Source organism: Leucobacter manosquensis (assembly GCF_018304845.1).
Lineage (GTDB): Bacteria > Actinomycetota > Actinomycetes > Actinomycetales > Microbacteriaceae > Leucobacter > Leucobacter alluvii.
This window is the reverse complement of sequence record NZ_JAFEVO010000001.1, coordinates 398110-455780: the sequence shown is the minus strand read 5'-3', so window position 1 is coordinate 455780 and position 57671 is coordinate 398110. Positions and strand designations below refer to the sequence as shown.

The 57671-nt window shown below is 64.2% G+C and carries 51 protein-coding genes, 2 tRNA genes and 1 pseudogene (2 of these 54 only partly in view); 30 read left to right on the top strand and 24 right to left on the bottom strand.

The genetic code is table 11. From position 1 onward, the window contains the following. Window positions 1-261, bottom strand: partial view of a ParB/Srx family N-terminal domain-containing protein gene (locus JSQ98_RS02085; RefSeq protein WP_211648168.1) — the beginning only. The gene continues 1449 nt to the left of window position 1, outside the view; 261 of the gene's 1710 nt are visible here — the first part of the coding sequence; its start codon is at window positions 259-261; its stop codon lies off the left edge, out of view. A gap of 330 nt (window positions 262-591) precedes the next feature. Here JSQ98_RS02085 and mgtE point away from each other — a divergent pair, with 330 nt between their 5' ends. Continuing rightward, window positions 592-1950, top strand: a complete 1359-nt coding sequence (gene mgtE / locus JSQ98_RS02080; protein WP_211648166.1) for a magnesium transporter — start codon at window positions 592-594, stop codon at window positions 1948-1950. A gap of 138 nt (window positions 1951-2088) precedes the next feature. Here mgtE and JSQ98_RS02075 read toward each other — a convergent pair whose 3' ends face one another. The 12 genes from JSQ98_RS02075 to JSQ98_RS02020 all read right to left on the bottom strand — a co-directional run bounded on the left by JSQ98_RS02075 (window position 2089) and on the right by JSQ98_RS02020 (window position 13376). Beyond that, window positions 2089-5091 carry an aminotransferase gene (locus JSQ98_RS02075; protein ID WP_211648165.1) on the bottom strand — a complete coding sequence of 1001 codons (3003 nt, stop codon included), beginning with the start codon at window positions 5089-5091 and terminating at the stop codon, window positions 2089-2091. A 146-nt stretch (window positions 5092-5237) separates the two neighbouring features. Next, entirely contained in the window at window positions 5238-5837 is a 600-nt protein-coding gene (locus tag JSQ98_RS02070; protein WP_211648164.1) for a non-canonical purine NTP pyrophosphatase, read from the bottom strand. Further along, on the bottom strand, window positions 5834-6580 hold the full coding sequence (rph, locus tag JSQ98_RS02065; protein ID WP_211648163.1) for a ribonuclease PH: 747 nt from the start codon (window positions 6578-6580) through the stop codon (window positions 5834-5836). The genes JSQ98_RS02070 and rph overlap by 4 nt, the downstream gene beginning before the upstream one ends. Before the next feature lie 55 nt (window positions 6581-6635). After that, entirely contained in the window at window positions 6636-7475 is an 840-nt protein-coding gene (gene murI, locus JSQ98_RS02060) for a glutamate racemase (protein ID WP_200329226.1), read from the bottom strand. Then, complete coding sequence (rnhB, locus tag JSQ98_RS02055) at window positions 7472-8155, bottom strand: ribonuclease HII (RefSeq protein WP_211648162.1); 684 nt, start codon at window positions 8153-8155, stop codon at window positions 7472-7474. Before rnhB ends, murI begins: the two co-directional genes overlap by 4 nt. Window positions 8156-8158: 3 nt before the next feature. After that, a complete protein-coding gene (gene lepB / locus JSQ98_RS02050; RefSeq protein WP_211648161.1) occupies window positions 8159-8878 on the bottom strand; it encodes a signal peptidase I in 720 nt (239 codons plus the stop codon). A 152-nt stretch (window positions 8879-9030) separates the two neighbouring features. Continuing rightward, window positions 9031-9378, bottom strand: coding sequence for a 50S ribosomal protein L19 (gene rplS, locus JSQ98_RS02045; RefSeq protein ID WP_211648160.1), 348 nt, complete (start codon window positions 9376-9378; stop codon window positions 9031-9033). Between the two features lie 126 nt (window positions 9379-9504). Next, window positions 9505-10110 carry a dihydrofolate reductase family protein gene (locus JSQ98_RS02040; RefSeq protein ID WP_211648157.1) on the bottom strand — a complete coding sequence of 202 codons (606 nt, stop codon included), beginning with the start codon at window positions 10108-10110 and terminating at the stop codon, window positions 9505-9507. Window positions 10111-10259: 149 nt separating this feature from the next. Further along, complete coding sequence (locus JSQ98_RS02035) at window positions 10260-11264, bottom strand: Fpg/Nei family DNA glycosylase (RefSeq protein ID WP_211648155.1); 1005 nt, start codon at window positions 11262-11264, stop codon at window positions 10260-10262. Further along, entirely contained in the window at window positions 11264-11755 is a 492-nt protein-coding gene (locus JSQ98_RS02030; RefSeq protein ID WP_090148341.1) for a ribose-5-phosphate isomerase, read from the bottom strand. The genes JSQ98_RS02035 and JSQ98_RS02030 overlap by 1 nt, the downstream gene beginning before the upstream one ends. A gap of 26 nt (window positions 11756-11781) precedes the next feature. Further along, window positions 11782-12402, bottom strand: a complete 621-nt coding sequence (locus JSQ98_RS02025; RefSeq protein ID WP_090148339.1) for a mycothiol-dependent nitroreductase Rv2466c family protein — start codon at window positions 12400-12402, stop codon at window positions 11782-11784. 17 nt (window positions 12403-12419) lie between these two features. Continuing rightward, entirely contained in the window at window positions 12420-13376 is a 957-nt protein-coding gene (locus JSQ98_RS02020; protein WP_211648153.1) for an aldo/keto reductase, read from the bottom strand. Window positions 13377-13518: 142 nt separating this feature from the next. On the opposite strand from JSQ98_RS02020, the gene pepN reads away from it, so the two are divergent. From pepN to JSQ98_RS01985, 7 genes are all read left to right on the top strand, one after another. After that, complete coding sequence (pepN, locus tag JSQ98_RS02015; RefSeq protein WP_211648151.1) at window positions 13519-16104, top strand: aminopeptidase N; 2586 nt, start codon at window positions 13519-13521, stop codon at window positions 16102-16104. Further along, the gene (locus JSQ98_RS02010; protein WP_211648149.1) at window positions 16105-17019 is read left to right on the top strand and encodes a mechanosensitive ion channel family protein; all 915 of its coding nucleotides are present in this window, start codon (window positions 16105-16107) and stop codon (window positions 17017-17019) included. Continuing rightward, window positions 17016-17456 carry a globin gene (locus JSQ98_RS02005; RefSeq protein ID WP_249290693.1) on the top strand — a complete coding sequence of 147 codons (441 nt, stop codon included), beginning with the start codon at window positions 17016-17018 and terminating at the stop codon, window positions 17454-17456. Before JSQ98_RS02010 ends, JSQ98_RS02005 begins: the two co-directional genes overlap by 4 nt. 25 nt (window positions 17457-17481) lie before the next feature. Then, window positions 17482-18060 carry an HhH-GPD-type base excision DNA repair protein gene (locus tag JSQ98_RS02000; RefSeq protein ID WP_200329244.1) on the top strand — a complete coding sequence of 193 codons (579 nt, stop codon included), beginning with the start codon at window positions 17482-17484 and terminating at the stop codon, window positions 18058-18060. 52 nt (window positions 18061-18112) lie between these two features. Next, window positions 18113-19045 carry a GGDEF domain-containing protein gene (locus JSQ98_RS01995; RefSeq protein WP_211648147.1) on the top strand — a complete coding sequence of 311 codons (933 nt, stop codon included), beginning with the start codon at window positions 18113-18115 and terminating at the stop codon, window positions 19043-19045. A 43-nt stretch (window positions 19046-19088) separates the two neighbouring features. After that, window positions 19089-19161: transfer RNA gene (locus tag JSQ98_RS01990), tRNA-Arg, on the top strand. 47 nt (window positions 19162-19208) lie between these two features. Then, window positions 19209-20423, top strand: coding sequence for an MFS transporter (locus JSQ98_RS01985; RefSeq protein ID WP_211648145.1), 1215 nt, complete (start codon window positions 19209-19211; stop codon window positions 20421-20423). A 49-nt stretch (window positions 20424-20472) separates the two neighbouring features. Here the strand turns inward: JSQ98_RS01985 and def are convergent, their stop codons facing one another. Continuing rightward, complete coding sequence (gene def, locus JSQ98_RS01980; RefSeq protein WP_211648144.1) at window positions 20473-21036, bottom strand: peptide deformylase; 564 nt, start codon at window positions 21034-21036, stop codon at window positions 20473-20475. A gap of 132 nt (window positions 21037-21168) precedes the next feature. Here def and orn point away from each other — a divergent pair, with 132 nt between their 5' ends. Together orn and JSQ98_RS01970 are read left to right on the top strand one after the other, a co-directional pair. After that, a complete protein-coding gene (gene orn / locus JSQ98_RS01975) occupies window positions 21169-21810 on the top strand; it encodes an oligoribonuclease (protein WP_211648143.1) in 642 nt (213 codons plus the stop codon). A 125-nt stretch (window positions 21811-21935) separates the two neighbouring features. Next, a tRNA-His gene (locus JSQ98_RS01970) sits at window positions 21936-22011 on the top strand. 622 nt (window positions 22012-22633) lie between these two features. On the opposite strand, the pseudogene JSQ98_RS14930 reads toward JSQ98_RS01970, so the two are convergent. Then, window positions 22634-23605: pseudogene (locus JSQ98_RS14930) on the bottom strand (recombinase family protein); the annotation flags it as partial. A gap of 501 nt (window positions 23606-24106) precedes the next feature. Between JSQ98_RS14930 and JSQ98_RS01960 the strand changes: the two are divergent. Both JSQ98_RS01960 and JSQ98_RS01955 read left to right on the top strand, forming a co-directional pair. Beyond that, a complete protein-coding gene (locus tag JSQ98_RS01960; RefSeq protein WP_211648142.1) occupies window positions 24107-24280 on the top strand; it encodes a hypothetical protein in 174 nt (57 codons plus the stop codon). A gap of 113 nt (window positions 24281-24393) precedes the next feature. Then, on the top strand, window positions 24394-24885 hold the full coding sequence (locus JSQ98_RS01955; protein WP_249290689.1) for a hypothetical protein: 492 nt from the start codon (window positions 24394-24396) through the stop codon (window positions 24883-24885). A gap of 8 nt (window positions 24886-24893) precedes the next feature. Here the strand turns inward: JSQ98_RS01955 and JSQ98_RS14925 are convergent, their stop codons facing one another. Further along, complete coding sequence (locus tag JSQ98_RS14925; RefSeq protein WP_249290688.1) at window positions 24894-25154, bottom strand: hypothetical protein; 261 nt, start codon at window positions 25152-25154, stop codon at window positions 24894-24896. Between JSQ98_RS14925 and JSQ98_RS14920 the strand changes: the two genes are divergently transcribed. The 12 genes from JSQ98_RS14920 to JSQ98_RS01900 all read left to right on the top strand — a co-directional run bounded on the left by JSQ98_RS14920 (window position 25149) and on the right by JSQ98_RS01900 (window position 42010). After that, window positions 25149-25430 carry a hypothetical protein gene (locus JSQ98_RS14920; RefSeq protein ID WP_249290687.1) on the top strand — a complete coding sequence of 94 codons (282 nt, stop codon included), beginning with the start codon at window positions 25149-25151 and terminating at the stop codon, window positions 25428-25430. The genes JSQ98_RS14925 and JSQ98_RS14920 overlap by 6 nt on opposite strands. Beyond that, the gene (locus JSQ98_RS01945; protein WP_211648141.1) at window positions 25427-26416 is read left to right on the top strand and encodes a DUF6545 domain-containing protein; all 990 of its coding nucleotides are present in this window, start codon (window positions 25427-25429) and stop codon (window positions 26414-26416) included. Before JSQ98_RS14920 ends, JSQ98_RS01945 begins: the two co-directional genes overlap by 4 nt. Further along, the gene (locus JSQ98_RS14915; RefSeq protein WP_249290686.1) at window positions 26413-27144 is read left to right on the top strand and encodes a hypothetical protein; all 732 of its coding nucleotides are present in this window, start codon (window positions 26413-26415) and stop codon (window positions 27142-27144) included. The genes JSQ98_RS01945 and JSQ98_RS14915 overlap by 4 nt, the downstream gene beginning before the upstream one ends. Next, on the top strand, window positions 27039-27566 hold the full coding sequence (locus JSQ98_RS14910) for an alpha/beta hydrolase family protein (RefSeq protein WP_346728806.1): 528 nt from the start codon (window positions 27039-27041) through the stop codon (window positions 27564-27566). The genes JSQ98_RS14915 and JSQ98_RS14910 overlap by 106 nt, the downstream gene beginning before the upstream one ends. Window positions 27567-27694: 128 nt before the next feature. After that, window positions 27695-27907, top strand: a complete 213-nt coding sequence (locus tag JSQ98_RS01935) for a helix-turn-helix domain-containing protein (RefSeq protein WP_211648140.1) — start codon at window positions 27695-27697, stop codon at window positions 27905-27907. Continuing rightward, window positions 27841-31164 carry a helicase-related protein gene (locus JSQ98_RS01930; protein WP_249290684.1) on the top strand — a complete coding sequence of 1108 codons (3324 nt, stop codon included), beginning with the start codon at window positions 27841-27843 and terminating at the stop codon, window positions 31162-31164. The genes JSQ98_RS01935 and JSQ98_RS01930 overlap by 67 nt, the downstream gene beginning before the upstream one ends. Continuing rightward, window positions 31164-31829, top strand: a complete 666-nt coding sequence (locus tag JSQ98_RS01925) for a DUF4391 domain-containing protein (RefSeq protein ID WP_211648137.1) — start codon at window positions 31164-31166, stop codon at window positions 31827-31829. The genes JSQ98_RS01930 and JSQ98_RS01925 overlap by 1 nt, the downstream gene beginning before the upstream one ends. Window positions 31830-31848: 19 nt before the next feature. Beyond that, entirely contained in the window at window positions 31849-33792 is a 1944-nt protein-coding gene (locus tag JSQ98_RS01920; protein WP_249290682.1) for a site-specific DNA-methyltransferase, read from the top strand. A 4-nt stretch (window positions 33793-33796) separates the two neighbouring features. After that, the gene (locus JSQ98_RS01915) at window positions 33797-36874 is read left to right on the top strand and encodes a type III restriction-modification system endonuclease (protein WP_211648133.1); all 3078 of its coding nucleotides are present in this window, start codon (window positions 33797-33799) and stop codon (window positions 36872-36874) included. A 60-nt stretch (window positions 36875-36934) separates the two neighbouring features. Beyond that, complete coding sequence (locus tag JSQ98_RS01910) at window positions 36935-37930, top strand: hypothetical protein (protein WP_211648132.1); 996 nt, start codon at window positions 36935-36937, stop codon at window positions 37928-37930. A gap of 78 nt (window positions 37931-38008) precedes the next feature. Next, complete coding sequence (gene mobF, locus JSQ98_RS01905) at window positions 38009-41311, top strand: MobF family relaxase (RefSeq protein WP_488153837.1); 3303 nt, start codon at window positions 38009-38011, stop codon at window positions 41309-41311. A 105-nt stretch (window positions 41312-41416) separates the two neighbouring features. Further along, window positions 41417-42010 carry a hypothetical protein gene (locus JSQ98_RS01900; RefSeq protein WP_211648131.1) on the top strand — a complete coding sequence of 198 codons (594 nt, stop codon included), beginning with the start codon at window positions 41417-41419 and terminating at the stop codon, window positions 42008-42010. A 16-nt stretch (window positions 42011-42026) separates the two neighbouring features. On the opposite strand, the gene dprA is transcribed toward JSQ98_RS01900, so the two are convergent. The 3 genes from dprA to JSQ98_RS01885 all read right to left on the bottom strand — a co-directional run bounded on the left by dprA (window position 42027) and on the right by JSQ98_RS01885 (window position 45940). Then, on the bottom strand, window positions 42027-43019 hold the full coding sequence (dprA, locus tag JSQ98_RS01895; RefSeq protein ID WP_211648130.1) for a DNA-processing protein DprA: 993 nt from the start codon (window positions 43017-43019) through the stop codon (window positions 42027-42029). Between the two features lie 61 nt (window positions 43020-43080). Next, a complete protein-coding gene (locus tag JSQ98_RS01890; RefSeq protein WP_211648129.1) occupies window positions 43081-43413 on the bottom strand; it encodes a sulfate permease in 333 nt (110 codons plus the stop codon). Window positions 43414-43792: 379 nt separating this feature from the next. Further along, a complete protein-coding gene (locus JSQ98_RS01885; protein WP_211648128.1) occupies window positions 43793-45940 on the bottom strand; it encodes an AAA family ATPase in 2148 nt (715 codons plus the stop codon). Between the two features lie 233 nt (window positions 45941-46173). Between JSQ98_RS01885 and JSQ98_RS01880 the strand changes: the two genes are divergently transcribed. Beyond that, window positions 46174-46884, top strand: a complete 711-nt coding sequence (locus JSQ98_RS01880; RefSeq protein ID WP_211648125.1) for a hypothetical protein — start codon at window positions 46174-46176, stop codon at window positions 46882-46884. A 598-nt stretch (window positions 46885-47482) separates the two neighbouring features. Here JSQ98_RS01880 and JSQ98_RS01875 read toward each other — a convergent pair. Then, window positions 47483-48421, bottom strand: a complete 939-nt coding sequence (locus tag JSQ98_RS01875; RefSeq protein ID WP_249290681.1) for a ThiF family adenylyltransferase — start codon at window positions 48419-48421, stop codon at window positions 47483-47485. Then, window positions 48421-49191 (bottom strand): hypothetical protein, encoded by a 771-nt coding sequence (locus tag JSQ98_RS01870; protein ID WP_090148311.1) that lies wholly within the window; start codon window positions 49189-49191, stop codon window positions 48421-48423. Before JSQ98_RS01870 ends, JSQ98_RS01875 begins: the two co-directional genes overlap by 1 nt. Window positions 49192-49525: 334 nt before the next feature. On the opposite strand from JSQ98_RS01870, the gene JSQ98_RS01865 reads away from it, so the two are divergent. Beyond that, window positions 49526-50323 (top strand): hypothetical protein, encoded by a 798-nt coding sequence (locus tag JSQ98_RS01865; RefSeq protein ID WP_346728702.1) that lies wholly within the window; start codon window positions 49526-49528, stop codon window positions 50321-50323. Between the two features lie 42 nt (window positions 50324-50365). Here JSQ98_RS01865 and JSQ98_RS15330 read toward each other — a convergent pair whose 3' ends face one another. After that, window positions 50366-52690, bottom strand: coding sequence for a putative bifunctional diguanylate cyclase/phosphodiesterase (locus JSQ98_RS15330; RefSeq protein ID WP_211648121.1), 2325 nt, complete (start codon window positions 52688-52690; stop codon window positions 50366-50368). 142 nt (window positions 52691-52832) lie between these two features. On the opposite strand from JSQ98_RS15330, the gene JSQ98_RS01855 reads away from it, so the two are divergent. From JSQ98_RS01855 to JSQ98_RS01845, 3 genes are read left to right on the top strand one after another with little or no spacing between them, the layout of a single operon-like run. Then, window positions 52833-53180 (top strand): metallopeptidase family protein, encoded by a 348-nt coding sequence (locus JSQ98_RS01855; protein ID WP_090148305.1) that lies wholly within the window; start codon window positions 52833-52835, stop codon window positions 53178-53180. After that, complete coding sequence (gene clpS / locus JSQ98_RS01850; protein WP_430413587.1) at window positions 53171-53479, top strand: ATP-dependent Clp protease adapter ClpS; 309 nt, start codon at window positions 53171-53173, stop codon at window positions 53477-53479. The genes JSQ98_RS01855 and clpS overlap by 10 nt, the downstream gene beginning before the upstream one ends. Continuing rightward, on the top strand, window positions 53476-54090 hold the full coding sequence (locus JSQ98_RS01845) for a DUF2017 family protein (protein WP_211648117.1): 615 nt from the start codon (window positions 53476-53478) through the stop codon (window positions 54088-54090). Before clpS ends, JSQ98_RS01845 begins: the two co-directional genes overlap by 4 nt. 7 nt (window positions 54091-54097) lie before the next feature. On the opposite strand, the gene dinB is transcribed toward JSQ98_RS01845, so the two are convergent. Continuing rightward, a complete protein-coding gene (gene dinB / locus JSQ98_RS01840; RefSeq protein ID WP_211648115.1) occupies window positions 54098-55315 on the bottom strand; it encodes a DNA polymerase IV in 1218 nt (405 codons plus the stop codon). 26 nt (window positions 55316-55341) lie between these two features. Next, the gene (locus tag JSQ98_RS01835; RefSeq protein WP_211648113.1) at window positions 55342-56304 is read right to left on the bottom strand and encodes a sugar-binding transcriptional regulator; all 963 of its coding nucleotides are present in this window, start codon (window positions 56302-56304) and stop codon (window positions 55342-55344) included. Between the two features lie 112 nt (window positions 56305-56416). Here JSQ98_RS01835 and JSQ98_RS01830 point away from each other — a divergent pair, with 112 nt between their 5' ends. Further along, window positions 56417-57671, top strand: the 5' portion of a protein-coding gene (locus tag JSQ98_RS01830) for a glycerol-3-phosphate dehydrogenase/oxidase (protein ID WP_211648112.1). The gene runs 467 nt beyond the window's last position; only the first 1255 of its 1722 coding nucleotides appear in the window; the start codon lies at window positions 56417-56419; the stop codon falls past the right edge of the window.

Sequence of the window (57671 nt, the reverse complement as noted above, 5' to 3'; positions counted from 1 at the left end):
GACCAGGTCTCCGACCTGCGCATCCGCGTAGGACGCAGCGGTGGTGACAGCAGCGGGTTCGGGCTCGTCCAGGGGGTGCGCCGTTGCGGGGCCGATTGAGGCGATGACGAGCGGTGCTGCGAGCAGGGCACCGGCAAGCCCGAGCGCAGCGAGCCGGAGGCGCGAAGAGGACTCGGGTGAGGTCGAGGAGATCAGCACGGAAGCCTTCCGATAGGGGTTCGAGACGGCACGTCCGCAGACGTCGGGGCGGGCCTCGTTCATCCTCCCGATCGATGATGAACCGCTGGTGGCGCCGACGGATCCGGCACATGAACGGTCTCGAGCCGCGAGCCGCGGGTGCGTTTGGGGATCGCGCGTCGGACTGTTAGGGTTCCCCTGATCAGCCAGATCCCGAACCGAAGCGAGGTGAGCCCGATGTCCAGTGACAGTTGCAGTCATCAGCCGGGTCTCGCGCACGCTCCGACGCGTTCCCTCTAGCGGTCGTTCTCGTCGCCCGCCGCGCACGCCCGGCTCCGCACGTTCCATACGTTTCAGGGCGCGCCCGTGCGCCCGCCGAGCGGCGCCAGCGGCGTCCATGCGAGGAGACCCGTCATGACCACTCAGCAGATTCCGATCATCGAAGCCTCGTTCGACGGCATCCTGCAGCATCTCGCTGCAGGCGATCTTCCCGCGCTCACCCGCGATCTCGCCCCCTTTTCCGCTACGGAGCTCGTGCCGCTCTTCGAGCGACTCGATCTGCGGCAGCGCGCCGTGCTCTTCAGGCTGCTCTCCAAGCAGCGCGCAATGGAGCTCTTTGAGGCGCTGCCGCCCTCATTGCAGGGTGATCTGCTCGCCGGGTTGCAGAACACCGAGGTGAGTCGGCTCTTCACCGAGCTCGACCCCGACGATCGGCTCTGGCTGCTCGACGAGGTGCCGTCGGTGCTCGCGACCCAGATGCTGCGCGGCTTGCCCGAGCAGGATCGCCTGCAGACCGCCGAGCTGCTCGGGTATCCGCAGGGCAGCGTGGGCCGGCGCATGACGCCCGAGTACGTATCGACTCGCGCTTCGCTGACCGTCGCTGAAACGCTCGAACGTGTTCGCGCCCACCTCTCGGACGCCGAGACGGTGTATACGATTCCGGTGCTCGACGGCACGCGGGTCGTGGTCGGCATCATCAGCCTGCGCGAGCTGCTGGCCGCGAGCCCCGACGACTTCGTCGCCGACTTGATGCAGCCGGCGCACACGGCCGTCGCGACCGAGTCGGATGAGTACGCCGCACGTCGATGCGCGGATCTTTCCCTGCTGGCGCTGCCGATCGTCGACAGCGAGGAGCGGCTGGTCGGCATGCTGACGATCGACGACGCGATCCGGATCATTGAGCACGTCGAGAACGAGGACGCGGCGCGTCAGGGCGGCTCCGAGCCGCTGCGCCGCCCGTACCTGTCCACGCCGGTGCGCACGCTCGTGCGCTCTCGCGTGGTGTGGCTGCTCGTCCTGGCCGTCGGCGCCACACTCACCGTTCAGGTGCTCGAGATCTTCGAGGCGACGATCGAACAGGTCACCGTGCTCGCACTCTTCGTGCCGCTCCTCATCGGAACCGGAGGCAACACGGGCAATCAGGCCGCGACCACCGTCACACGCGCGCTTGCGCTGGGAGACGTGCGCCCGCGCGACATTCTCCGCGTGCTCGCGCGCGAGTTCCGCACGGGGGCACTGCTGGGCCTGCTGCTGGGCTCGCTCGGATTCGGAATCGCCTGGGCGTTCTACTCCGTTCAGATCGGCATGGTGATCGGGCTCACCCTGCTCGCGGTCTGCACGGTCGCCGCGGTGGTGGGCGGCTGCATGCCGCTGCTCGCCCGGACGGTGCGCGTCGACCCGGCCGTCTTCTCGAACCCGTTCATCTCGACATTCGTCGATGCGACCGGCCTCCTCGTCTACTTCGGGATCGCCTCCGCCGTGCTCGGCCTCTAACCGCCGTCGGGGCCAGCAGGATCGCCGAGCCCCCGCGCTCGCGCCGAGCCCCTCCGCGCTCGACGAGCCCCAGCCCGCTGTACGCGCCTCCCTTGGAGGTTCGGCGTGCGGGCAGGGGCTCGACGAGGGGTTGCGGCGCTACCAGCCTTCGGTGAGCACCCGGTCGAGGGCTGCGAGCACGGCGTCAGCGCTCTCCTCGGTGAGGCAGAGCGGCGGCTTCACCTTCAGCACGTTCGAACGCTCGGAGGTCGTGAGGACGATCACGCCGAGTTCTCTGAGCCGCTCGCAGATCGCGGCCGCCTCGGCTGTGGCGGGCTCCAGCGTTTCGCGATCGCGCACGAGTTCCACGCCGAGATACAGCCCCTCGCCGTGGATCGGCCCGACGATCTCGTGGCGTTCCGCGAGTGCGCGGAAGCCGTCGGCGAGTCGCCCGCCGACCCGGAGCGCGTTCTGCTGCAAGCCCTCCTGCTCCATGGCGTCGAGTACCGCGATGCCCACTCGGCAGCTCAGCGGATTCCCGCCCGCCGACGAGAAGAACTGGCCCTGCATCGCGAGCGCATCGGCGATGCGCTTCGACGTGATGACTCCCCCGATCGGAAATCCGTTTCCCATCGGCTTCGCGATCGTGACGATATCGGGCAGCACGCCGGATTGCTCGAAACCCCAGAAGCTCGAACCCATCCGCCCGAACCCGACCTGCACTTCATCGGCGATGCAGAGTCCGCCCGCAGCGCGCACACGAGCGTAGACGTCGGCGAGGTACCCGTCGGGCAGCAGCACCCCGCCCGCGTTGCCCAGCACCGATTCGCAGATGAAGGCGGCCACGTCGCGCCCCTCGTCCGCGAGTCGCTGCAGGTCGGCGCCGAGATCGGCCGCGTACTTCGCACCGGTGCCCGCACCTCGGTAGGTTCCTCGAAAGCGGTTCGGGACGTCCGCGACGTGCACCCAGTCCGGTCGATTCTCGAGCGCGTGCGGGTTGTCGTACGCGCTCGTGGTCACCGCATCGGATGCCATGGTCCACCCGTGATAGGCCTCTCGCAACGCCACGATGGTGTTTCGCCCGGTCGCCGCCTGCGCCAGGCGCAATGCGAGATCGACTGCTTCCGAGCCGCTGTTCACGAGGAGCACCGTGTCGAGAGCCGAGCCTTCGGGCAGGAGTGCGAGCAGACGCTCGCTGTACTCCGCGAGCTCCCGGTAGAGGAAGCGCGAGTTCGTGTTGAGTCGCCGGATCTGCCGATTGACCGCGTCGGCGACGCCCGGATGCCCGTGCCCCAGCCCTGTCACGTTGTTGACCATGTCGATGTACGACCGACCGGTCGTATCGACGAGGTGATGGCGCCAACCGCGCTCGATCTGCATCGGGCGTTCGTAGTACCGCTCCTGTGCGCTCGCGAAGATCTCCGAGCGGCGAGCGAGCTCGTCCGCGGATGCGTCGTGCTGGGCGAGCGATGGGAGGCCGAGCAGCCTCGCGGGATCCTGAGTGAAACGGCGCCACGCCGGAACCCGCTCGGGAGTGACGAGCGGAGCGCATCCTGCTTCCGGCTCGTCGACCGCCAGGATCGGCGCGTCGGCACCGGTCAGCGCGTCGGCGCGGACCAGGGTCACCGAGATCACTCGCGCTCCGGTCGCGCCCTGAACACGGGCGACGGGAGCGCCCGCCGCGACGGGAGCGCCGGGCTCCACCACGGCCTCGACTCCGTCGATCGCGAGGTGCCAGCCGCCGGCGAGTTCGAGCAGCACGCCTTGACTCGTCGCAACCGCGACGGACCCGGAGGCCGGCGCCGAGACCCCCAGGGAGTCGCCGGGCGCCAGGTGGATCTCCGTCGCGATGGGCCAGGTCTCGCTCGCTCGCTGCGCATCGACCCGGGTGCGGGTGAGACGGTACACGCCGTACGGGAAGACGGCGCTGCCATGACCCGATTCGAACGCTGCGCGTACGAGCCGCGCTTCAGCATCTGCGTCGAGCCAGGCGCCCGATGCGAGATCATCAGATTCGACGCCAGGATCGAGTACCGCCGCATCACCACCGAGCTCTGGCAGTAGCGAGCGCAGCGGCGGTGTCGAGACGCGGGCCGGCGCAGCGACCAGCTGCAGACCGCTACCCGCGGCGACTCCCGCGAATCCGAGCGAGGCGAGCACGGACTCCGTCGCTTCGGCGAGCGGTACGGATGTGGCCGCGTCGAAGATCGCGCGTTCCCCGTCGACGCGCTCGCGTGCGTACGCGTTGTCGCCGTCGATCTCGAGCTGCCGCCAACCGCTCGCGACGAGCAGCGCGGCACGGAGCACGATCAACGGCCATACCGCTCGAGCCTCTGCGACGGCGAGTGGCGCCGCGCGGTGGAACGCGGTGACCGTCTCGAGCACCCGAAGGGGTCGATCCGCTTCGTGATGCAGCAGAGAGCTCGCCGTCACCGCGAGCTCGGCGACGCGCCACCCGTAGGAGAGGTCGCCGAGATCCAGCACCGTCGACGGGTAGACGCGAGTGTCAGCAGCGCGTTCACCCATCACATTGTCATCGGTCAGATCGCCGTGGATCGCCTGGATCGGCAGCGCGTCGACGAGCGGCTCCAGCGCTTCGTCGGCTGAGGTGGCGGCGAGAACGACGCGATCCCGCAGTTCTTCATCGCTGATCGAGCCGGCGAGGCGCCCGATCTCGTCGAAGGCGACACGCATGTCCCACATGTGGTCGCGATCGAGGCCGGGGTGTTCGAGGCCTGCCAGCGCGTTGGCCGATGCGGCCGACAGCGCTCCGAACGCCTCGAGCACCGGAGAAGCGAAGTAGCCGAGATCGACCATCGGCTCCCCTGCCGCGAATTCGCTCCGGCGCACGGCGAATCCGCGCCAGTGCTGCGTGAGCTCGCCGTCGAGGCCGGGCAGCACCGCGGCCGCTGTCACGCCTGCGGCGCGGTAGGCCTCCAGTGCGGCGTGTTGCGCATCCCGCGCGTCGTCCGCGAAGACGGGGTTGTCGATCCGCAGCACGCTGCGGGAGCCGTCGGCGGCCGTCAACGCGAAATTGCGATCCTGATTGCTTCCGAGCTCGGTAGCGGTCACCTCCAACCCGTAGCATTCGCGTGCAATCGTTCTGGCGTCGGCCTCGGTCACGTCCGGGCGCACCAATCCACTCGCTGAAGCGTTGCTCATCGCGTGGTCTCCATCTCTGATGTCGAAGTGATGTCACTCGTGTGTTGGGTGCCGCGTCGCGACCACCACTGCGGAGCAGCAGCGGCCGCGGTGCACTCGGGCTCGGGCCGTGGGGCCGCACAAGCCGACGTCGAAGGTATGCGGGATTACTCCGCGAGCGCGCGGATCGCCGGCGCGAGGGCGGTGAAGGCGCGCGTGCGATGGGACTGCGCGTCCTTCTCGGCACCGGTCAGCTCAGCCGCAGATCGGGACTCCCCATCCGGCTGGAAGATCGGGTCGTACCCGAATCCGTGCTCCCCGGTCGGCTGCCGCAGCACCCTGCCGGGCCACACGCCCAGTTCGCAGATGTCGCCGTCGCGAGAGTCGCCCGGCAGCGCGAGCGCCGCTGCGCAGACGAATCCGGCGTCGCGGTGGTCGTCTGCGACATCGGTCAGCTGCCAGAGCAGGAGCTCGACGTTCGCGCGATCGTCGCGCGCCGGCCCGCCCCACCGCGCCGAGAAGATGCCGGGGCTGCCGCCGAGCACATCGACGGCGATGCCGGAGTCGTCGGCGATCGCCGGAAGCCCAGTGCGGGCCGCAGCTGCGCGAGCTTTGATGAACGCGTTCTGCTCGAAGCTCAGGCCGTTCTCCACCGGCTCTGGCCCGTCGTATCCGATGAGTTCGACGCCGGGGATCAGCGGGCCGAGAATGCGGCGGAGTTCTTCGAGCTTGTGCGCATTGTGCGAGGCGAGTACCACGGTGGTCATGGTCGGCGCGCCTCCGCCAGCGCTGCTCGCTGCAGATCGGCCAGCTCGGTCGTGCTCACGAGCGCGAGGTCGAGCAGCGCGTCGAGTTCGGCACGGTTGAACGGAGCGCCCTCGGCAGTGCCCTGCACCTCGACGAAGTCGCCGGAACCGGTCACGACGACGTTCATGTCGGTCTCGGCGCGCGAATCCTCGACGTACGCGAGGTCGCTCAGCGGCACGCCGCCCACGATGCCGACCGAGATCGCAGCGACGCTGTCCGTGAGCGGCTTCGCCTTCTTCGCGATGAACCCGCGCTCACGAGCCCACTCCAGCGCGTCGACGAGCGCGACGTACGCGCCGGTGATCGAGGCGGTGCGCGTTCCGCCGTCGGCCTGCAGCACGTCGCAGTCGATGACGATGGTGTTCTCCCCCAGCGCTTTCGTATCGATGACGGCGCGGAGGCTGCGACCGATGAGACGCGAGATCTCGTGGGTGCGCCCGCCGACCTTGCCCTTGATCGACTCGCGCTGCATGCGCTCGTTCGTGGAGCGGGGCAGCATCGAGTACTCGGCGGTCACCCAACCGGTGCCCTTGCCGGTGAGCCAGCGGGGCACCCCCGGCGTGAACGAAGCGGTGCACAGCACCTTCGTGCTGCCGAACGAGATGAGCGCGCTGCCTTCGGCCTGGGCGCTCCAACCCCGTTCGATCGTGACGGGTCGGGTCTGCTGCGGCGTGCGCCCGTCGGCGCGGAGGGTCTCAGTCATTCAGGTCTCCAGAGGTTGCGGCGGATCAGGTCGGCGAACGCACAGCGAACGCGAGTCAGTTGGGCAGGCGGATCGCGCCGGTCTCCAGGCGATCGACGGCATCGATGCCGATCCCGAGCATGCGGCGGGCCAACTCGACGAACGCCGCCGTATCCTCACCAGTCGCCTCGTATCGCAGCTCGGGTTCCCCAGAGCCGGGCGGACGCAGCAACTGCAACTCGGTGAGTACCTGGAACACGGCATTCGCGGTCTCGATGTCACTCGACACCAGCGCGACGTCCGGCCCGACCACCTGCCGAATCGCGCCGCGCAGGAACGGGTAGTGCGTGCATCCGAGCACCAGGGTGTCGATGCCCTGCGCGACGAGCGGAGCGAGATACTGCTGCGCGACCTCGTGCACGGCGGGACCGCTGGTCTCGCCCGCCTCGACGAGATCCACGAACCGCGGGCACGCCGCAGAGCTCAGCGCGATCTCGGGCCGCATTGCGAACAGGTCGTCGTAGGCGCGCGATTGGATCGTCCCCTGCGTGCCGATCAGACCGACGCGGCGGTTCCTCGTGATCGAGGCCGCGCTGCGCACCGTCGGGCCGATGACTTCGACGACAGGCACGTCGTAGCGCTCACGGGCGTCGCGCAGCACCGCCGCAGATGCCGTGTTGCAGGCGATCACGAGCATCTTCACGCCCTGCTCGACGAGCCCGTCGAGGATCTCGAGAGCGAATCGGCGAACGTCCGCGATCGGACGAGGACCATACGGCGTGCGGGCGGTGTCGCCGACGTAGATCATCGACTCGCCGGGGAGCTGATCGTGAATCGCTCGCGCCACCGTCAAACCACCGACTCCGGAGTCGAACACCCCGATCGGGGCGGACGCGTCTGGCTGCTGCGAACTCACCCGTCCAGACTACCCGAGCCGATCGCGGAGAGTTTGATCCACGTATGCCGGTGCAGTTCGGTGAGGCCGTTCGTCGCGATGCCGGCGAAGTGGGCCTTCGCGCCGTATCCCTTGTTCGACGCCCATGCGTACTCGGGGTGCGCTGCATCGGCCTCACGCATCAGGGCGTCGCGCGCGACCTTCGCCCGCACCGAAGCAGCGGCCACGCTGGCGCACTCGCGATCCGCCCCCACCCGCGTGCGGATGTCGAGCGGAGCGCGCAGCACTGCGGAGAGCCAGTCGTGCGCGCCGTCGAGCAGGATCACTGATCGTTCGACCGGCACTCCCGTCGCACGCAGCTGGAGCAGCGCGCGACGCGCGGCATGGCCGAGCATCGTCGTGATGCCCTGCGTATCGATCTCCTCGGCGCTCGCGAAGCCGACGGCACCGGCTCCCCACGCATGTACGAGCGGCGCGATCGCGTCGCGTCGTTTCTCGCTCAGGAGCTTCGAATCGCGAAGCCCGTCCGGAAACGAGTGGGTGCCCGCCACCACGGCGTGCACGCCGACGGCGACCGGCCCGGCGATCGCTCCACGGCCCACCTCGTCGATGCCGATGACGATCTGCGCACCCGCCGCGAAGAACGCGCGTTCGACGTCGAGCGTCGGATCCTTCGTCGTAGGTGCTGCCTCGACGGGCACGGCTCAGTTCTCCATCGCGGCGTCCACGCCGGTGAAGGTTCCTTCAGGAGTCCCCAACCAGGTGAACCGGTTGAGCGGCCAGTTCAACACGAACGCACGCCCCACGACCTCTTCCTCCGGCACGAACCCCTTGCCCGGCTGATCCTGGTTGTAGCGCGAGTCCTTGCTCTGATACCGGTTGTCGCCCATCACCCACAGAGAGCCCTCGGGCACCGTGACGTCGAAATCGATCGCCGACGCTCGCTCCTCGCCCGCAGGCTTCACGATGTACGGCTCGTCGATGGGCACACCGTTCACCATCACACGCCCCTGAGCGTCGCAGCACTCGACACGATCACCGCCGACGCCGATGACGCGCTTGACCACGTACTCGTTGCTCGTGTCAGCCGCGAGACCGATCGACTGGAGCACCCGCTCGAACCCACGGGGCGGCTCACTGCCGCGGGGGTACAACCACCCGCCCGGATCCTTGAACACCACGATGTCGCCGCGCTGCACATCGATGAGATCGGGCACCAACTGGTTCACGAGGATGCGGTCATCGATCTGCAGCGTGTTCTCCATCGACTCCGAAGGGATGAAGAAACTGCGCACGAGAAACGTCTTCAACAGAAACGAGACCAGGAACGCCACCACGAGGATGACCAGCAGATCTCGCAGGAACCCGAGGATTCCGCCTCGACGCGTCCGTTGCTGTGAGGTCGTGGCCTCGGCTTCACTCATGTGGGGTTCCCCTGTCGATGGGAGCGGTCGTGCGATGGATCCGACGCTCCGGGCCTCACCGATCGGTGAGACACTTCAGGCTCCCACCCTATTCCAGGGGGGAGCCTGAGAGCGTCGCGGGCGCGTTGAGCACGGCCCGTGAGAAGTGCGACTTAGCGGTCGCGCTTCTCCTTGATCTTCGCCTTCTTGCCGGTGAGGCCGCGCAGGTAGTAGAGCTTCGCACGACGCACGTCGCCACGGCTGACGACCTCGATCTTCTCGATCGCGGGCGAGTGCACCGGGAACTTGCGCTCCACGCCCACCTGGAAGCTGATCTTGCGCACGGTGAACGTCTCGCGAACGCCCTCACCGTGGCGGGAGATCACGACGCCCTGGAACACCTGAACACGCGAGCGGTTGCCCTCGACGATGTTCACGTGCACCTTGACGGTGTCGCCTGCGCGGAAATCGGGGATGTCGCTCTTGAGCGACGGGGCGTCGACCAGGTCGAGCTTCTGCATGATTGTCTACTCTCTGCGCCCGCCGCAAGTCGGGAACGCGGATATCGAAAAGTACTGGAGTGTTCGGCTCACGGTCCGTGCGGACCCTCGCGGCAGTACCGCACCGTGGCACAAGGATCAATTATGTCACACTTCTGTCGCACGCCGGGCGCTCGACGACGACGAGCGCTCCTGATCCTCCGCGAGGGACCCGATCACACGATGCTGCGCGACGATGAAGGCTCCATTGCGATCGACCTGCATCAGCTCGAGATCGAGACGACGCGGCAGCAGCGGGCGACCCGCACCGAGCACCACTGGCGCAATCGACGTCACAATTTCATCGAGCTGCCCGAGATCGGCGAACTGACCCGCCAGATCACCGCCGCCGACCACCCACAGATCGTTCGCGCCGGCGGCATCGCGCATCTCCTGTCCGAGCTCGGCGATGCCTCCCTGCCGGAAGCGGACGTCGGCCGACCCACCACTCGTCGTACTCCGGGGGGACGGCAGGTCGCGATGCGTGAGTACGAACGCCGGCAGCTCGTAGCTCCAGACCCCCTGCTCGTGTTCGAGCACCCATTCGTAGGTGGTCGCTCCCATGACGAGTGCGCCGATCCCCCTGATGAACGAATCGTAGTCACCGGCGCCGCCGGCCTCCTGCGGCTGGCGCAGCAGCCAGTCGAGGGAATCGTCGGGATCTGCGAGATACCCGTCGAGGGTGGTGGCCGTGTAGTAGATGGTGCGGGTCATGCTGAGCTCCTTCAATCGATGCGGTCGCCGTCATCAGTCTGACGGGCACCGCCGACATTCACGCGCGCGCACCGCGCAGCGCCGCACCGGCACCGAGACGGCGCCGGGGGCTGCATGAACGGCCAGAAATGGCCGTTCACCTGACTGCGTCAGGTCTGACAGCCCGGGCACCAGTAGAGCTTGCGGGCGCCGAACTCCTCCAGCGCGATGTTCGTGCCGCACCGCTTGCACGGTGTGCCCTCGAGCTTGTACACGGAGTGCCGCTCGTCGCGATCGACCAGCGCACGCTCGTACTCCTCGCCGGCGAGACCGTCGATCGTCATCATCTGCCCGACCGTGATGCCGATCTCGAGCAGATGCGCCCAATCGTCCCAGAGCGCCTCGAGCACGGTGCGGTCGATCGTGTTCGCGGGAGTATGGGGGTTCAGCTCCGCCCGGAAGAGCATCTCGGCCCGGTACACATTGCCGATCCCCGCGATGACCGACTGATCCATGAGCACGAGGCCGATCGGCGTCTTCTTGCGCAGTGCACGCTCCACGAAGCGCTCGCGCTCAGCCGGAGTGTTCGCGTTCGCAGGATCGGGCCCGAGCTTCTGGATCACGGCATCCACCTCGGCCGGGGTGAGCACTTCGCACGCGGTCGGACCGCGCAGGTCGGCGCAGACGAGATCATTCAGCAGCCGCACTCGCACCTGCCCGACGGGCTCAGGAGGAAACGCTGCGGGTGCAGCCGTCTCACGATCGGTTTCGGCCATGCGCACACGTGTGCGACGGGGCGCCCCGATCGACGTCACGGAGTCTTCGCCATCACGATCGAGCGGGCGGGCGGGATCCGGCCGCGAGTACTCCCCCGTCTGGCCCAGCTTCGTGCGTCCCGGCGCCTGGCCGTGGATCTGAATGGACGGGTCGACGCGCACGTCTCCCGCGAAATCCCAAGCGCCGTAGATGCCGAGATGCACGCGCAGCCAACGGTCATCCGAGAACTCCAGGAACATCTGCTTGCCGACGGCCCGAGCATCGATCATCTCTCGTCCGCTCAGCAGCGCTGCGCCCTGGGCGAAGCGCCCCTGCGGGCTCGTCACCTCGGGAGCCGTGCCGACGAAGTTCACCGCGAACTGACGAGCAATGCGATGAACGCTGTGCCCCTCAGGCATTAGAGGCTGTCGACGTGCTTGCCGCTGATGGCGCCGGTGCGCTCGTACTCGCCGAGCTGCGCGATGCGACGCACATGGCGCTCCTCGCCGGTGAACGGCGTGTCGATGAAGAGATCGATGAAGCGGATCGCGTCGGCCACATCGTGCTGGCGGGCTCCGATGGAGATCACGTTCGCGTTGTTGTGCTCGCGCGCGAGCGTCGCCGTGGAGTCGTTCCACACCAGTGCTGCTCGAATGCCTGCGACCTTGTTCGCCGCCATCTGCTCACCATTGCCGGAGCCGCCGAAGACGACGCCGAGCGCTTCCACTCCGTCGCGCTCGTCACGTGCGACGCCGAGCGCGGCGTTGATGCAGAACGACGGGTAATCGTCGAGTGCATCGTATTCGGCTGGACCGTGGTCGATGACCTGGTGGCCCTGCGCGCGAAGATGATCCTGCAACTGCTGGCTGAATTCGAGCCCGGCGTGGTCCGTGGCGACGTGAATGCGCATGGATCAGATCCTATCGGAGCGAGGACTCAGAACTGGGGGCCGGAGGTGCGGCCCCGCTTCAGCTCGTAGAATCCCGGCACGCTCGCGGCCGCGACGATGCCGTCCCAGAGGCGGAGCGCCTGCTCCCCCTGAGGCGCCGGCGTCACCACGGGCCCGAAGAACGCGACTCCGTCGACCGAGATCACGGGCACCCCGACGTCTGGCCCGGCGATCTCGAGCGCGTGCGCGGTGTTCTCGCGAAGGTCGGTGTCGTACTGCTCGTCGTCTGCGGCAGCTGCGAGTTCGGCGTCGAGCCCGACTGCGGCGAGCGCCTCGGCGAGAATGCCGTCGAAGTCGTCGCGGCCGCCGGGGTGGATCGCCGTGCCGAATTCGGTGTAGAGACGCCCGACCGCGCTCGGATCCTGCGCACGGGCGACAGCCGCGGCTACGCGGCCGAGGCGATGGCCCTGGCGCATGCCCTCCTCGTGGTCGCCGACGTCGTTGCCCTCGTTGATGATCTTGAGGCTGACGGGGTGCCAGGCGATGTCGAACCCTCGCGCTGCCGCGACGTCGGAGACCCAGCGGCTGGTCATCCAGCACCACGGGCAGATCGGATCGAACCAGAACTCGACGACGGGCTGTGCGGATTCGGGGCGTTCGATGCTCATGCGGGTCAGCCTACTCTTCAGGACGTCGGCGCCGGGAAGAGGGCTTCGATGCGTTCGCGCTGGGCGTCATCCGGGCGCCAGCGCTCACCGGCGAGCGCATTCTGACGGACCTGGTCAGGGGTCGATGCTCCCGCGATGACGCTCGCGACCGGCGCATGATCGAGCAACCAGCCGAACGTCGCTTCGAGCATCGTGACTCCCCAGTCGGCGCAGTGCGCCCGGTATGCGTCGAGGGCATCCCACTCGGCCTGCTCCGCGATGTGGGGGCGCTGCCGCATGATGCGCGAGTCCTCGGGGAAGCGATCTCGGGCGAACTTGCCCGTGAGCAGCCCGTTGGCCAGCGGGAAGTACGGGAGAAACCCGAGTCCGAGCTCCCGGGCAGCTGGAACGACCTCTCGGTCCGCCTCTCGCTGCACCAGGCTGAGCTCGTTCTGCGCCGACACGAAGGCCGTAACTCCCCCTGCTGCCGCTGCGTCCGCGGCCTCATGCATCTGCGCTGCGGAGAAGTTCGAGTGGCCGATGCTGCGCACCTTCCCCTCGCGCACCAGTTCGTGGAGCGCGTCGAGGGTCTCGCTGATCGGGGTCTCCGGATCCGGAACATGCATCTGGTAGAGATCGATGCGGTCCGTCTGCAACCGCGTGAGCGACCCCTCGACCGAGGCTCTGATGAACCCTCGTGAACCTCGTCGTCCGAGGTACGGGGCCTGCGCGTCCGGATGCCCGAACTTGGTGGCGAGCACGATCTCGTCGCGCCGCGCCCCGAGTGCGCGTCCCATCATCTCTTCGCTGCGGCCGAAGGCGTACCCGTAGAGGTCGGCGGTGTCGAAGAATGTGATGCCAGCGTCGATCGCCGCTCCGATGACGGCGTCGGTTCCGTGCTGGTCCTCGGTGAAGGCTCCCGGCCGGCCGAAATTGTTGCAGCCGAGCCCGACGGACGAGACGAGGAGATCTGAGGTGCCGAGTGCGCGTTCCATGCATTCCACTGTACGGCGACGACGGGGGCTGGCAGCAGCCCCTGCGCAGCGCCTCACATGCGGCGTACAGGGGTTTCATCACTGATGTCGAGGGTCGGGCCTAGGCTGGAGCCATACGTATTCCCCATCGTCAGGAGCATCAGTGCCAGGAACGAATCTCACCCGTGCAGAAGCCCAGGAGCGCGCTGCCGCCGTCTCGACGGAACGTTACGAGGTCGCGCTCGACCTCACGACCGGCGCCGAGCAGTTCGCAGCGGTTACGACCGTCCACTTCGGCGGTACGCGCGGAGCGGCCACCTTCATCGATCTGATCGCCGACTCCGTCGAGAGCATCGATTTGAACGGCGAGGCCCTCGACCCAGCTGCGGTGTTCGCGGACTCGCGCATCCAGTTGCCCCGACTCGCGGAGCGGAACGTCCTGCGCATCGCTTCGACGCAGCGCTACACGAATACGGGCGAGGGCCTGCACCGCTTCGTCGATCCTGCTGACGGTGAGGTCTACCTCTACTCCCAGTTCGAGGTGCCCGACTCCCGCCGAATGTTCCCGGTCTTCGAGCAGCCGGACCTGAAGGCGACGTTCTCGTTCACGATCACAGCTCCCGCGCGCTGGCAGATCGTGAGCAACCAGCCGACCCCCGACCCCGTCGGCGCCGGCACGAAGGCCGCTGCCCAGGGCGAGGACTGGCCGGAGCAGGAGATCGCGACCTGGTCGTTCGATCCCACCCCGGTGATGTCGAGCTACATCACCGCGCTCATCGCCGGCCCGTACCACGTCGTGCGCTCGGAGCTCACGAGCCGCGACGGCCGCACGATTCCGCTCGGCGTATTCTGCCGGGAGTCGTTGGCGCCGCACCTGGACGCCGACTACATCTTCGAGAAGACGCGAGAAGGGTTCGCATTCTTCGAAGAGCAGTTCGATTACGCATACCCCTTCGACAAGTACGACCAGCTCTTCGTCCCCGAGTACAACATGGGGGCGATGGAGAACGTTGGCGCCGTGACCTTCACGGAGGCCTACGTCTTCCGCAGCCAGGTGACCGACGCGATGCGCGAGCGCCGCGTCGTCACGATCCTGCACGAACTCGCGCACATGTGGTTCGGCGATCTCGTCACGATGCGATGGTGGAACGACCTGTGGCTCAACGAATCGTTCGCCGAGTACATGTCGACGCTCGGCGTGGCAGAGGCCACTGAATGGACGGATTGCTGGACGACGTTCGCCGCCTCGGAGAAGTCGTGGGCGTACCGGCAGGATCAGCTGCCGTCGACCCATCCGATCGTCGCACCGATCCGCGACCTCGAAGACGTGCTCGTGAACTTCGACGGCATCACCTACGCGAAGGGCGCCTCGGTGCTCAAGCAGCTCGTCGCATGGGTGGGCCGGGAACCATTCATGCAGGGCGTGCACGACTACTTCGTCAAGCACCATCACTCGAACACCGAGTTGCCCGACCTCCTCACCGAGCTCGAAGCCCGCAGCGGCCGCGACCTCGCCGACTGGTCGAAGCTCTGGTTGGAGACCGCCGGCGTCAACACGCTCCGTCCCGTCTTCGAGCTCGACGACGCCGGCAAATACAGCAGCTTCACCATCGAGCAGTCGGCAGAAGCCGAGTACCCGACGATCCGACCGCACCGCATCGCCGTGGGGCTCTACGCGCTCGACGGCGGAGTGCTGCGCCGCACGCAGCGCATCGAGCTCGATGTCGACGGTGCGGGCACTGCGGTTCCCGAGCTCGTCGGGGTCGAGCAGCCCGCGTTGCTGCTGCTCAACGACGACGACCTGACGTACGCGAAGATTCGACTGGACGACCGATCGCTCGAGACCGCGGCGCAGCATCTCGGCGACGCGGAGGACTCGCTCACCCGGGCACTGCTCTGGGGCACGCTCTGGGACGCGACCCGGGACGGCGAATTCCCGGCCAGCCGCTTCATCGACATCGTTCTCGCCCACGTCGGCAGCGAAACGGGTTCGACCACGCTGCGCACCCTCCTCGGGCAGCTGTCGCTCGCTGCGGCGAGCTACGTCGCGCGCGATCGACGTGCCGCGACGCTCGAGAAGGTCGCCGACGCCCTCTGGAACCTCGCGGAGAGCGCCGACCCCGGTTCCGATCGACAGTTCCAGTTCGTGAAGTCGTTCGCCCAGCTCGCCGGAAGCGATGCACAGCTCGACACCGTGCACGCGCTGTTCGAGGGAACACGTGAGCTCGATGGCCTGGCCATCGATACCGATCTCGGCTGGGAGCTGCTCGTCTCACTCTCGGCGGGCGGCCGAGCGACATCCGAGCAGATCGACGCGCGTCTCGCAGAGGACCGCACCGCCAACGGCAACCAGTCTGCTGCTCACGCTCGGGCGGCGCTTCCCAGCGCCGACGACAAAGCACGCGCATGGGCGTCAGTGTTCGATGAGGCCGGTCAGCCGAACGCCATCGTTCGCGCGACCGCCTCAGGGTTCACGCGCGCGCACGATCTGACGCTGCTCGAACCGTACGTCGCGCGCTTCTTCGACGCGATGCTGCCCGTATGGGAATCCCGCAGCTACGCGATCGCCGAGGAGCTCGTCGAGGGGTTCTACCCCGCCGAACTCGCGAACACGGAGCTGGCGAGCGCGACCCGCGACTGGCTCGAAGCGAACGCGGACGCGCCTGCGGCCCTGCGGCGGATGGTCTCGGAGCACCTGTCGGGCGTCGAGCGGGCTCTGCGCGTGCAGGCCGCAGACCGGGAGGTGTGAATGGAAGGCGTTGACGAGGTGGAGCAGGCGGTCGGGAATGCCTTCCAGGGCTTTCTGACGGCGTATCAGGTGCCGTTGGCCATCGCGGTGATCGTGATCGTGGCGCTCCTCGCGAATTGGCTGCTGCGTAAGCTCCTCATGCGCACCGTCACGCATGTGGTGCGAGGCGTGAAGAAGGCGCAGGACGTCGATACGACCTCTGAGATGCGCGCCGCGCCGTATGTCAGCGCGCGGGCGGTGCAGCGCACGCGCACGCTCGGCACGGTTGGACGTGCCGTGATCACCTGGGTGATCGTCGTCATCGCGATGATCCTCATCCTGGGACAGCTGGGCGTGAATCTCGCAGCACTGCTCACCTCTGCCGGCATCGTCGCCGCCGGCCTCGCCTTCGGCGCTCAGAACATCGTGAAAGATCTGCTCAACGGCATCTTCATGGTGTTCGAAGACCAGCTCGGGGTCGGCGACATCGTGACCATCGGCACGATCAGCGGCACCGTCGAAGACGTGGGGATCCGCGTGACGCAGGTGCGCGCGATGGACGGCACTCTGTGGTTCATCCGCAACGGAGAGATCCTGACCCTGGGCAACGCTTCGCAGGGCTGGGGCCAGGCGATCATCGACATCACCGTCGATGCGCGGCAAGACATGACGCGGGTCTCCGATGTCGCACTCGATGCCGCGCGCGAATTGCTCCGCTCCGAGAAGTACGCGCGCAAGGTCACCGGGTCACCCGAGCTGCTCGGTCTCGAGAGCATCTTCGGCGATCGGGCGACGCTCCGGCTGCTCGTGAAGACCCGCCCGGAGGCACAATGGGAGGTGCAGCGCGGCGTGCGCGCCGAGTTGCGCCGCAAGTTCGGCGAGCATGACATCAAGCTCGCCGATGAGCTGCCGAGGCAGCCGGGAGGAGCAGTATGAACGACAGCACCCAGCCCGGCCCGCGGCTCACCCTGCGCTCGGGCGCGAGCGGCGACGCCGTCACCGAGACGCTCTGGTCGCAGGTCGGCGGAACCCCCACATTCGAGCTCATCGCGTCGGAGTTCTACCGCGGCGTGCGCGAAGACCCCGTTCTCGCTCCCATGTATCCCGACGACGATTGGGAAGGCGCGACCTGGCGACTGCGCGCCTTCCTCGAGCAGTACTGGGGCGGCCCGACAACGTACTCGGAGCAGCGCGGCCACCCGCGGTTGCGCATGCGTCACCACCCCTTCGCGGTGACCCCCGACGCGAGGGATCGCTGGCTTCGACACATGCATGCGGCACTCGACGCGGCAGGTCTCGCCCCCATGCACGACGCGGCATTCCGCGACTACGTCGAACGCGCCGCGCTCGCCATGGTCAACCGCTTCGAGTGACCTGCGTCCGCAGTACACTGACTCCATGAGCCTGCACCTCACTGACGATTCAGCCGCCGATGAGCTGCTGACCGAGAATCCGCTCGCATTGCTCATCGGCATGCTGCTCGATCAGCAGATCGCGATGGAGGTCGCGTTCGCGGGCCCGCTCAAGATCCAGGAGCGCTTCGGCAGCGTCGACGCGCGGGCGATCGCAAGCGCCGACCCCGAGGATCTCCTCGCGGTGTTCAAGGAGTCGCCCGCCATTCACCGCTTCCCCGGTTCGATGGCGGCGCGCGTGCAAACGCTGTGCCAGACCCTCGTCGACGAGTGGGGCGGCGACGCCTCCGCCATCTGGACTTCGGGCGATCCCGACGGAAAGACCGTGCTCACACGGCTGCGGGCGCTACCCGGCTTCGGCGAGCAGAAGGCGAAGATCTTCCTGGCGCTGCTCGGCAAACAGCTCGGCTTCGACGGTGACGGCTGGGAGCAGGCTGCCGGAGCGTACGGCGAGCCCGACTCATACCGCAGCGTCGCAGACATCACCTCACCGGAATCGCTGCAGCGAGTGCGCGAGACGAAGCGTGCGGCCAAGGCCGCCGCGAAGGCGGAGCGGTCCTCATGAACCGGAACGCCGAAGAGTTCACGCGCGCCATGCTCGACGAGACGCTGCCCTGATGGCGGATCTGCTCAATGGAGCCGTCACCTTCACGCAGTCGGCAGAACGCGTCGTGGCCTACTTGAATGAGCACACACCACTCACCGACTGGTCCGTCTCCCGCGTCACGAATGGCGAGCAGATCCACGTGCACGTACACCACGATCAGGTGCTCTCGGTCGGCGACCGCATCGACTGGGGTGAGTCGTTCTGCAGCCGAATGTCCGCTGGCGCCGCTCACGTCGTCCCCGATTCGCGTTCCGATCCGCAGTACGCCGACCTCGGGGCCGCCGAACGGATCGGTTCGTACGCCGGGTACACGATTCGGGACGACACGGGAGCCCTATTCGGAGTGCTCTGCGGGGCGCGCGAGACCCCGCTCGCGGAGGGCGAGTCCGTCGACGAAGAGCTCATCCGCCTGCTGAGCGAACTCCTCTCGTCCCAGCTCGAACTCTCGCGAGGCATCGACCGGGGCCGGCGCAGCGTCGCGATCGCCGACGCACTCGCGCACACCGACGCCCTCACCGGGCTTCTCAACCGACGAGGCTGGGACCGCGTGCTCGTCGACGCGCAAGAGCGGGTCGACGCGTTCGGCGACCCGGTGTCGGTCGCCATCATCGATCTGAACGGCCTCAAAGGCGTCAACGACACACTGGGCCACCTCGCCGGCGACCGTCTGCTCACGCGGGCCGCTGAAGCGCTCGCATCGGCGTCGGCCGAGGCGCACCGGGTCGCGCGGATCGGTGGCGATGAATTTGCGATCCTCGCGAACGGCGTCACCGCTCGCGAGGCAGCCGACCATTTCTCTCGTTTCGACGCGGCGCTCCAAGGCGCCGGCGTGTCGGCCGCGATGGGCGTGGCAGCAGCAGCCCCGGGTCTCGCGACGCTCGCCGATGCGATCGCGCAGGCGGACCGTGCGATGTACGCCCGCAAAGTCGGCGCGCACTCCTGAGCCGACTGCGAGCCCATCGAACTCGGTGTACGCTCGTAGGGCTGCCTCCGTAGCTCAGTGGATAGAGCAACGGCCTTCTAATCCGTTGGTCGCAGGTTCGAATCCTGCCGGAGGCACTGGGAATTCCGCGTTCGCTGCGGCGACACCGAAAGGACCTCAACGCGTGCGCACCCCGAAGCAGGCCAGGCTTCCCTTCGAAGTCTGGGCGCTCGTCGCGGGCGGCTTCACGGTCGCCCTCGGGTACGGCGTCGTCGCACCCGCCATTCCGCAGTTCGCGCTCGAGTTCGACGTCTCGAACTTCGCCGCCTCGGCGATCGTCAGCGCGTTCGCGCTCATGCGGCTCGTCTCCGCGCCGCTCGCCGGCTGGGTCGTCGGCCGCCTCGGCGAGCGACGCACCTACATCATCGGCATCCTCATCGTCGCCGTCTCGACGGGCGCTGCGGCACTCGCGGGCAACTACACCCAGTTCGTCGTGCTGCGGGGGGTGGGCGGCATCGGCTCTGCGATGTTCACCGTCGCCGCGACGGCCCTGCTCATCAAGGTGAGCCCGCCCTCGGCGCGTGGACGCGTAGCCAGCGTGAACGCCGCCGGATTCCTGCTCGGCGGTCTCCTCGGACCGGTGCTCGGCGGCGCCGTCGCGATCTTCGGCCTCCGCGCCCCGTTCGTCTTCTACTTCTTCACGCTCCTCGCCGCCGCCGCCGTCGTCGCCGTCGCGCTCCGACGCTCCGTTCTCGCGGACCGCGCCCCACGCGGCTCGAACGACGCCGACGAGACGATGAGCCTGGGCATGGCACTGCGCGTGCCGCAGTACCGCACGCTGCTGCTGTCCGTGTTCGCGTTCGGATGGTCGTCGTTCGGCGTGCGCGTCTCGGTGATCCCGCTGCTGGTCGCAGCGACGTTCCACGGCGACGCGACCATGGCGGCCTGGGTGCTCGCCGCCTATGCCGCGGGGAACGCGATACTCATCTTCCCGTCCGGCAGATGGAATGACACCCTCGGACGGAAGCCTCTGCTCATCACCGGATCGGTCATCCTGGCGGCGAGCTATGCGGTCTTCCCATTCGCCCCTGAGCTGTGGGTCGCGTTGGCCGTGATGTTCGTCGCGGGAGCAGGGTCGGCGCTCGTCAATCCGGGCCAGCAGGCCGTGCTCGCCGATATTCTCGCCGGACGCCGAGGCGGATCGGTGGTCGCCGGGTACTCGATGACCAGCGATCTCGGCGGTGTGCTCGGTCCCCTCATCGCCGGTGCGATCGTCGACCTCGCCGGATTCGGCTGGGCGTTCGGCGTGACAGCGGCGCTCATCGGCCTGGCCGCGCTCGCGTGGGCGCTGACACCGGCGACGCGACCGCCCGCAGCATCGGCGGCGTCACCGTCGTGACTGCTCGTCGGCGTCCCTGGCGCTGCGGATCACATCTCGTCTCGGCGCGTCAGCCTTCGAGATCGTCGACACCCGGGAGCCAGCTCAGGCCCGGTGTGCCCCAGCCGTTCTTCCGCTGAGCCTTCTGCGCTCCGCGGTGCTCCGGGTGCACGAGCCGGTCGACGTAGAGCAGACCGTTGAGGTGGTCGAATTCGTGCTGCAGGATGCGCGCGAACCATCCGCTCGCAGTGATCTCGAACGGCTTTCCGTCGACGTCCTGCGCACGCAGCAGCGCCCGTGGCGCCCGTCGCAGGGCGAAGCGCTCTCCGGGGAACGAGAGGCACCCCTCGACCTCGTCCTCGCCAGGCAGTCCCGGCTCGGGAGGAGTGATCCACAACTCGGGGTTGATCGCGACCCCGCGTTCCGGTCCCTCGTCCTGGTCTTCGTAGATCCAAACGAAGACCCGCTTGCCGATGCCCACCTGAGGTGCGGCCAGGCCCACTCCGGGAGCCGCCACCGTGGTGTCGAACATGTCGTCGACGAGTGCGCGCAGTTCGTCGTCGAAGTCTGTGACGGGAGCGGCGGGACGATGCAGAACGGGTTCACCGGAGATCACGATGGGAAGAACAGCCATGGAGTCCAGTTTACGTCCTGCGACGCGCGCCCTTCTGCCACAGCCCCGCCGCCGACCGAACCGGGCCGGAACAGTAGACTGGACCGATTGCGGGCGCGCGCCCGCGCACTGCTACTGCACTGAGGAGCCACTGTGCCGAATACGCCAGCTGACCAGATCGTCTGGATCGACTGCGAAATGACCGGTCTCGACGTCGATCAGGACGGCCTCTGCGAGATTGCGGTGATCGTGACCGACTTCGACCTGACGCCGCTGGATTCCGGTTTCGAGATCGTGATCAACCCGGGCGACGATGCTCTCGCCCACATGAACGACTTCGTGCGCTCCATGCATGAGAAGTCCGGTCTCCTCCCCCGCATCGCCGGAGGGGCGTCGCTCGAGGACGCCGAGCAGCAGGTCATCGCCTACCTGGAGCGATTCGTGACCGCCGGCCGACGCCCGCTCGTAGCGGGGAACACGATCGGAATGGACCGCCGCTTCATCGCGAAGTACCTGCCGACGCTCGAAGAACGACTGCACTACCGCAGCGTCGACGTCTCCACGATCAAAGAGCTCAGCCGCCGCTGGTATCCGGCCGCATTCTCGGGAGCGCCCGAGAAGACCGGAGGGCATCGAGCGCTCGCCGATATCGCGGAGTCCATTCAGGAGCTGGCGTACTTCCGCGATGCCGTCATGAGTGCTGCGCCCGGACCCGATAAGGCGACGGCGGCAGCGCACCAGAAGCGGGCGACCGAGCGCTTCGCGACGCTCGTGCACGGCGATTCCGCCGAGTAGCCGCCGCCGCATCGCTCGTGCTCACTGCGACGCGCGCATCAGCGGGCCCGGTTTGGCATTGGCGCCTCGCATTGGGTTATGATGATCTGGTTGCCTGGCGCGCTAGCGCGAGTTAGGTCAGCATGGTGGCTATAGCTCAGTCGGTAGAGCACCGGCTTGTGGTGCCGGTGGTCGCGGGTTCAAGTCCCGTTAGCCACCCCAAATGGGCGAGGTTCAAACCCTCGACGAGAGTAACCACTCTCGCGGAGGTTTGGACCTCGTCCTTTTTCTTTGACTCGATGGCCCAGTTCAGGGCGTTGCCCTGGTGCTGCGCATCGCAGAGCGCATCGAACGGCAGCTGGTACTCGGCCTTCACTTCGCGGTCTTCGTCGATAAAGATCTTGCGGAAGAACGCCTGGTTGCAGATGCGCCGGTTCTGATTGTCGCAGCGCTGGTAGATCAGGGACACGTTCGCGAGCAACGCCAGCGAATCATCGAGATTCGCGCGAGCCGAGGCGTACTCCTCGTGGTGTCCCGAGATCCTCCCCCCGATGTCGTCGAGCCTGTTCCCGATCCGGTCCTGCTCCTGCTTGAGAAGGTCGAGGGGCACAGCACCCGCATAGTGCGCCTTGAGCACCGTGAGCCGCTCCTCTTCAAGCTGATTGCGCTCCTTCGCGAGCGCTTCCAGTTCGTGCGAGTCATCCGCGAGCAACCGATCGAACTCGGCATGGATCATTCCGCCGAGCGACTGCCGGACCTCGCCGCTCACCTGAATCCGCTCGTAGTACTTCTCGACCAACCGCTCGACATCCTCGATAAGGATTGCCTGCCGTGTGCACGCCGTCTTCTTCGAGTGCCTCCCGTTGCAGACGAAGTACGGGTAGATCTTGCCCTTGCCGTTGTTCGCGTTGACGATGATGAGCCGTTCACCGCATGCCCCGCAATAGACCGTGCCCTTCAGATAGTGCGCGTGAATCTGGGTCGCGTCGGCTGCAGAGACGTGAGACTCCAACACGTTCTGCACCTGGTACCAAACCTCTTTCGGCACGATCGCTTCGTGTGAACCTTTGTACATCGCACCCTTGAATGTCACCATGCCGCGGTAGTACGGGTTCGTGAGCATGCGCTGAAGGCTGGACTTTCCAATCGGCTGCGATGGCCGCTTCGGTGTCGGCTGCGAAGTCAGCCCCCGCGCCTCCAGCTCGCGCTGCATCTGCGCCAACGTCCACCTCCCCGAGGCGAACTGCTCAAATGCCCACCGCACCAACGGTCCTCGCTCCGGATCGACCTGCACCGTCCGGTTCTCCCGCCCACGCTCATCACGGATGCCAACGTTCACGTACCCGATCGGCGCGCGATTAGTGGTCCCACCCTGAGCCGCCTTCTGCGAAAGACCTTTGACGGTCTCCGTGGCGAGGTTGCGGGAATAGAACTCGGCGATCGACGACATGATGCCATGCAGCAGCATGCCCGACGGCGTCTCGTCGATGTTCTCGCTCGCCGACACCAACGTCACTCCGGCGTCCCGCAAGGCAAGATGAATGGCGACGTCATCGGCTCGATTGCGCGCAAGCCGGTCGACCTTGTGCACGATGCAGTAATTCACCTGATGCTGCGTGACGTACTGGATCATCCGCATCAGCTCTGGGCGATCCGCCTTCCGCGCTGATTCACCCGCATCGACGAATTCTTCGATGACCGTCGCGCCAAGCTGCTCCGCTTTACGGCGATTCGCTTCACGCTGCGCCGGAATCGAGTAGCCCTCTTCGGTGCCGCCCTTCTCTGCCTGCTCCTTCGTGGAGACACGCAGGTACATGACGGCGACGGCGCCACCAGAGCTGGAGGATGGTTGCGACAGCCGATCGGACGGCGCCGGAACGGCAGGTGTGTGTATGGTCATGGCTCTTCTCCACGTGTCGCTGTATAGCGCCCACCGCAGAGTCGTAAACTGCGAATGTTGATCGTGAGAAGAGCCCGAAGGCTGTAGGACTAGGCCAGAACGGCCACGTATTCGTGCCCCGAGCCGAAGCCCGAGGGTTTAAGGACCACAACATCCACCTCAACGGCGGACACCCTCATTCTACGCCTGGTGTCTCCCGACCGGTATCGAAAACCTGATCGCCGGAAGCGTCTGCCCGACGTGCGCCGCTGTCCTGTAACGAAAATCGGATGAGGAGCTCGGTGAGGAGATTCAGGTCGGGCCGCTCTCGGTGCACCGCACGAACACTCAATTGCCGTTCCTCACGGCTACGTCGATCGGTTTGCCGTTCGTACGCACCGGCCATCCGCCCTACACCTCCCCTGTGCTGGGCTCGACGTGGGCGTAGAACGCGTCTTCTGCGGCTTGGCGTTCGGCAACAACCTCCAGGACAAACTGGACAAAGTCGGCATCCCGATCGCTGATGACGTGTTCGACAATCTCTTGAGCGGCGATGGCCGCATGGTGACGTGGAAGGGTCGCAAAGCGCACCTCCTCGGTGCAGTGGCGTGAGCATGCCCATTTCCCATATTGATCATGCTCAACTGGCTCGGGCTTACCGTTCTACCACCGTCATTGAGCATGCGCAATCATTGATTTGTGCATGCTCAAGAGGTACATTGATCATGCGCAAAGACAATCGTTGGTCGATGCGTGATCTTGCCGATCCCGACCCGAAGGGAAGGGGCATCATGAAGCACACTGATGATGCGAGTCGAACAGCTGCCGCGCTGCTCGAGAAACGCCTGCGCCTCCTGCTGGACGTGAAAACTGCAGAGACCGGCGAGGAACCCTCATTCTCCGAGATCGCCGCGTTCCTCAAAGAACGCGGAACGAACCTCTCCCGCTCACGCTGGACATACATGATCAACGGACACCGCAAGGTCGACGACCCGGGCATCTTCGAGGGGCTCGCGGAATTCTTCGACGTTGAGATCGCCTTCCTCACCGGCGAGAGCGACGTCTCCGCTCCTGAGAAAGTGAACGCTCAGCTCGATCTTGTCCGCGCTATGCGCGCCGCAAAGGTGAAGTCCTACGCCACACGTACCCTCGGTGACCTCTCGCCCGAAACACTTGAAGCAATCACCATGTTTCTGGACCAGGAAATGACACAGTAACCGAGCACCTACGGCGTCAACCTTCCCGAGACTGGCACCGCGGATGCTCCCGAACAGACAATGAGCAGACCGTGAACATCGATCAGACCGTCGCAACCGCCGTTGCCGATCTTGACCTCGGCGCGCACTTCACTTTCGACGCGCTTACCGCTGCCGTCCGGCATCAGCGGCAGCACGCGATTTAGGTTGCGGAGATCCCCGAGCTTGGCGACAGAGATGGGCTCTGCGCCCTGGTCATCTTCCTCGACGACATGGATCTGATCGTGCACGCCCACACCGATTCTGTACTGCACACCCAGCAGTTCGTGCTTCACGAGTTCGCGCACATCATCCTCGGCCACTGCGACACCAGCACATCCTTCGACGACGCATCCTTCGACACGCTGTTCCCGGATCTCCCCGCGGGGCTTCGCCTCCGCGCGTTCGCACGTTCCACCATCGACAACGAGGAAGAGTTCGCCGCAGAAAGTCTGGCCGACTACCTCGCAGCAGGCATCCGCGGATCCGCGTTCGCGGACACCAGCTATACGGAGATCTTCGGATGACTCAGGTGCTTGTCGCGGGCGTCATGTGGGCGCTCGTCGTAAGCCTGCTCATTCTCCGCCGCGGACGCGCCGATCGCAGCATCACCTACGCCGCCGTCATGATCGCGCTCGCAATGACACTCAACGTCGATCCCGTCTACGAAGTAACCGATCCGCTGCTCGGCGGCACCAACATTGTCACCCTCATCGGCGATGCACTTCTCATGATCGGGCTGTACTTCCTTGGCCATGGCGTCATGAAGGCCGGAGACTACCGGCCACGCCTGATTCGACTGGCCGTCGGCCGACCAGCGCTCTGCGTCGCCCTGGCACTGGTGCTCGCGCTGTTCCTCTCCATCAACAGCGGTGCCACCACCACGACGTTCATGCACGACATCGGCGATCAGCTCCAAGCATTCTTTTACTCGGTCACCGTCTTCACCTACTGCGGCGTCGTCATGGCCGCCATGCACGCCCTCGCCATCAGTCAGTGGACGGCAACGCGTGGCCTCATGCGCGTCCCCGCCGTTTGCCTCACGCTCGGCTCGGCATCCGGCATCGTCCTGTGCATCTCAGTCTGGGTGATGGACATCGCGCACGTGACAGGTGCCACCAGCGTCCTCGAAGCAGCATCAGCCTGGTACGGCCCGCTCACATTGGCGTCCTTTCTCCTGCTCTGCGCAGGGTTCGTCGCCCAACCCTTGGCACGCATCCTCCGGCGCCAGTCCCACGGCGTCAAGACTGATGCACTTCTCGCGCAGCTCGAACCGATGTGGCACACGGCAACGAAACTGCGGCCCGGGCTCAGCAACCAGCAGCACTCGAATGGCCTGTCCACCGACCCAGAATCGCAGCTACATCGCCACGTCGTCGAGATCCGCGACGCCATGATCGACCCACGCATCGACTACGTCATCAACGACTACCAGCTCGCCATCCTGGAACGCGCCGAACAACACCTCCTCGGCGCACCATTAGCCAAGCGCAACGATGGAACAACAGCGTGAACAGGGCGAAGGCAGCCGCGGCTCTCCTGGGCGGCGCGGCAGGGATCAGCGCAGGAGCCGCTGCGCTCGGGTGGTTCATCGCCCGCCGCCTTACCGCCCCCGTCAGCGGACGACGCTTCAACCTCACCGTGCATGAGATCGAACGAGACGCAGGCATCACCAAGATCGTCCTCGGCCGTACCCGTGACACGGCAGCACCCGGGATCTACAACCTCTGGTTCAAACGAGGCGGCTGGGTGCAACTGGGGGCGGACATTGAAGACCGAGGCCGCGACCGGATAGCTCGCATCATCACCGGCATCTCGGAGGGCTTCATCCCAGAGCCGGGCGACAAGGTCTCCTGGAGCGGCATCTACTTCGCGACCCCCGTGGACGCCGGACTCACTGCCACAGAAATCTCAATCAGCACGGAGGCAGGCTCCTGCCCGGCCTGGCGCATCAACGGCACAACGTCGACGTGGGCCATCCATATCCATGGGCTCGGCAGCCCACGCGCCAGTACTCTTCGCGGCGTACAAGCCGCGACCGAGCTTGAATACACCTCGCTCGTCGTCAGCTATCGCAACGACGGCGAAGGTCCCACCGTCGGGTTCGGCCGCTCTACGCTGGGCGCGATGAAGCCATCGACGTCGAAGAAGCCATCCACTACGCCATCCGACGCGGTGCCGAACGCATCGTGCTGTTCGGCTGGTCTATGGGTGGAACGATCGCTGCTCAGCTCGCGTTAAAGCCGGATCTCGCTCCACATATCGCGGCGCTCGTGCTCGACTCACCTGTGCTGGATTGGCATGACGTGATTCTAGCGAACTGTGCGCGAGCGGGACTGCCCGGATTCGCAGGATCTCTCGCCGCGCCATGGCTGGCGCGGCGAACGTTCGCGCGGCTGGTGGCCCTGCCACATTCGATCCCTCTGGAGACGATGAGCTACAAGCAATGGGCGGCGGATCTCCGCGTCCCAACGCTGATCTTGCACGGCGACCACGACGACCCGGCACCAATGAGCACATCGACAGTGGTCCGCAGCATCCGTCACGATGTCGTCGAGCTCAACCTCTTCAGCGCCGGGCACACGCTCAGCTGGAACGCAGACTCCAGCGGTTGGAGGCAGACGGTTCGAACCTGGCTAGCGCGCCAGGCTCCATCGGGCTAACCTCGCCAGTCATCTAGCGCCCCAGGCGCGATGGATGACGGTCACGTTCGGTCAAACCCTTCTCAACCGGGTTCCAGCCGATATCATCTGAGTGACGGCCAGTGGTGGCTGATGAAGGAGAACTGCTCATGACCGAGCCATGGCTGTCTGCTGATGACATTGCCGCGCATCTCGGCGTGACTAAGGACACGGTCTACACCTGGATCGCCGAGAAGAGCATGCCCGCACACAAGGTCGGCCGCCTCTGGAAGTTTCAGGCCAGCGAGATTGACGAATGGGTTCGTTCTGGCGGTGCCGCGACGTCGCCGGTCGAAGAGTCGGAAGGCCGAGCTTGCGAGTAATCAACAACGTCACCGACCTGTTGGGTGACGATCTCAAGACTGAGATCGCGTCCGGCTCAAAAGTGCGCATTGCTGCCTCAACGTTCTCCATCTTCGCTTTCGAAGCTCTCCGTCAAGAACTCGAGCAGGTCGATCAGCTGGAGTTTATTTTCACCTCGCCATCGTTCGTCACCGAGAAAGTCACCGACAAGCTTCGTAAGGAACGTCGTGAGTTCTTCGTGACGACCGGCGCGGAGTCAACGCTGGCGGGATCCGAGTTCGAGATCAAGCTTCGAAACAAGCTGACGCAGCGCGCGATCGCGCGTGAGTGCGCAGAGTGGATCCGCAGTAAGGTCACGTTCCGTTCAAACGCGAACGGCAAGGCGATCCAGCCACTCGCCGCCGTTGATGATCGAGCTGCATACTTCCCGATCCAGGGCTTCACAACGACTGACCTGGGGTATGAGCGTGGGTCTGCTGTGTCGAACATGGTGACCAAGTTTGAGGGTGCAGCAGAAACTCAGCAGTTCCTTGCCGTCTTCGATCAGGTGTGGCACGACGCTGACCAGCTGCAAGACGTGACGCAGGCGGTTCACGATCACATCGCGACTGTCTACGCAGAGAACTCTCCCGCACGTATCTACTTCCTGATCCTCTACAACCTGTTCTCCGAGTTCCTGGAGGACATCACTGAGGATGTCTTGCCCAACGACCGCACCGGGTACCAGGAGACTAAGGTCTGGCAGAGCCTGTACAACTTCCAACGCGACGCAGCTACCGGCATCATCAACAAGCTCGAAACGTACAACGGATGCATCCTGGCCGACAGTGTTGGCCTCGGGAAGACGTTCACCGCACTGGCCGTGATCAAGTACTACGAGCTGCGCAACAAGTCCGTGCTGGTGTTGTGCCCCAAGAAGCTCGCTGAGAACTGGACGAACTACAACGCCAACCTCACCACGAACATCTTCGCGGGCGACCGGTTCAACTACGACGTACTCGCCCATACTGACCTCTCCCGAACGAAGGGCGAGTCGCTCGGTCTGCGACTTGATCGGATCAACTGGGGAAACTACGACCTCGTCGTGATCGACGAGTCCCACAACTTCCGCAACGCGGACTACGCCGAAGAGAAAGAATCCCGTTACCAACGGCTGATGCGCCAGGTCATCCGAGAGGGTGTCAAAACCAAGGTGCTGATGCTTTCAGCCACCCCGGTGAACAACCGCTTCAACGACCTCAAGAATCAACTGCAACTCGCGTACGAAGGCGAGTCGGAGAACCTTGCGCAGCACCTGAACCTCTCGACTACCGTCGAGAAGGTCTTCACGGACGCGCAGCGGGTGTTCAACGAGTGGTCGAAGCTTGATGCGGCTGACCGGACGACCGATCGCATCCTCCAGATGCTCGACTTTGACTTCTTCGAACTGCTTGACTCCGTGACTATCGCCCGCTCGCGCAAGCACATCCAAGCGTTCTACGACACGACAGAGATTGGGGCGTTCCCCGAGCGACGGCGCCCGATGTCGATCCGAGAACCACTCACAAATCTGCCCAGCGTCCCGACGTTCAACGAGATCTTCGAGCAGCTCGACGCGCTCACGATGTCGGTGTACACCCCACTCAGTTACGTCTTCAAGAGCAGGCTGTCAAAGTACGAGGAACTGTATAACGTCGCCGGGGGCACGGCCCGGTCGAACCTCGGTCAGCTTGGTCGTGAGCAGGGGCTGAAGAGGCTCATGACTGTGAATCTACTCAAGCGCCTCGAAAGCTCTATCGACGCGTTCCGGCTGACGCTGGAGAAGGTTCAAAGTTCGGTAACTCATACCTATCAGCTGATCAGCAGCCACGCGGGCAATCTCACCGAGCTCAGTCCGGAGCTCGGCGACATGGACTTCGACGTTGATGACGAAGATGACGCCAATATCGAAGCGCTGTCATACGGCGAGAAGATCAAGATCGACCTCAAAGACATCGACATTGAGTCCTGGCAGCGTGACCTCTGGCACGACCGTGAGACGCTGCGCGAGCTCCTAGACGAGATGAAGAAGATCACTCCCGAGCACGATCTCAAGCTGCAAAAGCTCAAGAGCCTGATCACGCAGAAGGCAGCAGACCCGATCAACGAAGGCAACCGCAAGGTACTCGTGTTCTCTGCCTTCGCCGACACCGCCGACTACCTCTACCGCGAGCTCGGTCCCGCACTGAAGGACGCCGGGCTCGACACCGCCGTGATCACAGGTGGCGGACATGGCGCCAAGACGACGCTTGGCACCGGCCTCGACTTCCAGCAGGTCATGACGCTCTTCTCGCCACGCTCGAAGCAGCGCGATGTCACGATGCCGAACGATAACCGCTCGCTCGATGTGCTCATCGGAACGGATGTCATCAGCGAGGGGCAGAACCTTCAGGACTGCGATTACCTCGTCAACTACGACATCCACTGGAACCCCGTCCGCATCATCCAGCGCTTCGGACGCATCGACCGCATCGGCTCGACCAACGCGCAGATCCAACTCGTCAACTTCTGGCCCGACATCTCACTCGATGAGTACATCAACCTCAAAGACCGCGTCGAGAGCCGCATGGTGATCGCCGACATCGCGGGCACAGCCGACGACAACGTCCTCACCCTGGAGGACTCAGATGCGATGTTCCGCAAGGAACAGCTCCGGAAGCTTCAAGACGACGTCATCGAGCTCGAGGACGTTCGCACGGGCGTGTCGATCACCGATCTTGGGTTGAACGACTTCCGGATGGATCTGCTTGGCTACGTCAAGGAGTACGGCGACATCGCCTCGGTTCCCAAGGGCCTGCATGCGGTGATCCCCGCAGAACCAGACAACGGCCTCGTTCCGGGTGTGATCTTCGCGCTACGCAACATCAACGCGGACGAACGCATCAACCGTGGCAACCGGCTCCACCCGCACTACCTGGTCTACCTCGACGAACACGGCGAGGTGGTGTCGGATCACACGGAAGCGAAGCACCTTCTCGATCTTCTCCGCAGCGGCTGCCGCCCCTTCGAGGCGCCGGTCGAGAGCGTCGTCAGCGCTTTCAATCAGACGACCAGCGAAGGCGCCCACATGAGCAAGTACTCCGATCTGCTCACGGATGCGATCCACTCGATGATCGACGTCACTGAGGAACGAGATATTGACAGTCTCTTCTCTGGAGGACACACAACAGCGCTCACGCAGACGATCGCAGGATTGGACGACTTCGAGCTGATCGCATTCGTTGCCGTCATCGATCCCGCGGCGGGAGCTGGTGTGTGATGGCTGATGTCTTGTATCAGTGGCCAGACGCTGCGAGGGTCGGCAGCCGCGTTCCGAAAGAGAAGTTCTACGATCAGGGCTCGGTGTCGCCACAGGTTCGCGCACGTTTCGTCTCAGAGGTGGCGCGCATCACATGGGCGTACAAGCTTGCGGATGCCACGATCAACCTGCCCGACTGTGAGGCAGTGCCCGAGATCCAGGTGTTTCGGCTGGAGGCGAAGGACGCGGATGTCTCCGACCAGGTCCTTACAGTGATCGACAAGGCGATCCCGACGCCCATCATCTTTGAGGTTGTGCGAGTGACGCATGGTGGCTCGCAAGCCCGGATGGTTGCTGCGTACAAGCAGCCAGGCTCAGGTGCTCCGAAGCTCAGCCAGTACCTCCGCACCAGCTGGCTCGACGCTGCGCTGGAACGCCAGCCCCTGCCGACCGCGATCAGTTTGCCGACGTTATACGCTGCGTTGCTCGAGCCTATGACAAACGTCGAGGTTCGACCGGGCGAAGCGATGTCGGAGGTTGCTGACAGGCTCAGGCTCGTCGCTTCGCTCGAACGCGAGATCGCAGTGCTGGAGCGCAAGATCAAGAACGAGAAGCAGCTGAACCGCAAGTTCGAGCTGCGTCGCACACTCAAGTCCAAACAGTCTCAACTGGAACAGCAGAGGTAGCCCTGTGGAGAAACTACGAATGACGTCACCCGATCTGACTGACGCCAACATCTCGAAACTCGCTGAACTGTTCCCGACCGTGGTCACGGAGACAACTAGTGCTGACGGCAGCGCCAAGTCCACCATCGACTTCGATCTCCTCAGACAAGAACTCTCTGACCACATAGTTGAGGGCCCCCAGGAGCGCTATCAGCTCGACTGGCCAGGCAAACGAGCAGCAGCCTTCGCCGCGAACGCGCCGATCGCCAAGACGCTGCGCCCTGTACGCGAAGAATCGGTCGACTTCGATACGACGAAGAACCTTTTTATCGAGGGTGACAATCTCGAAGCTCTCAAGTTGCTGCAGGAATCATACCTCGGCAAAATCAAGCTGATCTACATCGATCCTCCTTACAACACCGGCAACGATTTTGTCTATGAAGATGACTTCGCCGAGTCAAGCGCTGAGTACCTCGCGCGCTCCGGACAGAAGTCTGAAACCGGCGAACGCTTCGTCGCAAACGCTGAATCCAATGGGCGTTTCCACTCGGACTGGCTGAGCATGATGTATTCCCGGATGAAGCTAGCACGTAATCTCTTGAGTGATGATGGGCTGGTAATCGTTGCGATTGCCGACCACGAGCATGGCAATCTTCGCATTCTGCTGGATGAGGTATTCGGCCGGGACAATTTCCTTGCAAACATAGTTTGGCAAGGCGGCAGCAAGAATGATGCCCGTTTTACATCGCAAGGCCTCGACTACATGCTTATCTATGCACGGAATATCTCTCGCTTGATTGACGATGATGTCCGGTGGACGGAGCCAAAGAAGGGCCACGCGCGGGTGATGGACGTGGCTAGAGAGATATGGGAAGCATCAGGACATGATGCTGTTGCGGCTACCTCCGCTTTTCGGAAGCGGCTCCGCGAAATGCGCTCTGAGCTTGAACCGGCCGTGTTTCGGTACGACCAGATCGATGACTCCGGTCGTCCCTTTCAATCGGACAACCTGGCGAAGCCGTCTGCAACAGGGACGTCCCGGTACGACCTTGCGCATCCGGTAACGGGACTTCCCGTGAAGATGCCGAAGGAGGGATGGCGGTTCAGTCCTACGACCATGGCTGACCGTATCGCACAGGGCAAGATCATTTTTGGCCCTGACCACACGAGCACGCCTCGCTTGAAGCGCCATCTTGACGAGATGGACACGCAGGCGATCAAGCCAGTTTTTACGCAGGAGCGCGCTAGCGCAGCTTATGCGCTCAAGAAGTTGCTCAATAGCGACGTATTTCCATATACCAAAGACGTCGATGTCCTGGCTAAGTGGATTAGCGCTGTCACACAGAGCGATCGAGATGCCGTGATCTTGGACTTCTTTGCCGGATCAGGCTCTACTGGACATGCCGTCATGAGGCTGAACGCAGCTGACAACGGGAATCGGCGTTTCATCCTCGTCCAGCTCGACGAGACCATCGAACACGCTGATTACGGAAGTATTCCAGATGTTGCCCGTGAGAGACTGCGCCGAGCTGGGGTACAGGTGAAGACCGAGATAGGCCAGCATGGCTCTGAACTCGACGTTGGTTTTCGCTCTTTGCATGTCGCGACAAGCAACATGGTTGATACTCACGCCACGGCGGACGATTTAGTGCAGGCAGCCTTGTCCGATGCTATCCGCAGCGTGAAGCCTGATCGCACGGATGAAGATCTCCTCTTTCAAGTTCTGCTCGATTGGGGTCTAGATCTCACTGAAACGATTGATCTCAAGTCAATTAGTGGTCAACAAGTGCTGTCTGTGGCCGACGATTCTTTGATCGCCTGTTTCGCTGCGGAGGTCTCTGTCGAACTGGTCCAGGAGATAGCGATCCTTCACCCGCTGCGTGCAGTATTCCTCGACTCGAGCTTCGCAACCGACGCCACACGCATTAACGCAGAGCAGGTTTTCCGCGAGGTTTCACCCGAAACTGAAGTAAGGACCATCTGACGCGATGAGGCTCCAATTCAAAGTTCAGCAGTATCAGACCGAAGCTGTTGATGCCGTTGTCGACGTGTTCACCGGACAGCCATTCGCTGACGGGGTGAAGTACCGCGTTGACCCAGGCAAGGACACCACGTCTGCGTTGTTTGATGACGCGGGTTTACGTAACGCCGAGATAGCAATTACGCCGCCGCAGCTCCTTGCGAACGTCCAAGACGTCCAGGGGCGTCGAGGACTTCCGCCTGCGAGGGATCTGAAGGACCCCGCTAAAGTGTCCGCCGCGCCGCTCAACCTCGATATCGAGATGGAGACTGGCACTGGCAAGACGTATGTCTACACGAAGACGATCATGGAACTACACAAGCGCTACGGCTGGTCAAAGTACATCGTGGTGGTGCCATCGATCGCGATCCGTGAGGGCGTTAAGAAGTCGTTTGATATCACGGCCTCGCACTTCCAACAGCTCTACGGGACAAAGCCACGCACATTCGTCTACAACTCGTCACGCTTGCACGAGCTCGAGCGCTTCTCCTCGGACGCAGGCGTACAGGTCATGATCATCAACATCCAGGCTTTCAACGCCACCGGCAAGGACGCCCGCCGCATCTACGAGGAACTTGACGACTTCCAGTCACGAAAGCCGATCGACGTGATTGCAGCCAACCGTCCAATTCTGATCCTCGATGAGCCGCAGAAGATCGAAGGCGACGCGAAGAAGCCCTCGAAATCATTGGCTGCACTCGGTCTCTTCAACGCGTTATTCGCGCTGAGATACTCCGCGACGCACAAGATCGAGCGTACGAAGGTGCACCGTCTCGATGCCGTCGACGCGTACAACCAGAAGCTGGTTAAGAAGATCGCTGTGCGTGGCATCACCGTGAAGCATCTGGCGGGCAGCAGCGCCTATCTGTACGTTGACGGTCTTGAGCTTGGCAAGGGCGCTGGCTTCCCGAAGGCGCGTGTTGAGCTGGAAGTGCAGACTGCGCAGGGCATCCGCCGCCAGGTGAAGCGGCTAAGCCAGGGCAGTAACTTGCATGCGATCTCGGGTGGCATCGAGGCATACAAAGACCTCTTCGTCCGCGACGTTGACGCAAACCGAGACATCATCGAGCTAAGCAATGGTGACGTGCTCGGTGCCGGTGAGGTCACACAAGACGTTACCGATGATGTAAGGCGACGTATCCAGATCCGGGAGGTAATCCGCGCTCATCTCGACAAGGAACGCGAGTTGTTCGCGCAAGGGATCAAGGCGCTCTCACTGTTCTTCATCGATGAGGTCGCGAAATACCGGGACTACGACCGCGAAGACACGCTCGGAGACTACGCACGAGTCTTCGAGGAAGAGTATGACGCGATCCTCGCCGACTACCTGAGCCAGCTCGACATTGAAGAGGCCGCTGAACGCTTCCGTAAGCATGTTGAAGCGATTCCGGTCCGGTCAACTCATGAAGGCTACTTCTCGATCGACAAGAAGACGGGTCGTTCCGTCGACGGCAAGATCGCAGCACGGGGTGACTTTGCAGGGCAGTCCGACGACGTCGACGCCTACGACCTGATCCTCAAGGACAAGGAACGCCTACTGTCGTTCGATGAGCCGGTGCGGTTCATCTGGTCCCATTCGGCACTGCGCGAAGGTTGGGATAACCCGAACGTTTTCGTTATGGGGATGCTCAAGAAGAGCGACAACACGACAACGCGCCGTCAAGAGATCGGTCGAGGTCTTCGCCTGTCAGTGGACCAGCACGGCGAGCGGATGGACAACCCTGCCACCGTGCACGACATCAATGAGCTGACAGTTGTCACCGATGAGTCATACACGGAGTTCGTCACCGCCCTGCAGAAGGAAATCGTCGAGTCACTGTCTGCTCGCCCACGCACCGCGAGCGTGGAGTACTTCGTGGGCAAGCACATCACGCTTGAAGATGGCTCAACCAGCGTGCTGGAGCAGTCCGTAGCACAGGCTCTTTACAATCACTTGGTTCGTCACGACTACATCGACGATGCAGGTCAGGTCACCCAGGCTTACAAGGATGCCCGAGTCGCGGGCACGCTAGCCGCGCCAACATCAGAAGTTCTGAAGCCGCTCGTCGACTTCGCCTGGCCGCTCGTTGACGCCCTGTACCTCGACCTCCCCAAGCCGATCGATGGGCGTAAGCCGAAGAAGATTCCATTCAACGAGGCAAACTTCAAGCGTCGCGAGTTTCAGGCCCTGTGGGGCAGGATCAATCACAAGGCGGTCTATCAGGTCGAGTTCGACTCTGAAGAACTGATTCGCAACTGCGTGCAGGTGCTTGACAAGTCCCTCAACGTCGCGGTCATGCATTACGTGGTGGAGAGCGGACAGCAAGTGGTCGAGCTCGAAGTCGAGCAGCTCGAGTCGGGTACCGGTTTCAAAGTCACCGAGACGGAGGTCGCTGAGTCCGCGGTCTCGGCTGGCTCCACTGTAAAATACGACCTGCTCGCCGAAATCGCTGAGAAGACTCAGCTCACGAGGCGCACCTGCGCGGCAATCCTTACGCGGGTTAACCCGGGTACGTTTGCGAAGTTCAAGCAGAACCCCGAGCAGTTCATTACCGAGGTTGCGAAGCTGATCAACGAGCAGAAAGCCACCGTCATCATTGAGCACCTCGCGTACAACACGCTGGAGGACTCGTTCGATTCAACAATCTTCACAGAGAACCAGTCCGCTCAGGACTTCTCGAAGGCAAGCGAGAAGCTGAATAAGCACGTCTATGACTACGTGGTGACAGACTCGAAGATCGAGCGCGAGTTCGTGAAGAAGCTCGATGTGAGCTCCGAAGTGGCCGTCTACGCGAAGCTGCCCCGCGGCTTCTTCATCCCGACACCCGTCGGCGATTACAACCCGGACTGGGCGATCGCGTTCAACGAGGGCATCGTGAAGCACGTGTACTTCGTCGCAGAAACGAAGGGCTCGCTGTCTACACTCCAGCTCAAGGGAGCCGAGAACGCAAAGATCGAGTGTGCTCGGAAGTTCTTCGAGCAGGTCAACCAGCGTAACGGTGACGACGTGAAGTACGACGTCGTCACCGACTACGACGAGCTCCTTCAGTTGGTTACGGCCGCATGAAAGTTATCGGCGAGTCCCGCGACTATGTTCTATGGGCCGCACTCTCTGCCGGGGTACGAAATGAATAGCCAAGCCCCTGAATCGGCGACACAAGAGAACTCGACGTGGTTTGATGAGCTGCTTGCCGACTTGAGTGCGCGCTCGGAAGCAACGTTGGCAGAGCTCCAAGACCAGAACCCTGCAGACATCGATGTGGCAACACGGGTGCCGTGGCTGTCGCGTCAAGTGCTCGACTGGTTATACGAGATTCGGGCTTCTCTGAACGCTGAGTCTCGAGCAGCAGTCGAGGCTTGGAAAGAATCCGAGCGTAGGCAAATGCGCCGGTTTCGCGAACTTGTCGAGCGTGCAGAGCAGCGTTTTCAAGCCTCGCTCCCTCCGAACTGGCACGGTGAGGGCTTAGACTTCCCTGCCGTCGAGGAGTTAGAACAGCTTCAGCTATTCGAAGGGCTCCCACTCGCGTGGGTCCCTCCCTCACAAGTATTGCGGCGACTGCTCCGTGTTTCTTCCTTCGCAGAACGGCGGAAAGTCATCGAAGAAGAATCCACGGTGATCTTGACTTCGTGCGAATCAACGCTGATGCAAGTGCACGATCCACGACTCACCGAGTGGAAGGCAACTGCACTTGAAGCTGTAACCGTGATGCAGGCGGGGTCTTTTCGAGCCGGTCAGGCGCTTGCAACCGTAGCGCTTGATTCCGCGGTCACGGAGTTCGTGACTAATGGCTACCAGCATGCTGTGGCTCAAACTGTCAAAGGCAAAGCGACTCCACCGGGCACTCTTGCAACCAGTTTGCCTGCATGGGACGACGTGGACCACCCGCGTGCTCTCCTTGTGTTTTATGGCCTTTGGGGGGCGCATAAGCGGTACTGGAAGAAGCGTGGGGACGATGTTCCTGACATCTACTCGCGTCACGCGACGGTGCATACGATGAGCGATCGGCAGTACACAAACGCTAACGCGCTCATTGCGGTGATGCATCTGATCGGTCTCCTCTGCATGCTCGACGAGATGATGACCGAGCAGCGAACGAAGCTGACGTCCGCCAACCGGTCCTGAACGAAGCCCACGCGTCTGGCAGATCGAGGTCACTGACCGGTGCTGCGCACCTCCTCCTTGACGGGAGGATGTGCTGCGGTGACTGTTTCGATGCGAGTCATGTCGGCGGGCGACGGCTACAAGTACCTCCTGCGTACCGTCGCCACCGGCGATGTCGACCGTACCCTCTCGACCCCGCTAATCCGCTACTACAATGCCGAGGGAACACCGCCCGGACGGTGGATGGGCGCCGGTCTCCCCGGACTCGGTGACGGCAGCCTCGCCGAAGGCAGCGTGGTCTCCGAAGCACAGCTCCAACTCCTCATCGGCGCAGGCCGTGACCCGCTCACCGGCGAACCGATGGGCCGTGCGTACCCGATCTACAAGAACCTGGACGAACGCATCCCCGCGCGGGTGGACGCGCTCGATTCCGAATCGTCGCTGGGCGAAAAGGCGACAGCAACCGCGGACATCGAAGCCGAAGAAGCAACGAAGATTCCGCGCCGAGCGGTCGCGGGGTTCGACTTCACATTCTCGATCCCGAAGTCCGCGAGCGTGCTCTGGGCCGTCTCCAACGCGCCCACACAACAGCTCATCGCGGACGCTCATCATGCAGCGGTGGCGGAGATGGTTGCATTCATGGAGCGCGAGGTTGCGGCCACCCGCACCGGTGCAAACACTGGCGACGGGGCGGTTGCGCAGGTCGACGTCCGCGGCCTGATCGCCACCGCGTACGATCACTTCGACTCACGCGCTGGCGACCCGCACCTGCACACGCACGTCGTGATCAGCAACAAAGTGCAAGCCGTGCTCGACGGCAAGTGGCGTTCGCTCGACTCCCGTCCCATGCACGCTGCCACGGTCGCGATCTCAGAGCTTCATGAGGCCGTGTTCGCTGACCGTCTCCCCCGCGCGCTCGGTATCGGATGGGAGACGCGCGATCGGGGCAAGGACCGCAACCCCGTATGGGCAATTGCTGCCATTCCCGAGACACTGACATCTGAGTTCTCGTCCCGGTCGCGGCATATCGATGAGGAGAAGGATCGTCTCATCGCCGAGTACGTCGCGCAGCATGGGCATAGGCCGTCGGCGACGACGATCATCAAGCTCCGCGCCCAGGCGACACTCGCGACTCGTCCCGCGAAGACACTGCACTCGCTGGGCGATCTGACTGCCGGGTGGCGGGCGCGCGCCAGCAAGATCCTCGGCACCGATGCAACCACATGGGCATCCTCAGCAATCGGAACCGAGGCGCCGCTTCTGCTCCGAGCGGAGGACGTGCCGTTGGACGTGATCGAGGCGACCGCCGCACGTATCGTGGAGGCGGTGAGTGAGAAGCGCTCGACGTGGCGGCGCTGGAACCTCACCGCCGAGGCCGCGCGCCAGTTCAAGGGCTACCGCTTCGAGTCCTTCGAAGACCGTGAAGCCATCACCGGGCTGGTCACGCACGCCGCGGAACGTGTGTCGCTGAGGCTGACACCGTTCGAATTGGCATCGTCTCCGGTCGAGATTCGCCGGTCAGATGATTCCTCGGTTTTCCGTCCGAAGCACTCGACCGTCTACACCTCACATGCCCTCCTTGCCGCCGAAGACAGGCTGCTCGACCGCACCCGCGATCTCGCAGGCCCGAAGATCACTGCAACCGCGCTTGCACAGGTATTGCAGCATCCCGCCCGGAGTCAGCACCAGCTCGGCGACGACCAAGCATCCGCCCTCACAGCCATTGCAACGTCCGGTCGCGTGGTCGATCTACTCGTCGGGCCCGCAGGCGCGGGGAAGACGACCGCGATGCGCGCGCTTCGCCACGCTTGGGAAGCCGAACACGGCGCTGGGTCCGTGGTGGGCCTGGCGCCGTCGGCAGGCGCGGCCGAGGTGCTGAGTGTGGATCTCGGGATCGCGACGGAGAACACCGCGAAGTGGTGGCAGAACCACCTCACCGGCACCGCCCACCTCGAACCTGGCCAGTTGATCATCGTTGACACGTACCTGGAGCACGGTCGCATCGCCGACGGTGACACCGCCACCATGATCAACGATGCCTACGCTGCGTGGAAAACAGATCGCAGCGCCGGTCGCGCGTCGCTCTTGGTATCTGATTCGAACGAGTCCGTGCACGACCTGAACGAGCGTGCGCGCACGGATCTGATTCTCGAGGGCATCGTGACCGGCCCGCGAGAGGCGATGCTCCGCGACGAAGCACGTGCTGCCGAGGGAGACACGATCATCACGCGCAAGAACGACCGTCGACTCCAGACCGGGCGCGGGTGGGTACGCAATGGTGACAGGTGGACCGTCCTCGACGTCCGCACTGACGGGGCGCTGCTCGTCCGACGCGCCGGATTTACCCGCGGCAGCAAGGCTTTGCTTCCGGCAGACTACGTCGCCGAGCATGTCGATCTCGGGTACGCCGTCACGTCATTCCGGGCGCAGGGTGTCACCGTTGATTCCGCGCATGTGTTGGTGGACTCGTCGATGACGCGCGAGAACCTGTACGTCGCGATGACGCGCGGACGCCACGGCAACCGGGCCTATGTCGCCGTCGACCGACCCGATGACGCTCACGAGACCGCGCACCCCGCGGACTATGTCGGTGCCACCGGCCGCAGCGTTCTGTATGGGGTGCTTCAGCATCAGGGCGTGGAGCTCTCGGCGCACGAGACGCTCGCCGTCGAACAGGAACGTTGGGGAACGATCGCGCAGCTCGCCGCCGAGTACGACACCCTCGCAACAGCCGCACAACACGACCGTTGGGCTGATCTCATCCGCCGCTCCGGCCTTGGCGACACTGCGGCGGCCGCGGCCATCGAGTCGGAAGCGTTCGGACCGCTCGCCGCGGAGTTCCGGCGGGCGGAGGCGTACCATCACGATCTCGAGGCGCTGCTCCCGAAGCTCGTAATGGCACGTCCGTTCGAGGATGCCGACGACATCGCCGCCGTGCTTCGATACCGCGTAGCCGGAGCAACAGCGCGGTTCACTAGCTCCGGCCGTACGCGAACCGTTCCTCGCCTCATCGCAGGCCTCCTTCCCGAGGCGGTCGGCGCGATGAGCACGGACATGAGACAAGCGCTTGAAGAGCGACGAGACCTGATCGAAGCCCGCGCCGACGCAGTCCTTGATCGAGCAGCCGCCGAGCATGCCACTTGGACGATGGATCTCGGGAAGCCACCGACCGATGCACGTCCGCTCGACATTTGGCGTCGCTCTGCTCGAGTCGTTGCCGCTTACCGTGACCGCTATCAAATCACCACAGACACGGTCTTGGGCGCACCAGCCGAGACAACCGCGCATAAGCGTGACCAGGCTCTTGCTGAGGCCGCGCTGAAGTCGGCGCATCGAGCATCGCGCACGGCGGAGCAGCCTGCAGCTCCCGGCGCGCGAGCGCACCACGGGCCGCGACTCTGACACGATCTTTCCCTGTCGGTGGTGCGCCGTACAGTCGTGATCGGGTACATGAGGAGGAAGGTCACCGTGTCTACGACGATCGATGTCTACCCGTCGTCGGCGCACGTGCCGACATTCGGCGAACTTGCCGACGCCGTCCAACAGGTCCTGATCTCGCAGCGCTCCAGTCGATACTTCGTACAGCACGTGGGCGCAATCCCCGTTGAGGAATTGCGCCCCTACATTGAGCGTGTGGTTGAGCCGTCCGATCGGAGCGTCATGCAGCGTTTCGATGATGAGGCAGAGCTCTTGAACTTCCGCGGTGAAGATTACGGATGGCTGTCGTCCGCGGCTCTGGAATCAGGATTCGACTTCTACTTCGACGACGAACCGGACCTGTCCGGCGACTGCTCGCACGCCGATGTCATCTCCGACTATGCGAAGCGCGCCGGAAGCATCGGCACCTTGCAAGGCTTCCCGTTCGATCGGGCGGCCGAGGTCGAGTGGTGCTGGCACCTCCGCCTGCAAGCAGCGCAGCCACTGTGCACCCGGTTGCTGGCGGGATACGCCGCGGTGGCACTCGCGCGCCTCACCGACGGCTTCATCCACGCTGAAGACGGCGGGGTCGATTACGACCGGGCGCCGACCGACCCGGAGACCTTTCTGGCCGCTTATTCGGAATGGATCACGCGCGAGATCCTCGGAACGTCAATGTCCTGAGCACGGAGCTCAACCTTCAGAGCGTGCGCTGCGTCGCGCTGTGTTGCTGCTCAGTTCGAACGACCGGCGTGCCGATCGACGGAAAGTCGTGAGCACTCTCATCGTGGGCGATCATGTCGGCGATGTCGGTGGCGTTGGCGATCACGTTTGCGCGGCCTTGCTGCAGCAGCAGGTTCGTGCCGTAGCTCGCAGCACTCGTGATTGGGCCAGGGACTGCGCCGAGCTGTCGTCCGAGTGATTCGGCTTCGGCGGCGACGTGCATCGATCCTGACCGGGTGCCTGCCTCGACGATCACCGTCGCGGCGGAGAACGCAGCAAGGAGTCGCGACCGTTCGATGAACCGCTGTCGCGTCGGAGCGCTACCGGGAGGAGTCTCAGAGACGATGAGTCCTGATTGTCCGATCCGGTCGAACAAGTCTGCATGCCCGGACGGGTACGGGCGGTCAATCCCTGACGCAAGGACTGCGATGGTGCTTCCGCCGTGACTGAGCGCGCTGCTGTGCGCGGCGCCTTCGATTCCGTAGGCGCCACCGGCGACGATCATCACGTTTTCGTGGGCCAAGTCGCTTGCGAGTTCCTCCGTGACGTGTTGCCCATATTCGGTCACGGCGCGTGCCCCGCTGATGGTCACGAGACGCTGCGCTCCCACCTCGAGAAGGCCCGAATCTCCGCGCGCCCACAAGCCGTATGGTGCTCGATCGCCCAGGTCGTTCAGCTGTATCGGCCACCCCTGGTCGTCGGGGGTCACGAAGTCAAAGTGATCGCTTTGTGCCATGATCTCAGCGATGCGGTCGAGGGTGATCCGGTTTCGAGCACGGTCTCGCCAGACGGCACCATCGACCTGGTCCATGCCAGGGATACTGTTCTCACTTTCGATGACCTTGACAGTATTGACGCCGCCGAGGGTCGCCAGTAGTCTGCCGGTCGGTGAGCTGTTCGGCTCCGCGATAATCGCGAGCACCATGCGTGCGGATCGCTCATCTCGAGCGAGATCGGCGAGGGTAGGCATCGGTGTCTCCTTCAGAGTCGAGATACACCGATCAGGTGCGCACGACCGCCCACTTCCGCCGCTACGCGATAGAGAACGACGCGCGCCGAGCGCGACTTTCCTGCAGGCGCACTCGCGCCAGCAGGATCAGCGAGACAGGGCCGTGCACGATGAATTTAAGAGCGTTCCAGATGCACACGAGCATCACGAGGTAGAGCCACCTGGACCCGCCGCTATCGATAAGTGCGGTCATCACGCTGGCCGCGTAGAAGTAGACGACAGCGAGGAGCATTGTGGGCACGCCCCATTTCAAGCCGCGGCGGGTGCGGAGTGCGTTGAGAGCGATGTTGGTCGGCATGAACCGGCGCATGAAGCTACGGACGTAGACGCTGAGGATCCAGATGAGACGAATCATGGGAACAGTCCTTCCTGTCAAGAGGCGACAGGTAGTGGAATGTCCGTGGAGCCGAGGTTCCGCGTCGTGCCACCACGACGAGTGGTGGCGTAGCAGGTAGAGATCGCCTACTTCGAGAGTACGCCTGATCTCAAAAGCTCGGAAGTGTCAGGTGTGGGGCCCACATGTCACACACCGAGGAACAACTTCCCAAGTTCACCTATCCGTGCAGCAGCCCACTCTTCGCAATCAGGGGTGTAGTAGCTGTCTGAAACCAGCCATCGTGTGTCGGCAGTTGGCGAAGTTCGGTGTATTAAGTGCCTCATCGCGCAAATCCCGAAGCTCCCGTTGCCGTTCGAGATCGTCCGTGGTTTGCCGTATCAACTGGTGTCGAGAGGAACTATGCCACGTTGGCAAGAAGTTCCGTGCACCGCTTGATGACGAACTCCGGCACCGCATCGAACTCACGAGGGTTGAGCTGGAGCACGTACTCGCTTTCGATGTGGTACGTCGTGTTGACGAACTTGGTGAACACCGCATCGCCCTTCGGAAGTTCAGGGTCGAGGTCGGTCATGATGCGGAACAGCTGCACCTTCTCGTAGCCAACAGCGGTGTCTTCGAAGCGTGCCTTGAGCGAGCCTTCTGTCTTCAGCTCGGCCACTAGATCGGCGTAGTTGAAGTCCGGGATGTGTTTCTGAATCTCCGTGGTGGCCTTTGCGACTTCGGCTGGCGACATGGGCACATCTGGTTCGTCGGTGGGCTTGAAGATAGGAACGTCACGAGCGTGGAACAGGTTGGACAGGAGTTCGTAGCCTTCATCGACCGTGCCATGCACTTCGTACAAGCGCCGCAAGTAGATGCACTTGATGATCGAAGACGACGCCGAGGCGATGTTCTCTTCGCATACCTTGGTGAAGGTCAGAAGGTCGTTGGGCACGATGAGCTTTTCGGTCACGGTGCCTCCGCGACCGCTGAGGAAGTGCACCACGGGCTCAGCCGCCGTGAACAATCCCTTGGTTCCGACCCGGACCATGTCGATGGCCGGTTCAATGTCGTGGGTAAGCAGCAAGGTCGTCGTGCCCCGAAGTGTGTTCTTACCTCGGAACAGCTCATTAATGATGGCAAACTTCTTGGTTTTGTCGAAGCTCGACACCGGGTCGTCAAGCACTACAAGGTCAGGCTTCTGGTGCTGCACATCATGCATGAAGAGCACCATAGCGAAGGCGTTCTTCTCGCCGTAGCTCAGGTGGCTGCCCGCATCCTGGATGTGCTGGCCGGGTGCGTCTACGTGATCGAGAAGCATGCGATACGTGTCATCTGTGGGAACGATACGCACCGAGTAGCGATAACCGGCTGAGCGAAGGAAGGCGTTGACCTCTTCCTGGTTCTTCTTGATGAGCTTGGCCACCCGGGCCTTCTGCGTATTGATGCGCCCTTGAACCTCACCGATCTTGGCCGCCACTTCGTCCAGCTTCTCGTTGATGAGAGTGGCCACTGAAGCTGTCTTCTCGGAGCGTAACGCGGGCAGGAACTGCACATCGATCTTGAGATCACTGAGGAATGCCGCAAGGTTCTCCTCTTCCCGAAGAGCATGGAACGACAGGGCCTTAATGTCTGAAAGCTTGTTGAGGAGCGTTTCGATTTGTCCACGCAAGTTGACCAGGAAGTTCTCCTGCTCTGGGCTAACGCCCGAGAGGGAACCTGTGGCTGCTTTCAAGTTCTGCAGTTCAGTCTTCTCGAAGTAGTCGCCTAGACGCTCGATCACGTCCCGGAGCTGGGTCATGTTGCGCACCGCTGTGGTCTCATACTCTTGCGAGACCTTTGTGACAGCTTCTTTGTCCATGCTCTCTACCGAGCAGAAGGGGCAGTTGTCCGAGAGCTCTAGGTATTCCTTGCCCTTGGCTTGCCAGGTGATCCACCCCGCTGGGTTGCCGCTCTGAATGAAGCTCTTGTAGCCGTGAAGGTGTTCCGGCACGTTGTCGAGCTTGCCGCCAACGGCGAGGGCCTTATAGCCCTTGCTCGTCTTGGCCATTGCACCGTTCTTGGTGACGTTGAACGCGTCCTTAAGGTCCCTAAAGTCTGTAAGCGCTTCGTTGAACTCCGCTTCCTCATCGAACGTCTGCTTGAGTGCCTCAAACAGGGACTCGATCTGGGCGATGCCGTCTTGGAAGTCTTCGGTGTTGATGAAGACCTCGAAGCTGTTCTCAAGTACTTCGTCCTGTTTGAAAACGAAGCCAGACACGTACTGGTCATCGAACGTCATGACATGGGTGATCTCGTCTGCACCCGTGACTGACGGGCGCGGTCCGTTCTTGTCTGCCCTGTGCACAAAGGGTGTGAGCTGCTCGAGCTTCGCCTCCCCTTCCGCGCGGTAGCGAAGGGCCCTCGCGATTGTGCTCTTGCCAATGCCGTTGGGGCCATACTTGATGTTGAGCGCGTTGGGGCGCAGCACGATGGATGCTTCAGTGATGCTGTTGCAGTCACGTATTGTGATCCTGTAGTCGGACCTGACTTCAGTCGAAGCGACCTGCTCACTGGCGGGCGTCATTGCTCACTCTTCCTGGCGCGGGCGCCCTGCGGCTACCGGTTGTCCTTGCTTCCGTTGTCGAACGCGCAAAGCATTTGGCAATTCTCGGGCGCTGTCTTGCTGCCCTTGCACCATCGTACGACGTCATCACCGGCCATCACGTCGCACTCGAAGTGCTTGCTTGACTATCCAAGATGAGATGTCAGTGGTCGCCCATAACCTGAATCGCGACGGTTCGATCAAAGGAGCAGCTCGTGTCAACAGGTGGTTACTCATATCCAGTCGCAATCTCGAAGCTCGGCAGCGATGAGGGCTCTCGTGAGCCTCAGAACGTCCGAGCGATCAAGTGGCTTCTGGAGCAAGACGGTGGCGAAGTTGTCGTCGTCACCCCGCAGAAGAACCTCGAAGGCTCATCGTTGAAGAAGCTGATCGCACATCCGCGGGTTCGTCACCTCAGCTGGAAAGGATTCTCTGCTTGGTCTCTTCGCGGCACGCGAGCGCTCGTTGCATGGCCCAATCGAAAGATCTTGAACGGCCTGTGGGACGCCGATGCTGACGCGCTCGCTGTGATCGAATGGGGCGAGCAGGAAACCGCCGAATGGATCAGCGACGCTCACCCTGTCATCCTCCTGCCTGGCGAAACCCGCGCGCACGAAGGCACCGATTCTGAGGAACTTGCCGTTGCACTCCCGAATGGCATCGACGGGATCCTCGAGCACGTGGCCAGCATGGCTGCTGGATACGACTCGGGCCTGAAGTGGAACGAAGAGGACAAGCTGCGAGCGGACATGATGAATCGCCAAGATCGGTGGCGATTCGTTACCGTCGAGCAGGTCCGAACGAAGTGCCGCGCGCTCGGGATGCGTCCGGACGACGCTGACAAGATCGCTGGCTACCTCCAGAAGCGAAAAGATGGCAAACGCTTCAACGTGCGCAGCTCTTACAGGACCTTCCAGTTCAACTAGCGACCTGCGTAGCAATCTCATTTCGCACCGCCAGGGTTCTGCGAACCAGCGCCCGCCCCACACCGAGACTGCGAGAGATTGCCCGGAGCGACTCACCCTCACGGAAAAGTCGCACCGCCTCAGCCGCGTCCCAACCATGAAGACCTGGCGTCCGACGAGTGACTCCTTCTCGGGCGAGGTGCTTCGATACGGTCGCGCGGTGCACCTTGTACTTGGCAGAGAGCTCGGTAACCGCCGCTCCTGCCAGGTAATCGTCGACGATACCGTCGATCTCAGCGGCACTCAGAAAGGTTTGAGGAGTTGCAATCGCCCCCACGACTGATCCACGCACATCGCAAATCGGGCCTTCAGTACCTCGTTGTGAAGTGCGATACGCACCGCGCTTCCACCGTTTGATCAAGGACTTCTGCGCCGAGGCGAGGTTTGCGAACAGTCCACGCAGGGACCCCAAGTAGTACCGAGGCCCGCCTCGCGCATTCACGGATCAGATCCGGCGCGAGGCGGGCCTCGTTCGTGTTGTGCGTCCAGGCGTAATGTGCGTCCAGGCGTGCCGTGCGCCCACGCCCCCGGCGTATGCCGGCAGGGGCGCAGACGCTCGCTAGGAGCGCCTGCGCGTGATGTCGGCGACCGTGTAGCTGCCGAGCGGATTCAGATTCAGCTTCTGCCTCGCAGCGGCCACGAGCAGACCCAGCACGTGCGGGGCGCGCCCCGCCCGCACGATGCGGGTGCGGAGACGATAGGCGTCCGTGTAGGCGATCCGGGGCGCCCAGATCGGGGAACGGCGATGATTCGCCACCCCCGCAGTCAGATGCAGAAACGCCTGCGCGCTGCCGATCGCTGACGCCGCGTCCACGCCGATCGAGATCGACGGCAGGGAGGCCGGCTCGTGGCCATCCTCCCCCGCAACCGCACGCAACGATCGCAGGTCGGTGTAGGGCGGGATGTACGGCAGGCACCGAGCGAGATCCACTCCCGCGTCCGCGATCTCGTCGAGCGGCATCTCCGCGTCGAAGCCCATGAATCGTTCGAACGTCCAGGGAGAAGCCGGAGCGAACGATGTGACCTGCGCGGCGAAGCCGACGTTCATGACGAGGAGATCTGGAATGCCCTGCATTCGCGCGCGACGCGCGATGAGCGATCCGATCTCCGGCTTCGTGAGCTCTGACTCGTCGAGCACCAGGGAGGCGCCCTGCATGAAGTCCGCGATGTTCTCCGGGATCACGCCATCGAAGAAGATGCGAACCTCCGCGTCCGGGTTGATGTCGAGCACGCGCTCCCGAAACACCTCGGCCTTGCGCCGGCCCAGCGTCGCCGTGCTCGCGCCCTCGACGCGATTCACGTTCTCCAATTCGAACACCTCGGGGTCAGCGACGCTGAACGACGCGACTCCCATGCGGGCCAGCTTGACGCCCAGTTGGAAGCCGTCTCCTCCGACCCCTGCGATGGCGACCCGAGACTCGACGAGCGCGCGCTGCTCGTCTTCGCTCCAGAAGCCGTAGTTGCGAGAGAACTGCGGAGCCTCGGTGCCCAGACGCATCACCGCGGCTGCTCGGTGAGCGCGCGCTTCGGGGCGCGGCCGACGTAGGTCATGGCGCCGTCTTCGGCCCGGTACTGATCGATGAATCCGCCCTGGCGAGCATTCACGCGCTCCGTGGAGGCGGGAATGTCGATCTCGATCGGGAGATTGTAGTCGAGGTAGTGCTCCACGTACCTGGGCTCACCGATGCGCGAAATGGCGATCGTTCCGCGCAGATGTCGTTCGAGCCACGGCTCGATGATCGCGAATGTGCGTTCCAACGCGTGGTTCGCCTCGTACGCGAGCATGACCGCGAACAGATGCCACTGCACCAGCTCCTGCATGACGGCGTGCTCATGGCGCGCGATCACTCGCGAGACCTCGACGCTGCGCGGAGTCAGCCCATCGTCGGTGAACGAGTCCGGGCAGAACTCCTCGACGGGCAGCGGGCTTTCGTCGCCCCGCACGATCAGCCGTGAGACTCCCACGACGCGCACGCCCTCGACGTGGTTCTCGAAGACTGCGAACGTCACGGAGCGTGCGTCGTCGCTATCGCGATCCGTACCGTCCGGCTGGATCTCGCTCTCATCGAGCTGTCCCGTCTGGTCGACGTAGACCTTGCGCCGCAGCACGAAGTGCGCGAGATACTCGGCCTCGAGCCCGGGGCGAGCGACGTCGTTCTCTGCGATGATGCCGACGCACATGCGCGCGGTCGGGTGATCGACGAAGAGCGAGGAGCCGATCACCGGGATAACGTCGTGGTTCGTCACGGAACGGTCGATATGGGACAACGCCGGGGATCCTCCTGTTAGCGCGGCCTGCTGCACCGCGGATACGTCATTGAATGCCCGGGTGTGACCTCGAACGACTCCTGTAGGTCTTATTGTGCCCGAATCGCCGTTCTTCGCGCATCGCTTCCGCCGCCCGGCGAGTCGCGGATGCGCGAAGGAGCGCCATTCGATGGCGGCAGACGCGTGCGTGGCGACGGAAGCGGGATGCTAGCATATGTGCACTACTGACGTCGAAATTGGGGGAACGGTGCAGGCAGACGGCTGGAACCGCGGGAGCAGTGTTCGATCTCGCTCGACGACTGACGACCTGGGAGCGAAAGTCCTGCTCAGCGCAGTGAAGCACGTCGAGACCGTCGGACTCTCCCTCGGCGTCTCGCAAGAACTCATCGACCAGATCTGCTCGGACGCCGGTGTCTCAGCGAAGCAGTTCGCGCAGGTGTGGTCGTCCCCTGACGCTTTCATGGCGGATCTTTTCTGCGAACTCGCGAACCAGGCGCAGATCGACCGCGCTGATACCGAAACGCTGCTGACGACGTGGCAGTACCTCAGCATGCGCACCGACGACCTGCACACGCTCGAAGGTCGGCGCAGCGTGTTGAACGACATCATTCGCACCGCCGCGGAGTACAACTTCGAGGTCATCACGGCATCGAGCAAGTGGCGCACGTACGCGGCGCTCTCGACCACCATCGTGGCCTGGCCGGAAGGACCCGCGCGGACGCGTGTACTGGACGCGTTGCAGGCGAGCGAGCTCTCGTTCGTCGAGACGATGGAGAGCTTCTACCGCAACGTCCTCCCCACGGTCGGGTATCGCCTGAAGCCGATGTTCCACAACGATTACCAGCCGTTCGTCGTCGCTGCGGCCTCAGTGATCGAGGGCCTGGGCATCGTTCGCGCGACCGTGCCCGCCCTCGTCGAGGCGCATTTCGACGGGTCGTCTGCAGGCGCCGATGGGAACGCTGATGAGCAGGCGCAGGAAGACTCCTGGTCCGTGTCAGCGCTCGCGTTCATGGGTGTCGTCGATGCCTTCATCGAACCGGATCCGCACTTCGTCCCGACGGAGGCCATCTCGCGCCTCAGCTCGGGCGTCGATGTCACTCCCCCGTCGCCCGAGGCCGACGCGGCGTACTGACCTGCATCGGCCGCTGACCGCTGCCGACGTACTGGGCGGCGACTACGCGATCTCCGCGCGCGTGCCGGTGCGACGGAGCCGGTCGCGCGTCAGCGCGAACGACTGCGGCCGGCCGTAGTAGTAGCCCTGCACGCTGCGCACGCCGAGCGCTCGCAGCGTCTCCGCTACGGCGGCGCTCTCGATGCCTTCGACGACGACGGTATGACCGAGATTATCGCCGAAGCCCTGCAGCGCTTTGATGAGCTCCCGCTGCCTGGAGTCGTCGAGGTTGCCGATCAGGCTCTTGTCGATCTTGAGGATGTTCATCGGGAAGTGGACCAGAGCCCCGACGGACGAGTCGTCCGAGCCGTAGTCGTCGAGCGCGATGATCAGGCCGGCGGCTTGCAGGTTCTCCGCATCGCGACGGAGCTCGTCGGTGACGGAACGCAGGGAGCGCTCGTTGAGTTCGATGCAGAGGGTGACGTCGGGGTGCGTCTGCGCCGCCTCGCGAAGATACGGTCCGAGCTCGGAGTCGCTGATCTGGCCGAGGTCGAGGTTGACGGTCATGCAGGTGATGCTGGGTTCCAGCCTGCGGAACTGCTCGGCTGCTTGCAAAGCCTTCGTGATCACCTGCTCCGTCAGCGCGTTCATGAGCCCGAGGCTCTTCGCGCGGGCGATGAGCGATGGAGCCGAGATCGGACCCAATTCAGGATCGACGTATCGCGTCAGCGCCTCGAACGCCCAGATCTTGCCGGTCGAGATGTCGACGATGGGTTGGAAGGCGAGCATGAGCCGATTGCCCTCGATGGCTCGGGCCACGATGTCGTTGAGCCGCGTCGAACGATGCGACGAGATGCTCACCGTGCTTCCGGCGACGATCGTCCCCTGCCGACGGGAGCGTTTCGCCTGGAGCATCGTACGGTCCGCATCCTCGACGAGGGACTGAGCGTCGATCTCACGGTGGCTCGAGAAGGCCAGACCGGCACTCACCAGCGGTGTCAGATCGTGCCCCTCGAGGTCCAGGCGCTCGCTCACCGCGGCGATGACGCGGTCGGCGGCCTCTTTGGCCTGATCGATCGAGACGAGGCCGGTGAAGATGACGACGAACTCGTCGCCTCCGACACGGGAGACGAAATCGCCGCCGCCCGACGATCGTTCGAGGCGCACCGCGATGGCTTGGAGGAGCGCGTCTCCGGCGCGGTGACCGAAATTGTCGTTGAGCTTCTTGAAGTCATCGAGATCGATGAACAGCAGCGCAATGCCTTCATGGTAGGGGCGGTGCTCGTTCGCGTCGATCAGTGCCTGCTGGAACGCCCCATAATTCGGCAGGCCCGTGAGCGGGTCGGTGTTGGCCCGCTGCTCGAGCGAGTCGACTTCGTACTGCATGCGGGCCGCCTCGCTCGCCAGGTGGGCGAGTGAGACCAGCGCACGCTCGTCGTCCCGGCTGAAGGCGCTGCCGCCAAGCTTGCGCGAGGCCACGAGGTACTGCTCCGATCCTGCGGTGAGGCTCACCGGCGCGCCGATCTCGTCGCTCTCGGGAGGTGAGTCCCGCAGTTCGACGGCGTTGGCGCGCACGATCCCTCTCGCGCGGTTCAGCAGCGCGGTCCCCAGCGCCTCACCGCTCTCCCTCGGGAGTTCGATCGCGGCATCCACCACCGCGGAGAGACGGGATTCGATGTCGTCCGAGCGCGAGCGCTGCGCCAGCACGTAGAAGATCGAACCGGCGAGCAGCACGACGAACGGCGTGAAGCTGACATCGGGGTCGCCCTCGATCCACGAGATGACGGTCGCATCGATGTAGTGAATCAGTGTGGCGGTGAGCGAGACCACGGCCACGAGCAGGACCAGCCGGCTCGGTTTGACCGAAGACGCGCTCACGCCGCGGTCCACCTCTTCGCGGCCCCATTGGCGGGCGAACTCGCCGAGCAGCACGACGCCGTAGAACGCGATGGTCGCGGCGACGAAGCTCGGGAGCAACCACACGCCGAGCGCGCCGAGCCCGTTGCGCACGGCGACGAAGGCGACCGCGCCGACGGTGGCGAGCCCTGTCGTGTACAGCGCCAGCCACAGGTTTCGTCGAAGGGAGATCTGCGCGATCAGGACTCCCATCGTCCAGATGCACACACCGATGAACGGAGCCTCGGTGAGCGGCTCGATCGAGAGCATCACGATCGAGACGCCGGCTTGCGGGAAGCCGCGGTCGTAGCCGATGCGGATGTGGAAGGGCCCGCAGATGATGACGCTTGCGATGACGGCGAGCACCAGCGTCCACGAGGACGGCGCCGTCCCGATGAGATGCGCGATGCCGGTGCCGATCGCGATGAGCGCGAAGACGATGAACGGTGCAGCGAATACGGTGTCACCCTTCGCCACTCCAGAGCGCTTCACTGCGACCACTTTCCTCCCCATGTTCGGCGCATCCCCCTGCTTCAATGCATGAACGCGGCAGCTCATTATGTCACGCGCCGGGCGCCCGGTTTTTGCGCAATGTTCCACGACGCCGCAGAGGGGTTCTGTGTAGGGTGAAGACATGCTCGACATCTCACACGAGGAGTTCGAATCGCTGGTCGCCGACGGCCTCGACTCGTTGCACGACGACATGCTCGCGCAGCTCGACAACGTGATCTTCCTGGTCGAGGACCGCCCGTCGGACGGGAGCGAGATTCTCGGCGTGTACGAGGGCTTCTCACTCGCCGAGCGGGGAGTCTACGGATACGGCGAGGAGCCGGACCGCATCATCTTGTTCCGAGAAAACCTGCTGGGCCACTGCTCCGATCGATCGGATCTCGTCCATGAGATCCGGGTGACCCTGGTGCACGAGATCGCGCACTTCTACGGCATCACCGAGGAGCGCATCCACGAACTCGGGTGGGGCTGATGTCGGCGGCGCAGCCGGAGGCGCAGACTCGGCGTCTCGGCGAACCGGCTCATCTGGAGTCTCCGGTGTGGCAGACCGTCGTTTGGGACGATCCGGTCAATCTCATGTCGTATGTCGCGTTCGTGTTCCAGAAGCACTTCGGGTTCACGCGAGATCGCGCTGAGGAGCTCATGCTGCAGGTGCATCAGGCCGGAAGCGCGGTCGTGGCCGAGGGCTCGCGGGAGACGATGGAGCTGCATGTGGAGGCGATGCACGGATACGGCCTCTGGGCGACGGTGCGGCGGGCGGGCGAACTGTGAAACTCCTGCCTCTGCCCGATCATGGCCTGCGGCTCCTGCTCGACCACGACGAGGCGGCCATGCTCGACCAGCTCATCGCGCAGCTGATCCAGTTGCTGCAGAGTCACAGCGGCACCGCGCTCGACCCGGATCCCCTGTTCGCGAGCCTCGAAGTGGGCGGCTCAGACTCGACCCCAGACGATCCGGCGCTCGCCCGCCTCTTCCCCGACGCCTACGAGCAGGATGCGGAAGCAGGCGCGTTTCGCAGCGTCACCGAGCAGGGGCTGCTCAATCGGAAGTTGCAAGACGCGATGGACGTCACGGCCGCTCTGGGGCTCGGGGGCGGGGCCCCCGACGACACGTCGCTGGTCGAGGTGGACATCTCCCCGACGACGCTTCCCGCATGGGTGCGCACCGTGACGGCGCTTCGCCTCGCGATCGCTGCGCGCATCGGTCTCGACGAGCCCGATGACCGGCCGCGGCTCCTCGATGACGAGGAGACCCGAGGCACCGTGCTCGTGTTCGATTGGCTCGCCGCGATTCTCGAATCGGTGCTCGCCATCGTCGAGTCGGGTGAACCGGAATCCGCCGGCACGCATCCCGACGTCGAGCCGACGCCCGGCGACGACTGAGGCCGCGTCAGCCCGGGGCCTCCAAGGAACGCGGATCGACGACGGAGCCTCTTCCCGTGAGCAGGCTGGCCGAGGTCACCCCGGAGGCGCCGAATCGCTCGCGAACCTCGTCCACGGCCTGATCGACGGCTCGCCAGCCGTCGTCTTCGCTCCAGAGCGCAGCGATATCGCTGCCTGCGGGCAGCAGCTGCTCGGCCCTGACGCCGATGAGCCGCACTGCGCGTCCGCCGCGATCGAGCCCGTCGAAGAGTTCCCGTGCGGTGTGATAGATCCGCTGCGTCGCATCCGTCGCATCCGGAAGGGTGCGCGAACGCGTGATGGTCTCGAAATTGCCCCAGCGGACCTTGATGGAGATCGTCCGCGCCTCGGCTCCGGCTCCGCGCAGGCGCTCGCCCGTGCGCGTGGCGAGCCGCAGGAGCTCGCGCTGCAGCGCTCCAGCGTCTGAGACGTCGTGCGCGAACGTCTCCTCGTGCCCGATGCTCTTCTCCGAACGAGTGGTCACGATGCGCCGCGCGTCTCGGCCATTCGCCAACTCGTGCAGGCGCCGTGCGCTCGCCCCACCGACGATTCGCTCGAGCGAGTGGATCGGTTCACGGGCGAGCTCCCCCACGGTCCGAATCGCACGCGCGTGCAGTGCCCGTTCCGTCGCCTGCCCGACACCCCACATCGCTCCGATCGGCAACGGGTGCAAGAACTCGAGGGTGCGATGCGGAGGGATTTCGAGGATGCCGTCAGGCTTTGCGCGCTGCGACGCGAGCTTCGCGACGAACTTCGTCCCGGCGAGACCCACCGAAGCGGGCAGGCCCGTGCGCTCGCGCACCCGCTCGCGGATCGCACGGGCGATCTCCACCGGCTGTCCGAAGAGCCGTACGGTGCCGGCGACGTCGAGAAACGCCTCGTCGATGCTCAGCGGTTCGACGAGCGGAGTGAACTCCTGGAACACGGCCATCACCGCCTTCGATGCGCTGCGGTACTTCGCGTAGACGGGCTCGACGAGCACGAGCTGCGGGCAGAGCTGTTTGGCGCGAGCGACGGGCATCGCCGAACGCACCCCGAACCGGCGTGCCTCGTAGCTGGCGCTCGACACCACGGAACGCGCGGTGTCGTGCGCGGCCGCCACCGGCAGCCCCACGAGTTCCGGTCGTTCGAGCAATTCAACCGACACGAAGAAGGAATCCATGTCGACGTGCAGCACGGAGGCGATCTCTCGCGGCGATTCGAACATGTGTACTATTCCACCACGTCCACGGCTCAGCCGCCAGCGTCCACGACGAGCCGCGCGAGTTCTTCGTCCACGACGAGCTCCGTGATGATGCGAGCAGCGAGCGCCCCGCGAAGACTCTCTCGTTTCGCGGCACCCGAAACGACGCACAGTCGATGCGGGATGCGCCGCACCGTGTCGAGCGAAGGTCCGCTCGAGCGCTCGTTCAGGGCGACGCCGTCGGTGCTTCCGTCGTTGCGGTAGAAGACGGTTCCGCAGTCGCCCACCACACCGGCCCGCACGAGCTCCTGCAGGTCCTCCCGGTCGAGGTACCCGCCCGAGTAGATCCGCGATCTCGGGTCGCCGATCCGTGATCCCAGCCCGAAGACGTAGACGTCGCTCGATGCCTGCAGTTCGAGCACGCGGCTCACGGATCGCTCCCGCCAGAGCGCTCGGCGCGTGTCGGGGTCGTCGAAGATCGCCGGGACGGAGAACTGGTACACGGAGGCCGCGAACGCGTTGCCGAACCCGCCGAGCAGCTCGGCGGAGTAGGACACGCCCGTCGTGCGCACGTTGGCCGCACCGTTCATCTGCACGACTCGCGCCTCGTGCACCGTCTTCGAGGGCAGATGCCGAGCGACCGCACTCATGGTCGCACCCCATGCGACGCCGACGGTCGAACGATCGGTGACGGCGGCGGCGACGCGATGCGCGGCGGTGCGCGCAGTTCGCTCGAGGCGGTCGGCGTCCGTCGCGCGCGCGGGTGAGGACACAACGTGCGCGGTGATGCCGTACCGCTCGGCCATGCGCAGTTCGAGCTGAGATCGGGCCTCCTGGGGTGAATGCACCTGGATCTCGACGAGCCCTGAGTCGCGTGCGTGCGTGAGCAGGCGCGACACCGAGGATCGGGACACGCGCATCTCCTGCGCGATCGCCTCCATCGTGAGATGCTGCAGGTAGTAGAGTTGCGCCGCTCGCAGAGCGTCACGCGATCTGGACGAATGTGCAGTCATTCCTGCCCCCTTCGCTCGCTTTGATGAACACATCATGCACATACGTGCAATGAGCTTGCAACTTGGTGCACGGCGGGTGGAAGCTGACCTCGAACGTCGAAAGGTTGAAGTCATGAATGATCGCACGCCGACCACCCGTTCCGCGGTTCGCAGCCTGCGGGATCGCCCCCACGCCGAAGTCCTCATCATCGGCGGCGGCATCAACGGTATTGCGACGTTCCGCGAACTCGCGCTGCAGGGAGTCGACGTCGCACTCGTGGAGCGCGGCGACTTCGTCTCCGGCGCGTCCTCGGCTTCGAGCCATATGGTGCACGGCGGGGTGCGCTACCTCGAGAACGGCGAGTTCCGCCTCGTCCAGGAGGCGGTCGCAGAGCGCAACCGCCTGCTGCGCACGGCACCGCATTACGTGCGCCCCCTCGAGACGACGATCCCGATCTTCTCGACGTTCTCCGGCATTCTCTCGGCGCCGTTCCGTCTGCTCGTGACCCACGGCCGCGGAAAGGCTCGTGAGCGCGGAGCCGCGCTCATCAAGATCGGGCTGACGCTGTACGACACCTTCTCGCGCGACGGCGGACAGGTGCCCCGCCACAAGTTCCGGGGACGCCGCCGATCGCTCAGCGAGCTGCCGCGCCTGAACAGCGACGTGAAGTACACGGCGACCTATTACGACGCGTCGATGCACGACCCCGAGCGCCTCGCCCTCGACGTCTTGCACGACGGAATCGTCGCGGGCGGCGACCGCGCGCGGGCGGCGAACTACCTTCCCGCTGTCGGCTTCGAGAACGGTGCAGTGCAACTGCGCGACGAGACCACCGGCGACGTCTTCGACGTCACGGCGAAGGTGATCCTCAACACCAGCGGGCCGTGGACCGATCTCACCAACGAAGCGCTCGGCCGCGGCACTCGGTTCATGGGCGGCACGAAGGGCTCGCACATCGTGCTCGACCACCCCGAGCTCCTCGCCGCCACCGGTGGACGAGAGATCTTCTTCGAGCACTCCGACGGCCGGATCGTGCTGATCTACCCGTTGAAGGATCGCGTGCTCGTCGGCACCACCGACATCGACGCCGACCCCAGCGCGCCGACCTCCTGCACGAGCGAGGAGGTCGACTACTTCATCGACCTCGTGGGCCACGTCTTCCCCGACATCTCCGTCGATCGGTCGCAGATCGTCTACACGTTCTCAGGTATCCGGCCGCTTCCCCGCCACGACGACACGGCGCCCGGCTTCGTGTCCCGCGACTACCGCATCGAGCCCTCCGAGCACGCCGGGGTTCCGCTCCTCAGCCTCGTCGGCGGCAAATGGACCACCTTCCGAGCACTCGCCGCGCACCTCGCGAACGACACCCTCGAGCTGCTCGGGAAGA

Excerpts from the sequence above, each read along its gene's own strand:
- JSQ98_RS01875 (WP_249290681.1), bottom strand. The coding sequence starts at position 48,421 with ATGCGTCTGGGCACCGAGGCTCCGCAGTTCTCTCGCAACTACGGCTTC.
- dprA (WP_211648130.1), bottom strand. The coding sequence starts at position 43,019 with ATGCCTACCCTCGCCGATCTCGCTCGAGATGAGCGATCCGCACGCATG.
- JSQ98_RS01910 (WP_211648132.1), top strand. The coding sequence starts at position 36,935 with ATGAATAGCCAAGCCCCTGAATCGGCGACACAAGAGAACTCGACGTGG.
- JSQ98_RS01835 (WP_211648113.1), bottom strand. The coding sequence starts at position 56,304 with ATGACTGCACATTCGTCCAGATCGCGTGACGCTCTGCGAGCGGCGCAA.
- JSQ98_RS02025 (WP_090148339.1), bottom strand. The coding sequence starts at position 12,402 with ATGAGCATCGAACGCCCCGAATCCGCACAGCCCGTCGTCGAGTTCTGG.
- JSQ98_RS01945 (WP_211648141.1), top strand. The coding sequence starts at position 25,427 with ATGACTCAGGTGCTTGTCGCGGGCGTCATGTGGGCGCTCGTCGTAAGC.
- JSQ98_RS02075 (WP_211648165.1), bottom strand. The coding sequence starts at position 5,091 with ATGAGCAACGCTTCAGCGAGTGGATTGGTGCGCCCGGACGTGACCGAG.
- JSQ98_RS01885 (WP_211648128.1), bottom strand. The coding sequence starts at position 45,940 with ATGACGCCCGCCAGTGAGCAGGTCGCTTCGACTGAAGTCAGGTCCGAC.
- JSQ98_RS01915 (WP_211648133.1), top strand. The coding sequence starts at position 33,797 with ATGAGGCTCCAATTCAAAGTTCAGCAGTATCAGACCGAAGCTGTTGAT.
- JSQ98_RS02030 (WP_090148341.1), bottom strand. The coding sequence starts at position 11,755 with ATGCGCATTCACGTCGCCACGGACCACGCCGGGCTCGAATTCAGCCAG.
- JSQ98_RS01925 (WP_211648137.1), top strand. The coding sequence starts at position 31,164 with ATGGCTGATGTCTTGTATCAGTGGCCAGACGCTGCGAGGGTCGGCAGC.
- JSQ98_RS01855 (WP_090148305.1), top strand. The coding sequence starts at position 52,833 with ATGCTCGACATCTCACACGAGGAGTTCGAATCGCTGGTCGCCGACGGC.
- rplS (WP_211648160.1), bottom strand. The coding sequence starts at position 9,378 with ATGCAGAAGCTCGACCTGGTCGACGCCCCGTCGCTCAAGAGCGACATC.
- JSQ98_RS02000 (WP_200329244.1), top strand. The coding sequence starts at position 17,482 with ATGAGCCTGCACCTCACTGACGATTCAGCCGCCGATGAGCTGCTGACC.
- JSQ98_RS01920 (WP_249290682.1), top strand. The coding sequence starts at position 31,849 with ATGACGTCACCCGATCTGACTGACGCCAACATCTCGAAACTCGCTGAA.
- JSQ98_RS02020 (WP_211648153.1), bottom strand. The coding sequence starts at position 13,376 with ATGGAACGCGCACTCGGCACCTCAGATCTCCTCGTCTCGTCCGTCGGG.
- JSQ98_RS01995 (WP_211648147.1), top strand. The coding sequence starts at position 18,113 with ATGGCGGATCTGCTCAATGGAGCCGTCACCTTCACGCAGTCGGCAGAA.
- JSQ98_RS02005 (WP_249290693.1), top strand. The coding sequence starts at position 17,016 with ATGAACGACAGCACCCAGCCCGGCCCGCGGCTCACCCTGCGCTCGGGC.
- JSQ98_RS02010 (WP_211648149.1), top strand. The coding sequence starts at position 16,105 with ATGGAAGGCGTTGACGAGGTGGAGCAGGCGGTCGGGAATGCCTTCCAG.
- JSQ98_RS02040 (WP_211648157.1), bottom strand. The coding sequence starts at position 10,110 with ATGACCCGCACCATCTACTACACGGCCACCACCCTCGACGGGTATCTC.
- dinB (WP_211648115.1), bottom strand. The coding sequence starts at position 55,315 with ATGTTCGAATCGCCGCGAGAGATCGCCTCCGTGCTGCACGTCGACATG.
- def (WP_211648144.1), bottom strand. The coding sequence starts at position 21,036 with ATGGCTGTTCTTCCCATCGTGATCTCCGGTGAACCCGTTCTGCATCGT.
- lepB (WP_211648161.1), bottom strand. The coding sequence starts at position 8,878 with ATGAGTGAAGCCGAGGCCACGACCTCACAGCAACGGACGCGTCGAGGC.
- JSQ98_RS01955 (WP_249290689.1), top strand. The coding sequence starts at position 24,394 with ATGCGCAAAGACAATCGTTGGTCGATGCGTGATCTTGCCGATCCCGAC.
- JSQ98_RS01890 (WP_211648129.1), bottom strand. The coding sequence starts at position 43,413 with ATGATTCGTCTCATCTGGATCCTCAGCGTCTACGTCCGTAGCTTCATG.
- JSQ98_RS02035 (WP_211648155.1), bottom strand. The coding sequence starts at position 11,264 with ATGCCTGAGGGGCACAGCGTTCATCGCATTGCTCGTCAGTTCGCGGTG.
- rph (WP_211648163.1), bottom strand. The coding sequence starts at position 6,580 with ATGACTGAGACCCTCCGCGCCGACGGGCGCACGCCGCAGCAGACCCGA.
- mgtE (WP_211648166.1), top strand. The coding sequence starts at position 592 with ATGACCACTCAGCAGATTCCGATCATCGAAGCCTCGTTCGACGGCATC.
- JSQ98_RS02070 (WP_211648164.1), bottom strand. The coding sequence starts at position 5,837 with ATGACCACCGTGGTACTCGCCTCGCACAATGCGCACAAGCTCGAAGAA.
- JSQ98_RS01930 (WP_249290684.1), top strand. The coding sequence starts at position 27,841 with ATGGGTTCGTTCTGGCGGTGCCGCGACGTCGCCGGTCGAAGAGTCGGA.
- JSQ98_RS01935 (WP_211648140.1), top strand. The coding sequence starts at position 27,695 with ATGACCGAGCCATGGCTGTCTGCTGATGACATTGCCGCGCATCTCGGC.